This is a genomic window from Mucilaginibacter sp. NFR10, from assembly GCF_900100445.1.
GTDB classification, from domain to species: domain Bacteria; phylum Bacteroidota; class Bacteroidia; order Sphingobacteriales; family Sphingobacteriaceae; genus Mucilaginibacter; species Mucilaginibacter rubeus.
In genome coordinates this window covers 612,237-669,907 of sequence record NZ_FMTV01000002.1, presented here as the reverse complement: position 1 = coordinate 669,907, position 57,671 = coordinate 612,237, and the positions used below count along the sequence as shown (strand labels likewise).

The following is a 57,671-nucleotide window of genomic DNA, read 5'->3' as shown; positions in this document are numbered from 1 at the left end:
AAAAGAAGACGCTTTTACCGAACGCGGTACAATTACCCGCCTAAAGCCGGATAACAGTACCGAAATAATAGGATTTAATGTTAAGGACGTTATCAATAAATCTGTAAATATTCCCCTACAGCGTGAAGATATTGTTAACATCTCATCCATATTTGATTTAAGGGATAAATACACCGTTACTATTAATGGTAATGTAAGGAAGCCAGGGAAGTTTGCTTTTTCAGAAAACATGAAAGTAGAAGACCTGATTTTAAAAGCCGGCGGTTTTGCCGAAGGCGCAAGTACAAACCGTATTGAAGTAGCCCGGAGGATAACCGATGCCGATCCTTCATCTAAAAACAGTTCAGTATCGCAGGTTTTTAGCGTTAATATTGACGGTAAACTAAAACCGGCAGATGCTAACTTCATGCTTACCCCCTTCGATATTGTTTCGGTATATAGCCTGCCCGGATATGAAAAGCAAAAAACAGTAAAGGTTGAGGGCGAAGTTTTATACCCTGGCTCCTACACCATCAAAAGTAAAAACGAAAAAATATCCGATCTGATTGCCAGGGCTGGCGGGCTTACCGCCTCGGCCGATGCAGCGGGTGGTTCGTTAAAACGCGATAATTTTGCAATACTGGGTATAGATAAAAACAAAGCAGATACTGCATCGGTAAATGCAGAGCGCTCGGCCCGGATCAGCAGGTTAAAACGGTCATACAAAGACTCGACAAACATAGCCGCCGATACTACACAACTAAGAAATAACTATGTAGGTATTGAATTGGATAAGATCCTGAAATCACCAGGATCAAAAACCGACCTGCTTCTGGAGAATGGCGACGTTATAAGGGTTCCGAAACAGCAGCAGGTTGTGCGTGTTAATGGCCAGGTACTTTATCCAAGTGCCGTGGTGTTTGACAAATCAAAATCATTTAATGATTTTGTTTCAAATGCTGGTGGTTACGGTCCCGATGCGTTAAGACGTGGTGCCTATGTGGTTTATCCAAACGGAACTGTAAAAGGCACACGTAAATTCCTGTTTTTTAATAACCATCCTTCGGTGAAACCGGGTAGCGAAATATATGTTCCTAAGAAATCTGAGGGTAAAGGCAATACTGCCCAAACAATTTTAGGATTTACTACAGGGCTGGCTTCATTAGGTGCTATTATTTTGGGGATCTTAAGTTTGAATAAATAATTAATATCAACAGAAATTTTTCGGCTTAATTATGTTAATTAATGGAAACTAACCCACATAATAGTACAGTTTCAAGTCAATCAGCGAACGATATTTCACTTGCCGATCTTGTTAAAAAAATTAAAAGCTTTACGCAATATCTTCGCAGTAAATTATTACTGATAGTTTTGACCGGGTTACTGGGCTTAATCTCAGGCCTTGTATACAGCATATTCAAAAAGCCCCTGTACACGGCTGTTTATACCTTTGTGCTTGAGGAAGAAGAAAAGGGCGGCGGACTTGGCCAATATGCAGGTTTGGCATCATTGGCAGGTATTGATGTAAGCGGCGGTGCCAGCGGAATTTTTCATGGCAATAACATACTTGAGCTTTACAGGTCACGTAACATGATTAGTAAAACCTTGTTAAGCACGGTCATATTTAACGGCAAACCACAAAAGCTTATTGACAGATATATCGAATTTAATGCACTAAGGGAAAAATGGGATGATAACCCCACATTAAAAAACATCAGCTTTAATGGAAACCCAGATTCATTTAGCCGATTACAAGATAGTATTATCATTGATTTGACAAACACTATAAATAAAAATGTCCTTAAAGTTGACAAACCAGACAAAAAGCTTAGCATTATAGAAGTTGCCGTATTTTCAAAAGATGAGTTATTTGCAAAAGAATTTGCCAATAATATAGTTAATACAGTAAACAGTTTTTATGTGTTAACAAAAACTAAAAAGCAGCTTCAAAATGTAACTATACTTCAAAAGCAGGCAGATAGTGTCAAATCGATACTTAACAGCTCTATTGTAGGTGTTGCTTCCGCGGCAGATGCTTCACCAAATGCAAACCCGGCATTATCAATTTTAAGGGTTCCATCCCAGCGCAGGCAGGTTGATGTTCAAACAAGCACCGCCGTTTATGCCGAAATGGTAAAAAATCTTGAATTATCTAAAATTCAACTCAGAAAAGAAACGCCGCTTATTCAAGCCATCGATACACCGGTATTACCTTTAATGGTAAACAAACTGGGTAAAATCAAAGCCTCAATACTGGGTTTTATGGCCGGTATCTTTTTGGCTTGCATGGGAGCTGCTTTTAAGAAAATTTCCACTAAAATGATAGATTAACCGATGGTTGATAATTTTAACACTCCACAAATAATAAAGCTTCCTCAGATATTAGATGAGAGAGGTAACCTTTCGTTTTTGGAGGAATACAACCATATCCCGTTTAAAATCGAACGGGTTTATTGGATATACGACGTGCCGGGTGGTGAAGAACGCGGCGGGCATGCCTATAAAGAAAACAGAGAATTTATTATCGCCTTATCCGGAAGCTTTGATGTGATATTAGATAATGGAAAAGAAATAAAAAGCTACTCATTAAATAGGTCATACTATGGTTTATATGTACCTGAAGGAATTTGGAGGCATATGGAAAATTTTTCGACTAATTCATTGGCTTTTATTGCCGCGTCCACGGCTTATCAGGAAGATGACTATATAAGAGATTACGAGGCATTTAAGCAAAATAAATCATGAGAGCTTCGGTATACAATTGCAATGTAATTGAATTGAAAAAAATTCATAATAGAGCAGGAAATATTACATCTATTCATGGCTTATCAGAAATACCGTTTGATATTCAAAGGGTTTATTACCTATATGATGTTCCTGGCGGCGAAATACGCGGCGGGCATGCCCATTATGGATTGCAACAACTAATTGTAGCAGCCAGTGGAAGCTTTGACGTGGTGATTGATGATGGCCATATGAAAAAAACAATTACGCTTAACAGGCCTAATTTTGGATTATATATTACGCCCGGCATCTGGCGCGACCTCGTCAATTTTTCGTCTGGAGCGGTGCTGTTGGTTTTAGCATCCAATAAATATGATGAAAAAGATTATATAAGGGATTATGATTATTTTTTAAATTTTAGCAAAAGAAATGATTAGTGACGTTATAATAAAATACAATATCGTATTAGAGTTAGTTACTGAAGAAGATGCTCAGTTTATTATAGACTTAAGATCAGGAAAGAGAAGTACGCATATATCCTATACAGAACCGGATATCTTAAAACAGGTAAGTTGGATCAAGCAGTATAAAATAAGAGAACAAAATAATTTAGAATATTACTTTATTGTTAAAGACCTTGATGGGAACAAATGGGGAACTACAAGGTTGTATAATTTCAATAATGATAAGTTTGAAGTGGGAAGCTGGGTTTTTTTAGACGATAGCCCCGCAGGAATAGCGATTAAGGGAGATATCGCAACCAGGGAAATAGCATTTGAGCAATTGGGTTTTACCACCTGCAAATTTGACGTAAGAAAAGAAAACAAAACGGTACTAAGATACCATTATGGATATAAACCACTTTTAGTGGCCGAAGATGAATTGAATTTTTACTTTGAATTAAATAAACAGGATTTTTATAAACAACGTGATAAATTAATAAAAATACTATTATGAATATAGATGAATTTATAACAAAATTCACTTTACAGCTTGAAGACGTTGAGGATACTGAGGTAAAACCTACAACTGTATTTCGTGAATTACCTAACTGGGACTCGCTAACTGCAATGTGTGTACAAACAATGATATTGGATGACTACGAAGTTAAGCTGTCTGACCAGGAGCTTCGATCAATGGTAACTGTTCAGGAAATGTTCGATTTTGTGCAAAGTAAACAAATATAATATGCCCGCTTTTCTTAAGGCTACGTCGTTTTATCTGCCTGAAAAGGTATTAGACAACGACCAGCTAAACAGCGAATTTCCTGAATGGTCTGCCGAGAAAATTTCTCAAAAAACCGGTATCTACAAACGCAGAATTGCTGCAGAAGATGAATATTCCAGTGATTTGGCAATCAAGGCTGCGACAGCATTATTTGAAGAAAATGCAATTGATCCAAAATCAATTGACTTTGTTTTGTTTTGCACCCAAAGCCCCGATTATTTTCTACCCACTACGGCATGTATCCTGCAACAAAAATTGGGTATTCCAACATCTGCAGGTGCTCTTGATTATAATCTTGGGTGCTCGGGCTTTGTGTACGGCCTTGCATTAGCAAAAGGCCTGGTAGCAGCAGGAATAGCTAAAAGTATATTGCTAATTACAGCCGAAACCTACAGTAAATTTATTAATAACCAGGATAAAAGTAATAGAACGCTTTTTGGTGACGCTGCATCTGCAAGCCTGATTGTTGCTGATAGCGGGGATGGTGCAGAAATAGGTGACTTTAGTTTAGGGACTGATGGAAGCGGTGCGGAAAATCTGATTGTTAAAAATGGTGGGATGCGCTATCGAAATGTCGAAGCAATGGACATTTATGGTGACAATGGCTTTGAAAGAAATGACAGTGATCTTTACATGAATGGTTCGGAAATTTTCATGTTCACTTCCAGGGCAGTTCCGGCGCTGGTAAATGAAACATTATTAAAGAACCATTTAAATTTAGATGATATAGATCTGTTTGTTTTTCATCAGGCTAACCAGTTTATGCTTGATCATATAAGAAAAAAACTGCAGATACCGGCCGACAAATTCTTTATCTATTTGCGAGATTGCGGCAATACGGTTTCTTCAACAATTCCCATAGCATTATATAATGCCATGGCCGAAAAAAGGATTAATAAGGGCAGCACAGTATTACTTGCTGGCTTTGGTGTTGGTTATAGCTGGGGCGGGGTAATATTAAAGTATTAATTATGGTTAAGTTTTTAGATTTATTAGAGATTAATAAACAACATAAAGAGGAATTAAAGAAAGCGTTTGAACGTGTTTTGGATTCGGGCTGGTATATAATGGGCGATGAATTAAAAACATTCGAGACCGAGTTTGCAGCTTATTGCGGAACTAAACACGCAATAGGCGTTGCCAACGGGCTGGATGCATTAATTTTAATTATCAGGGCATATAAAGAGATGGGAGTATTTCATGACGGTGATGAAATTATTGTACCTGCCAATACCTATATAGCCAGTATTTTGGCCATATCTGCTAATAACTTAGTTCCGGTTTTGGTTGAGCCCGATATCAATACCTATAATATTGATCCTGCATTAATTGAATTTCATATAACAGCAAAAACGAAAGCTATTTTACCTGTTCACTTATACGGCCAACTGTGCGATATGAACGCAATAAATGCTATTGCGCAAAAACATCAGTTAAAAGTAATTGAAGATAGCGCACAAGCTCATGGCGCAACAAGTAATGGTAAACGGGCCGGTAATTTTGGCGATGCCACTGGCTTTAGTTTCTATCCGGGTAAGAATTTGGGTGCCTTAGGCGACGCAGGTGCTATCACCACTAATGACGATACTTTAAATAGATCTATACGGGCTTTATTAAATTATGGATCACAGAAAAAATACGAAAACCTATATAAAGGGATAAACAGTCGTTTGGATGAATTACAGGCTGCTTTATTAAGCGTTAAATTAAAAACGCTTGATCAGGAAACAGCAACAAAAAGAGCAATTGCCAATCGTTATCTGAAAGAGATAAACAATGCTAAAATAATTTTACCAAAAGTAGCTGAACAAAGTGCCCATGTTTGGCATTTATTTGTGGTAAGAACAAATGCGCGGGAGCATTTACAGCAATACCTTACCAATAACGGTATTCAAACGGTTATCCATTACCCTATACCACCCCACCAGCAAGAGGCTTACAAAGAATGGAATAATTTAAGTTATCCTATAAGTGAAACTATTCATCGTGAAGTTTTAAGTTTGCCTTTGAGTCCTGTATTAAAACCCGAAGAGGTAGATTACGTTATAAAAACCATAAATAAATATTAAAGAAGGTTAAAAATATCATTTAATCAGGGCACTTGAAACTTATAAAAACCTCCTTTTTCTCGGCTATAATTACTTTTATCCGCATTGCTTCAAGCTTTGTAGCGAGTAAAGTAGTGGCATTAATTACGGGCCCCGCTGGCATAGCGCTAATTGGGCAGTTTTCTAACTTTATAACTATTGCATTAACATTTGCTAATGGCGCAATTAATACAGGTGTAATAAAATATACGGCGGAATTTGAAGGCGATGAGCCGCAATTAAAAAACCTTTTTAGTACTTCACTTAAAATAAGCATTTTCAGTTCAGGTATCTTTGGTTTAATATTACTCTGTATTGCAACCTATATTTCTCAATGGCTATTTCATTCGCCTCTTTATATCAATCCTTTAAGAGTTTTAGGTGTAACCATTATTTTATATGCCCTTAATTCACTTTTAATTTCCATTTTAAATGGAAAGAAAGAAATAAAAAGGTACACTTTAGTTAATACCACAGGCAGTATTGTTGGTTTAGTTTTTACAGTTGTATTAGTTTACTTTTATAAAATATCAGGCGCACTTTACGCTTTGGTTTTGGCACAATCAATCGTGTTTTTTGTTACTTTAATAATGGTTATAAAAAGCAGCTGGTTTTCAAAATCATATTTTAACCAGGCATTTGATAAGGAAACAGCCCGAAAATTATTAAAATTCAGTTTAATGGCCATAGTTTCGGCCTTAACTGTACCCGTTTCTCAAATCATCCTGCGTAATATGGTAATCAGTAAATTGGGGATCAATGACGCCGGTTATTGGCAAGGTATGATGCGCATTTCTGACGGATACCTGTTATTGGTTACTACCTCTTTAAGCACTTACTACTTGCCTAAATTGTCATCACTGCAAAATGATGATGATCTGCGTAAAGAAATATATCAGGGATATAAGATCATTCTGCCTGTTGTTTTTGTGAGTTGTTTGCTCATTTATTTTTTACGGTTTTTTATAATTCATATCCTATACACTAAGGAGTTTGAAACCATGAGCGAACTCTTTGCTTTTCAACTAATAGGCGATTTTTTTAAAATGGCAGCCTGGGTATTGGCCTACTTAATGTTGGCCAAGGCCATGACCAGGGCATTCATAATAACAGAAGTCGTATTCAGCATAAGTTATGTTTTGTTAGGATATGTTTGCATACATTTGTTTAACCTAAACGGTATCACTATAGCATTTGCAATTAATTATTTTATTTATTTAATAATTATGATTGCACTTTTCAGAAAATTATTGTTCAAATGAAGTATCCTTTAGTATCCATCATCGTTCCTTGCTATAATCACGAAAAATATGTGTCTGGGGCTTTAAATAGTATTGTAGATGACACTTATCCCAATAAAGAAATTGTTGTTATTAATGATGGCTCCACTGATAATTCAAATAATGTGATAAACCAGTGGATAAGTAGACATGAAGCTATAGTATCGATAAAGTATATAAACCGCGAAAATAAGGGACTTTGTGCTACGCTTAATGAATTATTACGATTATCAAAAGGTAAATATATATTGCCTCTTGCAAGCGATGACGCGTTATATGGTGATACAATAGCGGAAAGAGTATTCATTTTAGAAGAGAATGAAAAAAACGGGAAGCTGGTATTGATCAGCGACGCTTTGGTGATTGATGAAAATAATGTCATAACAAAACAGAGTTCAATGGCCATTAATAATGGCAACAAGCTAAAATTTCAAACTGATAATGGCATTTTGGAAGAGATGATATACCAGCCTTCAACAGTTGGGCCAATTTCATTAATTAATAAATTGATCTACGATAAAATTGGTTACTATCCTGAAGATTTGCCAGCAGAAGACTGGTTTTTTTACCAAAGAGCCGCCTCTATAAAGGCCATTTTATTTTTTGATAAAGTGGTGTCATTGTATAGGGTACATTCTGGTAATACATCTGTCGGAAATATACCAGTCGATCAAAAGCTCCGGCTTATTCGCGCAATTAAAACGTCTATATATAGAAATATAAGTTGGTATCCTACATTATATTTTAAATTTCTTGGGATAAAAAAACTTACAAGGGTAATGTTAACTATTTTAAAGCTCAGGGTAAAAAAGAGCATTAGTGACGTTTAAACTTATTGAGCCGTTTCTATACAAATCTATAATAATGCAGTTATACTGCCAGGTACCGTTTTGGGCAAGTATACCATAGTGGGCTAATCTTGTGGTTAGTAGGGTATTCCCTGATTATTGTGTTATAGCAGGAGGCCGGCAAGAATTATAAAACTGTATAATGTAAGAACGGGTAAGTGGAGAAAAACAGAAACAAATAAGGTTTATAATTATAAATAAGAATTGATAATTTAAGTATGGATTCTACTTCCATAATAGCAGATATATTGATATCTATTGAATGTATTGCTTTAACAATTTTATTGTTTTGGCTGTACAATTCTGCAAAAATAAATGCAATTGAATTTATATTATTTGGTGCTGCATGCTCTACGTTTTATATACCTTTTATAAGCATTACAGCTACGCCATTGTTTTTTATTTCCACCTATTTTTTTATCTCTGAAGGAGTAGCCATTTTCAGAAATAATTTAAGATTGAAACTTTCACTATTGATAATTCTGTTTTTGCCCGTATTATCTTCTATAACAATATCTGTTCTTTTATCATTAGGTTATGATGTTTTTGATGGAAACAACCCTTCAATAGGTCGTGTTTTATACGATGGTGTCTTTTTTTATGTTAAATATTTTTTACCAATAATTTTTTTAGGAACGAAAATTTACCGCGAAAGCAGAACACATGACATCAATTATTTTTTTTCAATTATTAGAAAAGTAGCTATTTACTCTTGTTACATTGGCTTGTTTCAACTCGTATTATCATCTATAATTAAGGACGAAACTATATTGAGAGTAATTGGAATGCGATCTAATTACCTGGCTTATGTAGCTGGCGGGCAAGATGCAGCAAATGCGCGCGTTTCGGCTTTTTTTATTGAGCCAAAGTTTTTAGCTGCCTTCCTGGTGGTATCTATACCGTTATTTTTAAAAGAAAAAAAAATCGCATCCTTAATCCTCGTTTTAATAGTTGGTTTATTAACCGCGTCTCAAACCTTTATGGTTGGTGTATTGCTTACTGGTATTATATTTTTCATCATCAAAAAAATCAAAAATATCAGGGCTAACGTCGCGTTGGGATTAATAATGATCGTTATCGTGTTTTATTCTATTTCGTTACTTAAAGTAGCGATTTTGGATTTTTATAACGCACATAGTGGCAATTATGTGGTTAACCTGGTACTATCAAGAGCTGTTGACAGGTACAACGCGGATGCCGAAGATGGCGAAGCCAACATGAACTTTTTAGGAATACCCCTGCAAAAAGATTCTGATTTGCCAATAGCGCTTTTTTTCGCTACTAAACCATTACTCTATTTATCTGGATATGGATTGAAAAATGGGGGCTTTGTGCCAGCCAAGTATTATATATTCGATGAGGAGAGAGTGAAGGATGGCTCACTAACGTATAATTTGGATATACGCTGGTTTTATTTTACATGTGAATTTGGTTTGATTATTTTTTTAATATGGTTACACTATTTCACAAAAAAGTTTGACCCAGCCATAATCACCCCTTTTGAAAACAAGTATTACGCATTTTTGATCGTGTTTTTATTCTTTAGCGGCATTGAGCTATATATTATTCTTTTATACGCATTTTATATGGGCCTCAGTTATTACAATAAACCCGAAAGGATTGTAAGTCTTCATTAATTAAACACAATTAAAATTTATAGAATTTAGATATGATAAAAATAGGTTTAGTTACTGTTTTATATAAAAGTGATGATGTGCTTGAAGACTTTTTCAAGAGCTTATCCTTACAGTCATTTAAAAACTACCACTTATACCTTATCGATAACTCGCCTTCGGCCGAAACAGATAATTTAATTGAAATTTTATCAACTAAATATCCATTAACGAGTTATACTCATGTTAAAAACACTTCAAATGACGGTGTAGCAAAAGGTAATAACCAGGGAATAAAGCTTGCTCTTAATGATAATTCTGATTTTGTGCTTTTGCTAAATAACGATATCGATTTTAATCAGACATTTTTGTTAGATGAAATGATAAACTACGCTATCAGTAATAACGAGAACCTTTTGATTCCTAAAATATATTACCATGGTACAAGAAAAATATGGCTTGCCGGTGGCGAAATTCATAAATACAAAGGTTACGCAAGCCATGTAGGTTATAATAAAGACGACAGCGAAGTGTATAATTCAATTAAATATTTTGATTATGCCCCTACTTGTTTTATGTTAATCAGCAGAAAAGTTTTTGAGGCAGTTGGCCTTATGGACGAGAACTATTTTGTTTATTATGATGATACCGATTACCTTGCGAGAGCAGTTGAAAAAGGTTTCAAAGTATGTTATTTGCCAAAGCTTGAGGTTTTTCATAAAGTTTCCTTCAGCACTGGTGGGGGCGAATCATTATTTTCTATTTACTACCTAAACAGAAACAGAGTTTACTTTGTAAGGAAGAACTATCCTTTTTTAGTACGGCAAATTGCACTTAGCCATACTATTTTCACCAGGCTCATCAAGTATTTAATTTACAAAAAGGATGAGAAAAAAACATTGCTAAAGGCGATTAAAGACGGTTTTTCAATTAAAATCACTCAATAGTACAATCATATTACCCAATAATCAAACAAACGCACCGGATTTTATTAAACTGCATAATGGGTTTTCAGATTTTTTTAGATAACATAGTTTTCAATATCCAAAAGTTCGGGGGGGCTTCAACCTATTGGAATGAACTTCAAAAACGGTTTGTTAAACTGCAGGGTATTAATATCATTGTTCAAAGTGAACAGCAGAAATTGCATCAGCAAGTCCAAACAACGGGAACGGATGTTAAATTTATTATAGAAGATTTATTGCCACCATCAATCAGCCGATATTTACCTTTAACAAAGCGATTACCTGCTAAATCCCTTTATCATGGAAGCTATTATCGCACTTGTTTGCAAAAAAATGTGGTAAATATCTTTACTATTCATGATTTTACTCATAAAAAGGGATTAGCATCCAGGTTTCCCAGAAAGCTGGTCCATATTTGGTTAACTGCCCTTGGGATAAAGAATGCCGACGGAATTATCTGTATATCAGAAAATACAAAGAGGGATTTGATGTTGTATTTCCCTCAAATTCCTCAGCATAAAATAAAAGTTATATATCATGGCGTTAATGAAGATTTTTCTCCCATCCCTAAGTTAACTGGTGAGGTATTTAAGGATAGCGTTAACCTTGATGACAGGTTTATACTTTTTGTAGGTAAAAGGGATGGGTATAAAAAATTTGATATAGTTGCCGAAACCCTTAAGCTGCAGGATGATCTTAAACTTGTAATTGTGGGCGGGGGAAAGCTAACTGAACAGGAACGTGAGTATTTAAACACAAATGTTAGCGGCCGGTTCATAAAATTAGATGGGTTAAACAACAACGAATTAAATATTTTATATAACCACGCTTTTGCATTAATATACCCATCCATATATGAAGGATTTGGATTTCCCGTAGTTGAGGCCATGCGCGCTGGATGCCCGGTAATTTCAAATAACCTTTCATCTATTCCTGAAGTTGGGGGAGATGCTGTTATGATGATTTCAGAAATTTCTTCTTCCGCAATTATTGAAAAGATCTGTTTGCTAAACCAAAGTGAAGTCCGCGAAGCCATGATCAGCAAAGGCTTTATTCAAAGCAAAAACTTTAGCTGGGAAAAATGTTTCAACGAAACGCATCAGTTTTACATTGATATCTATAATCAGAAATTTCAAAGGCGCAATGATCTATAAAATTAAATGGCTTTTAACAACACTTTTAGTTAGGCTGCAAGTAAAGAAAGTTGGATTGTTATCATATGTGGGTAACCCGCTATTCATATTTGGGGGAAAAAGAATAATTATTGGTAATAAAGTAAGGATATTTCCAGGTGGCCGGTTTGAAACGCACAATGGCGGCAGCATCCTCATTAAAGACGATGTTTCCGTAGGACAGAATTTCCATTTGATAAGTTCAAATGAACAATTAGAAATTGGAACACATACAACCATATCGGGCAACGTATTCATTACCAACATGGATCATAATTACCAGGAAATTGGCGCTCATATTTTAAACCAGGAATACAAGGTTAAAACTACAAGCATTGGAGAAAACTGTTTTATTGGCTATGGGGCGGTGATTCAGGCGGGCACTGTATTAGGCAAACAATGTATTGTAGGTTCCAATTCTGTGGTAAGAGGGGTTTTTCCGGCGTACTGTGTAATTATTGGTGCTCCTGCACGTATTGTTAAAAGATATAACGAAATAAGCCGTCAATGGCAAAAAACAAATTCAAACGGCGATTTTATATAAGTACTACACAAGAAATGAAAAAACAAATATTAATAACGGGAGGTGCCGGGTTTATCGGTTCAAATTTAGCATTAAGATTAATTGAAAAGGGGCATAGCGTCACTATCCTCGATAACTTATCAAAACAGATACACGGAGACAACCCACATGTTACTTCTCCATTGTTTCAATCAATACAAAACAAGGTAAATTTCATACAAGGTAGCGTAACCTCGCGGGCAGACCTTTTACGGGCAATTGAAGGGCAGGAAGTAATAGTACATCTTGCAGCCGAAACAGGCACAGGGCAATCAATGTACCAGATAGAGCAATATGTAAATGTTAACATTGGTGGTACCGCAATATTACTTGACATATTGACCAACAGTACACATAATGTGCGTAAAGTTGTAATAGCATCGTCAAGATCAATTTATGGCGAAGGCAAATATAAAAGTGACGAATTGGGAGATGTTTACCCATCCCATCGTAGTGAAGCGGATATGACCGCCGGCGATTTTGAGGTCAAATTCCCTGGAGCCACATCCCCATTAAAATTAGTTGCAACCGACGAAGACTCAAAAATCCATCCCTCGTCGGTTTACGGCATAACCAAGCAAAATCAGGAGCAAATGGTGATGACAGTATGCCCAACCATCGGAATAGCACCAGTAGCGCTCCGGTATCAAAATGTATATGGCCCGGGGCAATCACTTTCCAATCCGTACACAGGTATCCTGTCAATTTTTTCTACACTGATAAAAAACGAAAAAGAGATCAATATTTTTGAAGACGGTAAAGAGTCACGTGATTTTGTGTTCATTGACGATGTTGTTGATGCAACTATATTAGGAATTGAACAGGAGGCTGCAGATAATAACGTATTTAACGTGGGCACAGGGGTTGCAACAGATGTGCTTACCGTTGTGAACGAGCTATTTACTAATTACCAAAAAGAAGTCCCATTCAAAATTTCAGGAAATTATCGCCTCGGGGATATCAGGCACAACTTTGCCGATATCAGTAAAATATCGTCAAAACTTGGTTTTAAACCTAAAGTTAGTTTTACGGCCGGAATCGCAAAATTTGCTCAATGGGTCAATTTACAAAGTATAAAAGAAGATAAATATGCCGAATCAATAACCGAAATGAAAGAGAAGGGATTATTTAAGTAACAGTAATGAAAGAAAAGTCCGTTTTATTTATCTCCCCAGCTTTTTTTGGCTACGAAGTTTCTATTTGTAACGCTATAGAAAAAAATGGCTATAATGTTGATTTTTTTGATGAACGAACCTCAAATAATTCATTCCTAAAAGCAATTTTCAGGGTTAAGAAAAGTTTGCTTAGCTCTGCAATTAATAAATATTACAATAAAATTTTAAACAATATAAGGCAAAAGCAATACACCCATTTTCTACTGATAAAGGGTGAGGTAGTACCAATTTGGTTTATTAAAGCATTTAAACAACTAAACCCCGGGGCAAAACTTATTTACTATACGTACGATTCATTTAACAACAACAACCAAAATTCGCTTTTTATACTTGAACATTTTGACCGGTGCTACAGCTTTGATTTTGAGGATGTGAAATTAAACCCGATATTCAAATTAAAGCATCTTTTTTTTACCGACGAGTTTTTAAATCGCTCAACTAATCCCTATAAAAAATATACCATATCCTTTATAGGGACGTTGCATTCGGCCCGGTATAAAATAGTAAAAAGTTTTTTTAGCAAAATTGATAACACCTTTGTGTTTTTTTATTCGCCGGCTAAATGGTTCTTTTTCCTGGAAAAAATATTGAAGAAAGACCATAAAAATATAAGCACATCCGAGGTTAGTTTTAAAAAGATTTCAAGGGAAACTGTAGCCGACATCTTCAAATCGTCAAAAAGCGTTTTAGACATACAACGTACCGGCCAAACAGGTTTAACCATGCGTACCTTTGAAGTACTGGCATCCGGGGCTATTTTGATAACTACCAATCCTTACATAAAACAAGCCGTGTTTTATAATCCATCATACATAATTGTTTGCGACGATTTAAACCAGGATGAAAAACGCTCTTTTAAAACAGAACTTCAGAAATTACCTCCGCCTAATACTCCCCTTTTCAATGAATTGGATGAGTACTATATAAATAATTGGGTGAAGGAGTTTTTTACTTAACTCATGTGCGTCCCTTTTTTTAATCACAACCTGATTTTCGCTACAAGAAACTCTTTCATTTAAATATTTCATTATCTTAATATAATCATCAGGTTAATTTTATATTAGTTTTATAAAATTATACCTGGTGAATTTTATTTTAAATAATTAATTTCTCACTGTAGCGTTCTTGATGAATACCCCGTAATTAAGTTTAACAAACATTGGTTTTATTTAAAAACGATTCGTTTTAGTAAAATTGTTATATTTGCACAACTTAACCCTGATCGCAAATGCGCTACTCTAAACTACTTCAGCCATTCACGTTTTTTTGTGATTTAATCTTATTAAATATTGCGCTGCAATGTGCTCACCTATTTATATTTGCATTCTATTCGTCAGAAATACAGTCGACTGATTTTTTACTATTAGTTAACTTAACCTGGATTACCATTGCTTCGGTAACTAAAAACTATATCATAAAGAGGCCCCTGATATTAAGTGACAATTTAAGCAAATTCATGTCCTCTATGGTGTACCACCTGGTAATGGTTCTGGGGATTGTTTATTTCTTTAAGCTGTATGAGATAAGCAGAATGGTGATGTTTTGCACATATCTTTTGTTTTTTATCTTCATAGTTGTTCAGCGCTCTCTAATCTTTTTCACACTCGATTATATTCGTAAAAAAGGCTATAATATTAAACATGTCATCATAATTGGCAATGTGGATATCGTTAACCGGGTAAAAAAATCATTTTCAAGGCATCCGGAGTACGGGTATAATTTTATTACCACCATACCCGAAGAAATGATTGAAAGCCTGCCCCATGAAATATTATTTGAGAAAATCCTTGAAGCCAGGCCGGATGAAGCATTTATATGCTACAAATTTATGGATCAGCTTTTATTAAATAAACTGGTTGACCTGGGCGATCAGCATTCCATTAAAATTAAACTGGTTTCGGACCTTGTACTTGACAACAGCTATGCCAGCATCGTTAATTATGAAAATCTTCCTGTAATACAGCTCTCCTCTTCTATTGAGCTCAGCCTGAAGATTATTTTCTTCAAGCGTTGTTTCGACATTATGTTTTCCCTTTTGGTAATGATCCCAGGGCTTCCTGTGTTTATTGCGTTAGCTATAGTAACTAAATTAACTTCAAAAGGCCCGGTTTTTTATCGCCAGGAAAGAATTGGCAGAAATCATAAACCTTTCAGAATGTACAAGTTCAGGAGCATGTACGTAAACTCAGAGCAATCCGTGCCGATGCTATCAAAAGATAAAGATCCGCGGATTACGAAATGGGGTGTATTTTTACGCAAATCCAGGCTGGATGAATTACCCCAGTTTTGGAATGTTTTAAAGGGCGATATGTCTATCGTTGGCCCCAGACCGGAGCGGCAGTATTTTATTGAACAACTCATAGAAGAATCGCCCAATTACAAAAAATTATTAAAACTTAAACCCGGCCTCACTTCTATAGGGCAGGTAAATTATGGATATGCCGAAAATGTTCAGGAGATGCGTCACCGGGTTCGTTATGATCTTATATATTTAAAAAACGTCAACTTTAATAACGACTTAAGTATAATTTTCCAAACTATAAAAGTGATGGTGCAACTTAAGGGAAAGTAAACATTATTCTAAAACCCGGCACAACGATCTTCTCGAAGATATAATAAGTATTCAAAAGACAGAGCAGGATGGTAATGAAACCATCCTGCTTTATTTTTATAAATCAATTTACCGGTTACCCTACACATTAAATTATGAGAACACCATTTCTTATTGGATGTTTTTTATTTTCATGGCTCACTACCTCGGCACAAGTGGTTTTAAAAAATCTTTTAACCGAAAACCTGAAAAACCCAATTTGTATTGATGCACACAATCCGCGTTTTAGCTGGCAACTTGCAGAAAAAAATAATAGAGCCGTCGGCCAACAAGCTTATGAAATACAAGTAGACTCAGCCTCGTTCAGCGAAAATAATACAACCCCGCTATGGTCGAGCGGAAAAATAATATCAAATCAATCAGTGTACATACCTTACCGCGGCAAAACGCTGCTATCATGCCATAAATATTTTTGGCGGGTAAGAATCTGGGATACCAACGGATTACGTTCAGCTTGGAGTGATCAGGCATTTTGGAAAATGGGCCTGCTATCTGCTTCTGACTGGCATGCCCAATGGATTAGGCCTGCCTTAATTGATACAGTTAACGCTCCCGCTCCTTTGTTGAGGACTAATTTTTCATTAAACAAAAAAATACGGGAGGCCACAGCTTATATAACTTCGCATGGCTTCTATGAAGCACAACTAAACGGGCATAAAGTAGGCGATAGCTTCCTTACACCAGGATGGACAAGTTATAATAAAAGGTTACAATATCAGGCCTATGATGTTACAGCTCTGTTAGCCCAGGGAGAAAATGCCATGGGAATTACACTTGGCAGCGGTTGGTATCGTAGTCCGCTGGGCCCATATACACCCAGAGCTAATTCTTATGGCGATAAAACAGCGGTTTTAATGGAGATGAGGATCATCTTTACCGATGGCTCAGAGAAAATCATATCGTCAGATCAAAGCTGGAGATCATCTACAGGAGTTTTACAATTTGCCGAGATCTACAACGGTTGTATTATTGATACGAGGTTAGAAAAACCAGGATGGGCAGGACCCGCTTTTGATGACCATGACTGGCATCCTGTGCGCATAATGCCATACACTAAAAACACCCTTATTGCTACTTATAACGAACCCGTTAAGCAACATGAAACATTTAAGCCAATAAAGGTCATAACTACGCCACGCGGTGAAAAGGTGATTGATTTTGGTCAAAATCTGGTGGGCTGGGTAAAAGTTACACTGAAAGGCCGTCCGGGAGACTCAATTAAAATTACTCACGCAGAAGTACTGGATAAAGCAGGCGAATTTTATACAGAGAATTTACGGGCGGCAAAGGCCGAAAACACTTATATACTAAAAGATACCGTAAAACGTACCTTTGAGCCGCAATTTAGCTGGCAGGGTTTCAGGTACATTAAGGTTAGCGGTATAAAAGGTACATTAAATCCAGATGACTTTACCGCTGTAGCTGTTTATTCGGATATGAAAGCTACCGGAAGCTTTTTATGCTCCAACCCCTTACTTAATCAATTGCAACACAATATCCAATGGGGGCAGAAAGGTAACTTTCTTGATGTACCAACAGATTGCCCGCAACGCGACGAGCGCTTGGGCTGGACAGGAGACGCGCAGGTATTTTCACGTACTGCAGCATTTAATATGGATGTTCACAATTTCTTTACCAAATGGCTCAGGGATGTAGCTGCCGATCAGTATCCAGGCGGTAGTATCCCTTTTGTGGTTCCGGATGTGTTTACAAATGGCACAAATGAGGTGGGCGGCAGTTCAGGATGGGGAGACGTGGCAACCATCATCCCATGGAATATGTATTTTGCATATGGAGACAAAAAGATTTTAGAAAACCAGTTTCAAAGCATGAAAGCCTGGGTTAATTATATCCAAAAGCAAACCAGGAACAATTTATGGGTAACGGGTAATCATTTTGGCGACTGGTTGTTTTATAGTGTGAATAACGACAGGGATGGTACATCTGCGATAACCAATAAATATCTTATCGCACAATGCTTCTATGCATATTCAACCCAAATACTGATCAACAGCGCCAAAGTTTTAAACAAAACAACCGACGAGCAATATTATTCAAAGTTATTGCTCAAAATAAAACGGGCCTTTGTAAACGAATATGTTACCGCTAATGGCCTGATCTCATCAGATACCCAAACAGCATACATATTAGCTTTGGAATTTGATATGCTGCCGGTAAACTTGAGGCAGCAGGCTGCAGCGCGCCTTGTTAAAAACATCGGGCTATACCGGGATCACCTGACAACGGGTTTTTTAGGCACTCCTTATCTTTGTGATGCCCTGACCAGGTTCGGTTACGCCGACGTGGCGTACAAGTTATTATTGCAGGATACTTATCCTTCCTGGCTATACCCAATTAAACAGGGGGCTACTACTATTTGGGAAAGATGGGATGGTATCAGGACCGACGGCAGTTTTGAAGAGTCATCTATGAATTCTTATAATCATTACGCTTACGGGGCTATCGGCGATTGGATGTATCGCTATATTACAGGTATTACGCCTGCCGCACCAGCCTATAAAAAAATAACAATCAAACCGGTAATTGGCGGTGGGCTATCATGGGCCGAAGGAAAATACGACTGCCCGTACGGAACCATCTATAGTAAATGGCAAATCACAGATAAGAAATTAGATATGATGGTAACTGTTCCGCAAAATACAACAGCTGATATTTTTGTTCCCGATTTTTCAGGAAATAATTACAAAAAATTCACTGTGGGCCCCGGCAATTATCATTACAGCAGATGACAGCAATCTATCTCTGAAAACCGGGCACTCCCGCTACATAAATGATGAAACCCGGCAGGTTCAAGTATCTATAAAAATCATATATTCGGTTATAATCAAATAAAATTGAATTTATGGCTTTCGATATAGAAATCCTGGTCAGGTTTTTACTGGCCCTGTTGTGGGGCGGACTTGTAGGCGCCGAAAGAGAATACCATGGTAAAGCGGCCGGCTTCCGTACTACCATCATGATATCTTTTGGCGCCTGTTTTTTCACGCTTATGTCAACAGCTATTGGAGCACCCGATAATGCAGACAGGATCGCTTCAAATGTGGTTACGGGGATTGGGTTCCTTGGTGCCGGCGTTATTTTCAGAGGCGAAAACCGGGTTAATGGCATCACTACCGCAGCTACCATCTGGGCCGTTGCGGCAGTAGGCATGGGTATTGGGGCCGGTTACTACTTAGCTGCCGGGTTCGCCAGTATAATGATCCTGTTTATACTTTCCGTACTTCCTTTCTTTCAAAAGAAAATAGATTATTATAACCAATCCAAAACATTTTATATTAAATGCCCGGTCTCGGCAAATGGTATCATGTTGTGCGAAGATATGATGACAGCTCACAAACTGAAATTCAGGATGATTAGGAGAGTCAGAGATGGCGACTATATGCTTTTAACATGGCAGCTTCACGGGCCTTCAGTTAAAATGGATCTGTTCATCAACTCAATTAACGATATTCCCGTTATCGAACATTTTGAGTTTTCGTGATACCAATTGAAGCTTTAGAGCAGTTTGGAAATCGAAAAATAGCGGCTTTTTAGAATTAAAAAGGGTCACTCTTTTAAAGTGACCCTTTCAGAACTTAGACAAAGTTCCTATATGGTGCACCTAACGGTACAGAATTCGAACCATTTTTTAAAGGATTTGGCTATCCTATGCGGGTTATCTGCCGTTTAAGAACTTTTAATAACACAAAGTGTCCTAAGAACAGTTGTTTCAATTTATTTAGCTTTTGACAATTCACTTGGCGTAAAACCAAATTGTTTTTTAAAGGCATATGAAAAGTGCGAGAGGTTTTCAAAACCCGTTTCCAAATAAATTTCAGAAGGTTTGCGATTCTTTTCAGCCAATTGGTATCGGGCGAGTTCAAGCCTTTTTTGCGTGAGCCATTTCTGAGGCGTTGTACCATACACTTTCTTAAAATCACGCTTAAAGGTTGTTAAACTTCGTCCTGTCAGATAACCGAATTTTTCTATGGGCATGTTAAACATATAGTTACGTTCCATAAACTCGACAAGGTTAATTTTATGCGGCTCTGAAAAATCGGATAAAATATGGTCCATACTATCATTTATAGATCGCAATATGGCTATCGCTTCCTGTATTTTCAACGCCGAAAGTTCGCGCGGTAATTTGTATTCCAGATCAAAATAAGGAAGCATTGAGGCAAAAAAACTGTCCAGTAACGGCCCTTTAGATAAAGGAATTATGGCATCAGTTTTAAATACCGTAAAGACTTCATTTTTTTTATGCTCGTAAAATGCTTTCAGCACATCTTGGGTTAGTTTTACAATAATCGCTCTGTAGGGCAAATCGTTTTTTCCCGTTTTAATGAGCCGGGCTAACCGGTTCTTAGGAAATAAAAAAGTTTCCCCAGCCTCAAAAAAATAAGCTTTATTAGATTCAATAACTTTCAATTTGCCTGACAATACCCGGACTACAGAATGCTCCTCAGCAACCAGTTCACTATTTTGGTGAACCGCTTCACTGCAGGTAAATACAATCTCTGCATAATTATTTATTTGCCGTATTGCCATTATACAAAAATAAGCAAATAAAGCCCAACAGCTTGGGCCCTATTTGTTTTGTTTATTGAACATCAAATTTTGTATCAGTAAGTTCCTCGCTCAAAACCCAGAGCCTTTGTGCCGCATTCGGCTCCAGGGCAAATGGGGCCACACCGAATGTCCCGCCAGGGTTGCGCTTCCCTGCGTTACTATCGTAGGCATCGGGATTGTAACTGGCAACTTCGACATCTTGCAGATAAACACCGCCTATATTTTGCAATTGCGGACTTGTTGCGGCCCATACTGTTGTGGCGGCGCCTTGCTCTTTAGTCTTAGACATTTTCTGCATCGCTGCCTGGGCTTCTTCATTGGGTGTACCGTTAGCATTTACAGCACCCAAAGTAATAAAATCTTCAAAGGTTAGGTGCCTGCCCAAATTGGTATCCAATATTAGACCTGGATGCAGTGAATAAGCGCGGACACCGAACGGACGTGCCTTTTTATCGAATTCTACGGTAAATAACACGTTAGCTGTTTTAGACTGGCCGTAGGCCTCAAATTTGTTGTATTCTCTCGTATGATAATTAACATCATCAAAAAGTACAGGAGAATAATGGTGTGCCGAAGAGGAAACCGTCACGACCCTTGCTCCTTCTGTCTTCTTAAGGGCTTCCCAAAGTTTTGCTGTCAGTTGAAAATGTCCTAAGTGGTTCGTAGAAAACTGTGCCTCATAACCTCGGCTGTCACGTTGTAAAGGTGTCCACATGATGCCCGCATTATTGATTAACATATGCAATTGCCTATCTGATGCCAGGAATTTTTCAGCAAACGAAGTAATAGAGGCAGGTTCCGTTAGGTTCATCGGCTCCACTTCTACATTGGCAATTCCTTGAAGATTTAATTTTGCTTTTTCAATATCCCTGGCAGGTACAATTACTGTCGCACCTGCCTTAGACAACGTTTTGGTGATTTCCAGGCCAAGACCTCCGTCGCCGCCTGTGACAATAGCAATTTTTCCATTAATATCCACTCCCTTTATAACGTCAGATGTCGTGGATGCTGCGTTGAAGCCTGAACCTACCGGTTTTTGCAAAGCTCCATTAAAATTATTTTGTTCCATTTTAATTGAAATTTATGAATGCAAAATTAGAAGGTAGCCTATTCAGATGTTTTGTTTTTAAGGCCGAAAAACTTTGTTTATAAGGCCATAGAATCTAATGCGATTTTTAGGTCAGCCAGGCAATGAATTAGCATGTATAACAAAGATTTTTTGAACTTTCAGCAGTTGGATTGACGTCTGGACTCGAACTGCTAAATCACTAAAATACAAATACTTAAAAGAGGAAGTAGATTAATAGCCTATTTATCGAACCAAAAAAGCCTTCAAAATCAATGACTTTGAAGGCTTTTATCTTTTTGTGCGGAAGAAGGGACTCGAACCCCCACGCCGTGAAGCGCCAGATCCTAAGTCTGGTGCGGCTACCAATTACGCCACTTCCGCGTTTCTGATTTAACAGGCTGCAAAGATAGCGTTTAAAATTATACTTAAAAACATAATTTTCATTTTTTTGCTATCATGCTCATTTAGTAGGAATTAATTTTTCACAAGCCCATTTATCAGCCGTTTGAAGTATGCCGGTGCGTATAAAAGCCTGCTGCCATACCATGAAAACATTTCACCATCTACCAAAACTATCTTTGCATTTGGTAAAAGCGACCTAAACTCCTCTATATGTTTTTTAGCGAATGGATATGGCTCTGATGATAGAAAAACAAGATCCGGATTAGCCGCGACTAAAGCATCTGCATCAATCTCCGGGTAACGCTCCCCCTCTGTTACATTGTTTAGTCCACATGTTTGCAGCATACTATCAATGAAAGTTCCCCTGCCGGCAAGCATATAGGGTTTACGCCAGATGAGATAGGCAACTCTCAGCCCTGTTACAGGAAGCTTAATACCCTTAAAACGACCATTAATTTCCGTGCAAAGCACGTTTGCCTGCCCGGGCTTACCTATCATATCACCAATGCAAACAATCATTTGCAAAGCCGATTCCAGATCAAAAATATCACTGATCCAAACCGGGCATATATTCATTAACTCTTCTACCTGAAGACGGTCGTTCTCCTCTTTATTGGCGATAATCAAATCCGGGTTCAGCAATCGGATTTTTTCGACATCAAGCTGTTTAGTCCCTCCTACTTTCGTTGTTGAATTAAACCTATCTGCCGGATGGATACAAAATTTAGTAATGCCTATCACCTCAACGTTTAAGCCAAGGTAAAAAAGCAATTCTGTTTGTGAAGGGACAATGGATATGATCCGCTTAGGGATTCCGGAAAGTTCAACCCTTCGGCTTAGCTGGTCCCGGAATACCGGCATATTAAAACGCGTTCTTTTCGCCCCTAAACACGTTCCATACCGTTAGGAAGATAATCTTCATATCCAGCAGGAACGACCAGTTTTCAAGATACCAAACGTCGGCCTCCACACGCTCAAGCATAGCCTGTGTGGTTTGAGTTTCGCCCCTCAGGCCCGACACCTGGGCCCAACCCGTAATACCAGGTTTAAGAAAATGCCTTACCATGAAAGTATCAATTAGCTGCGAATATTGTTGCGTGTGGCTTATCATGTGCGGCCTCGGGCCTACTACAGACATATTGCCCAATATTACGTTAAAGAACTGTGGCAATTCGTCGATACTTGTTTTACGGATAAATGCCCCGGATTTGGTTATACGTGAATCGCCGCGTGTAGCTTGTTTTTTATCCGAATCGTGATTTACCCGCATGCTACGGAATTTATAGCATTTAAACGGCTTATTGTCCCTGCCTGAACGCTCCTGCACAAAGAATATCGGCCCTTTTGACTCAAGCTTTATAATGATGGCCAAAATGGGGAATAACCAGCTAAAAATAAACAGGATCACAAATATTGAAAAACAGATATCAAACAAGCGTTTAATGGAGCGGTTCAGCATGTTCTCCAAAGGTTCGGGCCTTACGGATATAACCGGGATATGACCGAAGCTTTGTATAAAAGTTGGCTTTTTAGCGTAGTCGTAATATTCTGGCACAAATTTAAACCTGATCAGATTTTTATCCGCATCAAGCATCAACTGCTCTATTTTCTCGGCTTCAGAGTTTGGTAGGGTACAAAATATTTCATCCACTTTATTGTTAAGCACATAGCTTATACAATCATTAGTACCGCCCAAATAAAGGCTTTGATCAAGTACGCTGTCTGATGCATCATCAAAAAAGCCAACAAGCTTATACCCACGCTCTGGGTTTTGTTTAAAAAAGCTATGCAGGTCTGACCCGATGCGGCCCCCGCCTATAATGATAACAGTACGTATATCAATAAGCGTTGCGCGGTCGCTTTTACGGATGCTCAGGAATATTAACTTCCATAAACCAAGCAGGAAGCCGAATAAGGCCAACGAATAAAAAAGATACTCGCGTGTTATAAAATACGCCTTAGTGCCTATTAATATAATGATAGTGAAGCAAATAAAGCTTACAAACAGCAGGTAAGTTTTAATTACGCCGCGATAGGTTTTAATTGAATCTTTATTCAGAACATGTTCATAAAGCCCGGTAATATTAGCTGACAGCAGCCAAATTAGATTAAAAACTAACACAATAGGCAGGTACTGCCTGTTGTTAATCCAAAAAATATATGACCGGTCTTCAATGAAGTAAGAAATTACCATGCTCATATTAAGTATAATATAATCAATGGTAAGGTTCACTGCTTTAATAAAAGTAGCGTATCTGTGAATCATGTATATGTGCTTATGTAGTATGCAACCCTGCTAAAATTACTATAATTATTTACTAATAACAATGTCATAATTAAATGGAGACACGGTTACAAATGTATTATTTCCACAGCCACAAAATTAAAAATTAAGAAATTTATTCAAAATGAATTCTCTGTTAACAGTGAGAAAAAAATGATTTTCTATGTGAAAAAATAATTGTAAAACCAACACTTACAACCGTCCGCTTACAACATCCTTGTTTAAAATACCTTTTATATCATAAATTACCGATGATGATTTATGTTTTAAGCTTGCATAGTCTAAATCATAAAACTCGCGATGTGCCACAGCCATAACAATAGCATCGTAAGCGCCGCTTAGTTGCCCGTAATTTTTTAATGTAGAGATACCATATTCTCTTTTTACTTCATCCGGGTCAGCCCATGGATCATATATTTCACAGGTTGCGTCAAAACCATCAAATCCCTTAATAATATCAATTACCCTGGTGTTACGAACGTCCGGACAATTTTCCTTGAAAGTAAAACCGAGCACCAGGATCTTTGAGTTTTTTACCGAAATATCATTCTTCACCATCAGTTTAATGACTTCAAGGGCAACGTACGTACCCATACCATCATTAAGCCTTCGCCCGGCCAGGATAATTTCGGGATGATACCCCATTTGCTGGGCTTTTGCTGCAAGATAATACGGATCAACTCCGGTGCAGTGCCCGCCTACAAGGCCTGGTTTAAAATTCAGGAAATTCCACTTGGTACCTGCCGCCGCCAAAACCGCATGAGTATCAATATCCATAATGTTGAATATTTTGGCGAGTTCGTTTACAAAAGCGATATTGATATCGCGCTGCGAATTTTCGATCACCTTACAAGCTTCTGCAACTTTAATGGCGGGAGCTTTATGGGTTCCTGCTTTTACTATTGACCGGTATAGGCTATCAATAAAATCAGCAGCCTCGGGTGTTGAGCCCGATGTTACTTTTAAAATATTGGTCAGCGTATGAACTTTATCCCCCGGATTTATACGCTCGGGCGAGTATCCTGCAAAAAAATCACTGTTATACTGCAAACCCGATTCTTTTTGTAAAACAGGCACACAAACATCCTCAGTTACGCCGGGATAAACTGTTGATTCATAAATAACTACATCCCCTCTCTTCAATACACCTGCTATTGATTTACTTGCCCGGATAAGCAGGCTCAGATCGGGCCGGTTGTGCTGGTCGGTAGGTGTGGGTACCGAAACAATATAAACGTTACAGGAAGCAATGTCCGTTATCTGCGATGTGAAAGTAAGTCCCTTGCTTTCATCCTTTAAATTTAAAACTGTCGATAGTTCGTCGCTACTGGTTTCAAGGGTACGATCAAACGCGTTATTCAGCTCATCTACCCGGCTTTGTTTAATATCGAAACCTTTTACAGGATATTTTTTGGCAAATTCAACAGCAAGGGGCAATCCCACATAGCCAAGACCTATTATTGCAATATGAATATTTGCAGGAGCCTGAAATTTATTAGTGATCGAATTTGATTGATCAGACATTTAATTTAACACGGTAGAATATGATAGATACCGGTAAAGATAATCAAATATTACCAAAATCAGCTGCCTCCCGATCCAAAGAATGCGCGGCTTAGGCTAATCAAAAGTGTTTCAGGCTGTATATATCTGGTAAACACCTGTTATTGACCTGTTTTGTGCAGAACCTACCAGTAAGGTAGTGATCTTCTTTTCAAGCATTAACTGCTCGGCATAGCCAACAAATTCATGCTCATCAATAATAACCGGGTTAACGGTCATGATTTCGGCGATAGTTAAGGTTGAGGTATCGGGGTGTTTAAGCAAGGCCCGGCGAAGGTCGCCATCTGTAACCACCCCCTTAATCTCGGACGCCTCACCTACTATAACCATACCTAACCTGCCTTCGGACATGCGCAGTAACAGGTCCATAAATGAAGCTTCCTCATTAATAAAAGGAAGCTTATCGGTACGCATGAGGTCTTTAACCTTTACCAGCAGTTTGCGCCCAAGGCTACCGCCTGGATGAAAGCGCGCAAAATCATGCTGCTGAAAGTTTCGCGACTCCATTAACGCTATAGCCAGGGCATCGCCCATAACCAGCGCCGCGGTAGTTGATGAAGTTGGCGCCAGTTCGAGCGGACAAGCCTCCCTTTCAACTTTTATATTAAGGTGATAACTGCAGTTTTTGGCAACGGTTGATATAGGATTACCTGTTATGCCAATCATAACATTCTTATTCCATTTTAAATAAGGAATAAGTTTCAGCACTTCGTCGGTTTCGCCCGAATAGGATATCAATAAAACAATATCATTAGGGCCTACCATGCCTAAATCGCCGTGAAAAGCCTCTCCCGGATGCAAAAAAAAGCTTGGTGTACCTGTACTGGCCAATGTGGCTGCTATCTTTTTACCGATAAGCCCCGATTTGCCAATGCCAATAACAACCAGCTTTCCTGTTGATTTTAATATGGCATCAACAACCCTTGCAAACTCATCATCAATTGAGCAGGCTACCTGCTGCAGCGACTCTATTTCAATATCAAAAACCCTTTTTGCAATATCTTTCATGGATCCGGACATTCAGAACAAAAACTTACCCTACTAATGGTGCTAAAACCTTATCCAGTTCGTGCAGCTTAACCATGTTAGGGCCATCGCTCAGGGCATTATCAGGGTCGGGATGCGTTTCCAAAAAATAGCCATCGGCTCCAAAAGCCTTTGCTGCCAGCGCCATCATGGGCACAAAAGTACGGTCGCCGCCGGTTTTTCCTCCTGCTCCGCCCGGGCGCTGAACCGAATGGGTACAATCCATACAAACCGGGTGGCCAAAAGCTTTCATATCGTAAATATTCCTGAAATCGACAGCTAAATTATTATAACCATACATATTGCCACGCTCGGTTAATATTACCTGGTTATTGCCGGCTTCAATAACTTTTTGAGCCGGATAAAACATATCATGCCCCGAAAGGAACTGGGCTTTTTTTACGTTGACAATTTTACCGGTTTGAGCAGCCGCAACCAACAGGTCTGTTTGGCGGCATAAAAAAGCGGGGATCTGCAATATATCCGCAACCTCGGCTACAATAGCTGCCTGGAATGGTTCATGGATATCTGTAGTAACCGGTAAACCAAAACGCTGCTTAACATTCATCAGCATTTCCATGCCTTTCTCTAATCCTGGGCCGCGGTATGAATGAATAGATGTGCGGTTGGCTTTATCAAATGACGATTTAAAGATTACCGGCACATTGTATTTCTGCCCGGCTTCGGCTACTTTTTCGGCAACAGTATATAATAACTCCTGGCTTTCCATTACACAGGGGCCAAGAATAAAGAACGGCTTTTGGCTTATTTGTTCAAACAGCATATTGTTAGGATCTATTTATCAGCCACAAAGATGATGATTTTTTTGAGAATCGTACAGAAGGGCCATTTCACTCCCGGGCAAACGCAGATAAATAGGGTTAACAGGGTTAACACTTTTTTAAATATTACTTACAAGATACTCATAATCAAATATTTATTTTTTTGAGGGGTTACACTACGCTAATGTTTTTAAGTGCTTAGGCAAGTCCGAATATTTAATTGTTGGCTCTGTACTTCTCCCCTTCTTTATTTACAAATAAAAATATTAAAAATTTGCGTAAGTGATTGCTTACATATAAATTTGTAAGCAATCACTTACGTATTATATTTGATTTAGATGAGACGAGATGTTTTCCAGGCCATTGCCGATCCAACCCGCAGGGATATCATTAACCTGATAGCCTTTAAACCCATGAACCTGAATGCCATAGCGGATAACTTTGATGTAAGCCGCCCCGCTATATCCCAGCATATAAAAATTTTAACCGAATGCGGTCTTATAGCCATTAAGAAACAGGGCCGGGAACGGTATTGCGAACCCCGCCTGAAACAGCTTGAAGAGGTTGCTCAATGGGTTGAGCGTTACCGCAAGGGTTGGGATGAAAAATTTGACGCGCTCGACAGCCTGCTCGAAGAATTAAAAAACAATGATAAACCTTTAAAATAATCAATTATGACGAAGCAATTCTGGATCAATCTGCCTGTAAAAAATGTAAATGTATCAAAGGAGTTTTTCAGCAAACTCGGCTTCCGGTTTAACTCGCAATTTGGCAACGGCCCGAATTCTGCGGCCATGCAGGTTGGCGAAAAAGATGTTACCGTAATGCTTTTTGACGAAAGCACCTTTAAAGGCTTTGTTGAAAACTGCGGTCTTGCGGATACGGCAAAGGGAGTGGAAGTTCTGCTGTCTATCGACGCGGAAAGCAAGGAAGAAGTTGATGAACTGGCTCAAAAGGCTATCGAAGCCGGTGGCAAAAGCAATCACAAGCCCCGGGAAATGGATGGCTGGATGTACGGCTGCCTGTTTACTGATCCTGATGGCCATAGCTGGAATGTGCTGCACATGGATATGAGCAAAATGCCAGGGAGATAAAAAATCATTTTGTCGCTAATGCCCCCTTATCTCGTCGTTTTTGGACACTATTAGCCCTTGCCAGGGCAGGTAACTTTGAGATATCAAAAGCAACAAATTTTTAATCAATAAAAAACAGAAACCATGGCAACATTTAAAGCAACCCAGAAAGTAACCCCTTTTTTATGGTTTAACGGCAACCTTGAAGAAGCATTGAAATTTTATACTTCGGTATTCAAAAACTCCGAAAGCGAAGTAAGCTCGCTTACCGATCCCGGCAATGGTCGTAAAATGTTAGTTGGAACATTTCGTATCGAAGACCAGCAGTTTTTAGCGCTGGATGGAGGACCGATGTTTAACTTTTCGCCGGCTACTTCCTTTTATATAAACTGCAAAACCCAGGAGGAAATTGATTACCTGTGGGAAGCACTGCCTGCAGGGGGTGGCAAAACCAGTCAGTGCGGCTGGCTCGACGATAAATTCGGCGTTACCTGGCAAATTGTTCCTGAAGTTATGAGCGAATTACTTTATAACAACGAAAACCCTGAAAAAGCCAAAAAAGTTATGGCTGCCATGATGAAGATGACCAAAATGGATATCAAGCTTTTGCAGGAAGCTAACGATAACGATTAATCAATCACCTAAATAAAAAACACCATGATCACCACAAAAAATCAAACAGAAATTAAGGCCGAACCCGGCAAACAGGAGCTTTTTATAACCCGCGAATTTGAAGCACCACGCGAGCTTGTTTTCAGAGCTTTTACCGATCCTGAGCTTATTGTTAGATGGCTGGGGCCGCGCGAACTTAAAATGCGCATAGATAAGTTTGACTGCCGCAGCGGAGGCGCTTACCGTTATATCCATACCGACCCTGCTGGTAATGATTATGGCTTTCATGGTGTTATCCATGATGTAACCGCGCCTGAGCGTATCATCCAAACATTTGAGTTTGAAGGATTGCCCGAAAGTGGTCATGTTACCTTAGAAACTACCCGATTTGAAGCCCTTCCTGATAATAGAACAAAAGTAACCGTTCAGTCGGTTTTTCAATCCGCGGCAGATCGGGATGGCATGCTGCAATCGGGTATGGAACGGGGCGTAAATGATTCGCACAGCCGTTTGGATGAACTGTTTGAAGCAGGGGAAATTATTTGAAAGCTAAAAGCAGAAAGCACAAAGCTTAAAGCTAATTTTTAACGCAATTCATAATATCCTGTTATTGCGTACCCTTTTTGATTGCTTCAAGTATCGTTCTCATTTTTTCCCGGACAGCAGTTGTGCTGATCTCATGCTTCATCGCCATCAGGCATTTGCGGCAAAGGCAATCCGGGTAGGTTAAGCGGATATAGTCGCGCTCCTGGTCGGTGAAGCTGATGCCCTGGCACTGGCACAACAGGATGCTGCCTACTTTGCATTCAAACGGCTCTTTACACCGGGGGCAGTATTTATTTTCATGCTTTGTCATATTAGGTATATAAAACTGCTGTGCACCTGTTACGGTACACAGTAGTTTTTTTTATTTAAGCAGTTACATTGCTGATAACATTTTCGCGGACAGCTTTCGCGGCTTCAACCATTTCTATTAAGGCTTTTTGGGTTTCATCCCAGCCCCGTGTTTTTAAGCCACAATCGGGATTTACCCAAAGCTGGGCATCGGGTATTACGGCCTGGGCGCGTTTAAGCAAACGGATCATTTCCTCCCTGTTGGGTACGCGGGGCGAATGGATATCATATACACCGGGGCCAATTTCATTAGGATACTTAAAATCGGCAAAAACATCCAGCAGCTCCATTTGCGAACGCGATGTTTCTATCGTGATCACATCGGCATCCATATCGGCTATGCTTTTAATAATGTCATTAAACTCCGAATAGCACATGTGCGTGTGGATCTGTGTACTGTCCTGAACGCCGCTCGCCGAAATCCGGAAAGCTTTAACTGCCCAGTCGAGGTAATTTGCCCTGTCATCCCTGCGAAGCGGTAATCCTTCACGAATGGCCGGTTCATCTATCTGGATGATCTTGATACCGGCGCTTTCCAGGTCACAAACTTCGTCACGAATGGCCAATGCTATCTGCGTACAGGTTTCGGAACGGGGCTGGTCATTGCGCACAAACGACCATTGCAAAATAGTCACCGGGCCGGTTAACATACCCTTCATCCATTTTGAGGTTAACGATTGCGCATAAGCCGACCATTTTACCGTCATAGGCTGTGGCCTTGATACATCGCCATAAATAACCGGTGGCTTAACACAGCGGCTGCCATAGCTTTGCACCCAGCCATTTTGTGTAAAGGTAAAACCGGCCAGTTGTTCGCCAAAGTACTCAACCATATCATTACGTTCAAACTCGCCATGTACCAGCACATCCAACCCTATTTCTTCCTGCCATTTTATAGCCTTTTCAGTTTCGGTAGCTATCAGTTTGTTATACTCCCCCAGGGTTATCGCACCTTTTTTTAATTGGGCACGCCAGCTTCGTACTTCGGTTGTTTGCGGGAACGAACCAATAGTTGTGGTAGCAAAAAGCGGCAGGTCAAGCAGTTGCTGCTGCTGTTCTTTCCGTGCAGGAAAAGCACTTATACGCTTTGCATCATTTTCGGTGATGGCGCTTACACGCTGTTTAACTGCTGGGTTATGGATCAGTGCAGATGTTCGGCGGGCCTCGTTTGCCTGCCGGTTTTTTGCCAGTTGATGCAGGCTGCTATCGCTCACCACATCTTCCGATAACTTGCTGAGCAATACCACTTCGTTTATTTTCTGCCGCGCAAAAGCCAGCCACTGTTTAATTTCAGGAGTAAGCACTTCATCGTTGGTTTCATTTTGCAGATCGCATGGCGAATGGATCAATGAGCATGAAGGGGCTATCCAAACGCGGTCGGCACCTAATTTATCCTTCGCATTCTTTATAATGACCAGCGAGTTAACAAAATCATTTTTCCAGATATTGCGCCCGTCAACAACACCTAAAGAAAGGATAGTTTTTTGGGGCAGATGCTCTATTACTTCATTCAATTGCTGAGGCGCCCGCACTAAATCGACATGTAAAACATCAACAGGTAAAGTTGCCGCTAATTGAGTGTTATCGCCCAGGCGTTCAAAATAAGTTGCCAAAACTATCTTCAGGAAAGGAAATTCTTTCCTCAATTGCTTATAGGTATCTTTAAATACCTCCTGTTGTTTTTCGCTTAAATCAAGCGCTAAAAACGGCTCATCAAACTGGACCCATTCGGCACCCAAAGCTTTAAGCTTATTCAGGATATCAAAATAAACAGGCAGCAGATTTTTGATCAGGTCTATCCTATCGAAACCAGCCTCTTTCTCTTTGCCCAACAACAGGTACGATACAGGCCCGATCAACACCGGCTTGCTAACGATGCCCAATTGTTTAGCCTCATAAAACTCATCGATAACTTTGGTGGAGAAAAGTTTAAACTGCTGGTCTTTATAAAACTCGGGTACTATGTAATGGTAATTGGTATCAAACCATTTGGTCATTTCCATGGCTACCACATCCAATCCATCTTTTTGATAGCCGCGGGCCATAGCAAAATACAGATCGAGCTCGGTATTGCCTTTTTGACTGATCACTTCATGATAGCGTTTAGGAATAGCGCCAAACATCAGTGAATGATCAAGCACCTGGTCATAAAATGAAAAATCATTTGATGGGATCACGTCGATCCCGGCTTCTTTTTGCAGCAGCCAGTTTTCTTCCCTGATGTATTTACCCACGGTAAGCACATTTTTTAAGCCCGTTTTGCCTGCCCAATAGTTTTCGCAGACTTTTTTCAATTCGCGCCGGCTACCAATACGCGGGTAACCTAAATTTTGCGTTAGCATTTCTTTTAATTGATTAAATGAATAAATCGGTTAAAAGCCCTTTCAGCTAAGCTTCGTAATGTTTTATGATATGTAAAATATGGAGAGAATATATGGTCACAGCCCGTCATAACGGGCCATAGACCCAAACAGGCAAGTAATCATAACCCAGACCAAGCTTCATACCGCGAAAGCATTGTCAATTCAGTATTAGGCAGGTCTCCTGACTTGTAACATTTTTGCCGTCCTTCCCATCCCCATTCATCAGGACAGTGGACATTACTGGCAAAAACCTTTGTGTTACTTACAGTTGCGCGACAGTTCGTGATTTACACACGATTCCCTATTAATCTACAATTAAGTAAAACCTATACCGGTTGATGAAGTAAAGTAAAGAACTTATCGGGGCAAATATAAGGATCTGCCGGCTGAATATTCAGGTTATTTCTTGGTTAAATTGTAACCCGCACAATGGTCAACAAACAGATCAGCCTAATAAAGCGTTGAATTGTACCATTCTTATGTATCATTGTAAAACAGGTGAAGCCGATAATTAATTACCGGCTTCACCTATTATTTAAGGCGATATCATTCAGCTTATACAGCTACCTCAGCATTTAAAATAACAGCCGCTTCTTCTTGTTTTTGGTGCGAAGCCCTCGCTTTGATGAAAAGCACCAGTGTAACAACAGCCAGTATCGCGAACGATAAATAAGCGGTTCCTAATAACTGCTGATTTTTGATGGCCATAATATTTACAATGCCGTAGCTAAAAAATGAAGTGATAATATAAAGTGAGCCGCCGGTCACGCCGCTTGCGATACCCGCATTTTTTGAAAACCGGCCTAAACAGTAAGCAAATATATTATTGAATATAAAGCCAGATAATAGGTGGACCAATGCTGTAAATGCCATCAGCGTAAATAAATTTGTTTTAATCCCTGCTGTAAACACCATTAAAGCTGCAAAGCCTAATTGCAGTGCAAGCGCTATCGATACTTTTTTGATAAGCGGTTTCCTGATGAGGGTTTTTGAAATAATACCGCCCGCCATCAATGATACCCCCGAAAGCAGCGAACAATAACCGGTTACCACAGGCGACAAATGAAATACATGCTCAATTATAAAAGGGCTGCTCATACCATACACCACCAGCATGGCATAGCTCAGGGAGATCAGGATGAGGCCCAGGGAAAAATCGCGGGTTTTAATGGTAGCCAGGTAAACCTGCAGAATACTTTTAGCTTTGAACGGGTGATAATTTTTTAATGATTCGCCACCGTATACCAGCTCTAAAACAAGTAGCGAAAGAGTGGCTATTCCCAGGAAAAGGAAATTGGATTCCCAGCCAAAGGCAGCTTCAAGGTAACCTCCGATAAAAGGCGCTACAATAGGCGCGGTTGCCCAGATGATAGAAAAAAGGCTGGTATAATGTTTAAGCTGCTCGCCCGAATACATATCTACAAAGTATGCCCTCTTCCCTACTACAATAAGCGCTACCGTGATGCCCTGCAAAATACGCATTGCATAAATAAGCTCGATATTATGACAGATAGCTATGACAAAACTTGCAAATGCAAACACCAGTAAAGAGACAGTACCGATACGGTACCGGCCAAAGCTATCGAGCAAGCTGCCAACAAACAACTGACTAACGCCCGAACTGATCATAAACGCGATGAGCGAAAGCTGAACGGCCGAATTATTGACAGCTAATTCCCTGGCCATAGAAGGTAGGGAAGGTATATAAATATCAGTTGCAAAACCCGAAAGCGGGATCAGCGCGAACGCTAAAATTGTGCTGATGCCCCTGTGATGTTCTTTTATAAGTTTCATAGCTTAATGTTAAAATTTAACAAATCGTAAAAACAGTATGCTGTGCGTTTTTATTTAAAACAAAAGTAGACTAATTGGTTTATTAAATAAAACCATTTGGTCTGCTTTTAACCATGTTTACATTACTATGTCAATCACTGCTTAGCCGGCTTATAAATACAGGCATTCATAAGATAAGTGTAAAAAAATCAACCTAAAGTTATACATTCACAAACCAAACCTGAAAATAAAACACTAACTAACAGCTATTTACAAATAATAAAACACTCAGTTAATTTCAACCAGCCAATCAACGGCCTTTATTTTTTTAAACCATTTAGTCTATATTTGCATAGTAAATAACTGAAGATGAGCAAAGGCGAGCAAAAAAGGCAATTCATTATTGAGCAGGCAGCGATTTTATTTAATGAGAGGGGAATTGCCGGCACTTCGGTTGATGAGATACTTGAAGTTGCCAATACCAGTAAGGGATGTTTTTATGGCCATTTTGAAAGCAAAGACGAACTGGCACAAGCCGCTGTTGATTACCTTTTAGGAAAACTAAACGACAGGAGGAACAACACAGTAAGCAAACATAAAACTGCCATTGCCAAGATCAATGCCGCTTTAGACAACAGCAAAAATCCATTGAAAAGCTATATTGAAGGCGGCTGCCCGATAGTTAATTTTTCGACAGAGACGGATGATACTAACCCGGCCATCAAAAAAAAGTTAAAAGACATGGTTGATACCGCTATAACAACCTATGCCAATATTATTCAGGACGGAATTAGTAATGGAGAACTCTCAAACGCCATAAACCCCGTTGAATTTGCAACCCGGATGATGCTTTCGATAGAAGGAGGCAACGCGATCTGCAGGGTATTAAACAGCACAAAACCAATGCAGATCATGATCAATAGCCTGAAAACTGAACTGGCATCATATGCCCTGGAAAAAGCATAAACACACTACGGCTTCGCGATTGCTTCATTGATCAATTGTTCGGCCTGCGCACTCCCTGGGCCGGGAGCGTCAAAACTGAGCATTTTGCCTTCTTTATCAATCAGTATATATTTTGGAATTGCATAGGCTATGTATGATTGTGCAACTGTACCGTCTTTGTCATAAAGCTGCAGCCAGTCCGGCTTTTCTTCTTTGAGTGCATTTCGCCATTCCTTTTCTCCGTCATGTACGGCAATACTGACAAAAGCAACCTGCGGATTAGTTTTAAACTTGTCGCTTAGTTTTTTATATGCGGGCATTTCCTGGCGGCAGGGCCCGCACCAGCTGGCCCAAAGGTCAATATAAATAACTTTTCCTTTAAAATCGGCCAGGTTAAAAACCTTGCCACGGTCGCTGGGCAAAGTAAAAGCCGGGGCCGGTTTCCCAATTTGTACCTGCATCAGCTGGAGCTTTTTTTCGGTAAAATTCCCGGCGACGTTATTTTTTAAAGCCGGGTTATTAATTGCGTCAATGAATACGCGCATCTCCTTTTGGGCTATATTCAATTTTTCAAGAGAGTTAGCACTACCAATTCTTTTTTCAACGTACCGGTTTAGATAATAGTCCCTTACCTTGCCGGTAAAAAGCTGTTTGATTTTGCCAAGTGTGTACCCGGGCTGCTTCACCGATGCAGAATCGCGCAGCAGATCCAGCCGCTGTTCATAGGCATAATAAAGGGGCAAAACCCATGATTTATAGTCTTCTGATACTAAATATTCGTCATGCGATATACCTTTTGAAAATGCTGAAGGGGTATTTTTTGATACCAGCTCCCTCATCTGCGCCACATTGTATTTACTCAAATCAAGGTGTTGAAGCAGCATGTAAAAATTTAAGCTTTGATTATCTAAATCAATCATTTTCTTAAACGTATTGAAATATTGATCTTGCTTTGCCGGCTTGTTAAACACAACACTTAGTAACGAGTCTTCCAACGTTTTGCTTTTTTTAAGGAATTGGATTAACTCATCGGTCTTTAGTTCATACCACGCTGTCTTGTCGTTCCGGGCAACCAGGATTGAATCTAATTTTACACGGTATTGATTGGTTTCGGCACCTATACCGGTTATCTTTTTAGTTTTCGACAGGTTGACATAATCAATAGCGTCACCGGTTATATGGAGATCATAACCCGGTGCCACATAGATCCGGTTGATTTGAGTGTTGTTTTGCTGGATGCTGGTGCGTTGAGGCTTGGCTATTTTGTACGTTTTTAAATAAAACTCGCCCGAATCATTAAGCCTGATGGTATCCATAAGAAGTTTACCGTTGGCATCTTCAAAAAAGACCTTCAACATTTTTTCGGCCGAATTGCTGAGCTTTCCCTGTATAACAAGTGGCTGAACCGGGTTTTGAGCTACCCCCCTGCCGATAAAATAAAATGAAAGCAGGAACAGGATCATTTTTTTCATAGATGTAATTGGTAGGTTTAAACAAATATAAAGCTCAGCAGCTTATTTCAATACAACTTCGGGATTTAGTTTGCATGTTATCCCAACCCGGAGGCAGACCGGACCAACGATGGTTCAAAAATGAAAACATAGTTCCATCAGCCTTGCCGATCATAAAAAATTAAAAATTATTATAAAATGCTAAATCGATTTATTATATTAGTCAAACCAATTTATCTACTTAATGCAAGCAGGGAAAACCAACCTGACCATCACCAATTAATCAATGAAATCTACATGAAACACTTTCTGATTTTAATTTTATCTGTAAGTACCCTTCTCTCATCACAAAACAGTAATGCCCGGTCTGTTCATAAAACCGCAGAGGAAAAGACATGGAATGCACAATGGATCTCCGTGCCCAACATCACCGGAAATGAATACGGTATTTATTATTTCCGTAAAAACATTGAGCTGACCAACAAACCGGCCAGCTTTGTTATTCATGTATCGGCAGATAACCGGTATAAACTGTACGTAAACGGCACATTGGTATCATTAGGCCCGGCAAGGGGCGATACTTTTTACTGGAACTATGAAACCGTCGACCTTGCGTCCTATCTCGTAACCGGTAAAAATACCGTGGCTGCTTTAGTGTGGAACGAGGCTCAATACCGCCCTGAAGCGCAGATTAGTGTCCGTACCGCCTTTATTATACAAGGCAATTCGACAGCCGAAGAGATCCTCAATACCAATAACACCTGGAAAAGCATTCAGGACAAAGGCTATCAGCCCATCTGGGGCTATTTCGCTGCCAGCACCGGCGAAATGGTGGATCTGAATAAAAGCATTATGAACTGGTACTCGCCTAACTTTGATGATAGCAGCTGGCCAAAGGCAGCTAACCTCTTCGGCGGGCAATTAAAGGGCCGGTGGGATGGGTTCGGATGGCAATTGGTTCCATCCTCCATTCCGCACCAGGAATTAATTTATGAGCGGATACCTGTTGTACGTAAAGCCTCCGGGATGGATGTTCCCCCGGCTTTTCCGGGCACTAAAGCACCGCTTACTATTCCTGCAAATACTACAGTTACCATACTGCTTGATCAAACGCATCTTACCAACGCCTATCCTACTGTTAATTTCAGCGGTGGGAAAGATGCGGGGATCTCTTTAAGCTATGCCGAATCGCTTTTTGATAATTTAAGCAAATATGGAATGCGCAAGGGCAACCGTAACGATGTGGAGGGCAAGGATTTTTCGGGCAGAAATGATAGTTTGATCTCCAATGGCAGCAAAGGGCAATCATATACTACGCTCAACTTCCGTACTTTTAGGTACATCCGCTTAATTGTGCATACACAAAACGAGCCTTTGGTTATTGATGACCTGTATGGCACCTTTACCGGTTATCCATTTAAGCAACGTGCCGTTTTCAATACCGATAATAAGGAAATAAAACAGATGCTCGATATTGGCTGGCGTACGGCCCGTCTTAATGCATTTGAAACCTATACAGATTGCCCTTATTATGAGCAACTGCAATACATCGGCGATACCCGTATCCAGGCCATGATATCCTATTACTATAGCGGCGATGACCGGCTGGCCCGCAATGCCATTAACCTGATGGACCATTCCCGTTTAACAGAGGGCGTTACCCAAAGCCGTTACCCTACTCATGATACCCAAATTATTTCAACTTTTTCATTATGGTACATAGGCATGCTGTATGATTACTGGATGTACCGCAATGACAGTAATTTTATTAAGGATAAGCTGGATGGCGAACGGGCAGTATTAAAGTTTTTCAGCCAATACCAACAAGCTGATGGCTCATTAAAAAACACCCCTTACTGGACTTTTGTGGATTGGGCCAGCGGCAAAAACTGGGATATAGGCTCGCCGCCAAAAGGCACCGACGGCAGTTCGGCCATTATTGATTTGCAATTACTTTGGGCTTATGAGTGGGCTGCCGCTATGGAAACAAAAATTGGCATGCCCGGTTATGCCACTTTATACCACAAAGAAGCTGCTAAGCTTAAGCAAACTATTCAACGCAAATATTGGGACCCGGCAAAAATGCTGTATGCCGATACATGGGACAAGAAACAATTTTCGCAGCATGCCAATTCATTAGCCATACTTACAGGCATGGTGAAAAACACAGATCTGCCTATGTTATCCAAACGATTATTAAGCGATACCTCATTGACCCAATGCACCATTTATTTTAAATATTACCTGCACCAGGCATTGGTAAAAGGTGGTTTAGGTAACGATTATATGAACTGGCTGGGTATCTGGCGCGAGAATATTAAAATGGGCTTAACCACCTGGGCCGAATATTCCGACCTTAAATATAGCCGTTCAGATTGCCATGCCTGGGGAAGCAGCCCCAATATTGAATTCTTCAGGACAGTTTTGGGTATTGACAGCTATTCGCCCGGATTCAGCAAGATCAAGATCGAACCTCATTTGGGAACAATGACCAATGTGAGCGGCGAGATCCCACACCCTAACGGTAAGGTTGCAGTAGCTTATGTTTTAGAAAATAACAGGTGGAAAATAAAGGTCAGTTTACCGCAGCGTACATCCGGCGTATTGGTTTGGAAAGCAAAATCATACCCGCTTAAAGGCGGTGAAAATGTGATGGTTATTTAAGAAACTCTAAGAAGCTATTTAAAAACGATAATTTCCAAATGTAGAGACGCATCACATGCGTCTCCCGCATGCAATTTACGCATGCTCGCCCCTATTGAATGTGGCTTGTCCTACGAGAGACGCATGTGATGCGTCTCTACAAAAAACATTTATTTTATTCGTTTTTAAACAGCTTCTAAGACTTACGAAGTTTTAAAAACTTCGTAAGTCTGGTTTTTATTAAGATCTTTTAATTGAGCAAATGCCTTTCGTCCTGCCTTAAAATCATTTGTTCCCTGGCGCTTAGTAGCACCATAATAAATAATCCAAGTAAAATACAAACAACCACACCAAAATTGGCTGTAAGTATACTTGAACTTACATTTCTTTGTCCGTTTTGTAGCAGGCGGTTGCTCTCGCCAACTTGTATCGCTATCAGTTGATCAAGCGATTTAAGTGCCTGATTAAAAACATACTCTGCATTATTCAGGCCAGCTTCCTGCTGCTGCAGATGACGCAATTGCACACGAAAGGTCTTCCATTTTGCTGATTCTTCGCGTGTTAATTGGGTGGCCTCATATTTCTTTGCTAACGCTTCTATAGCTGCATAATTACCATTAATTTTTACCTGAACATCTGCACCAGAAACAGCTGCCAGTTTATTTTCATAAAGCCGACTGCTTATTTCATGTACAAAAGTAGCCGGCAATAAGCGGTCCTTCATAATGGATGTCAACGTTTTATCCAATTCTTTAACATTGTCGCGACCATTCCAGTTGGCTAATAAAAGCATAGCGGTAAGCACAGCTAAGGCCAATACCATTCTTGCTTTATTTTTTATAATAAAAGCCCGTTTCATAACAGTAAATTTTTATTAAAGATAATAAAAGAGTGCCCGGTTACAGAAAACCTATCCCCTGCAAGTGTGTCATTTACATCTGCTAATATATGGTTCTTTTAAAATTAATCAATCTTTAAACCGGATGATGATCCCCTGATCTGGAGGTTGGTTTTAAGAATTATGGAATGAGAAGCAGTACTAACCCCTTTTGTATTAAGCTTTTTGAGTAGCACGGTGATCACATTATCGGCAATTTCTTCAACCGGCTGAGCTATGGCGGTTACCGGGGGCGAGTACAGCTTAAAAACGTCATAATCATCAAACGATATAACGGCCATATCCCCGGGCACTTTAATACCCAGCGTGTTAAACACTTTTAACCCACAGGTACCTACATGGTTGGTGCCAAAAACTACCGCGTCGAGATCCTGATGCTTTTTAAAAAAGGCAGTCATCGGTTTAATGATCATTTCTTCGTCCTGGTTAAAAACAATCTCTTTAACCACCGGAGCAAAACGGCTTTCCTTCAGCGCATCCTTATAGCCCTGCATCCGGGCCAGCATTTGTGTTTGTGACGAAGCGAAAGTAACGAAGCCTATATTTTTGTAACCCTGTTGTATTAAGTGCCTGGTGGCATTATAGGTGCTGAAAAGGTTATCAATCTCTACATAATCGGTATTTACTTTGGGTAAATGCCTGTCGAACATTACCACCGGCAAGCCATCCTTAAGCAGTTGTTCTACATCGTCTTCAATACCTTCGGGCGGAGCAATAATATAGCCATCCACATGCCTGTCGCGGAACATATTGATCAGTTCCCTGGTTTTTTGGGTGTCATTATCGGTACTGCAATAAATTATTTTGTAGCCATTTTTATAAGCTCTATCCTCAATAAGTCGGGCTATGCTGGCAAAAAAGGGGTTTGAAATATCTTCAACCATTAAACCAATGGTATTTGATTTACCGGTACGCAGGCTTTTAGCCAGGGAATTGGGTTTATAGCCCACTTCTTCCACGTATTTAGTAACACGCTCTACCAGATCCTCACCTATCCGTTTTTCCTTTGCACGCCCGTTCAGTATAAACGATACGGTGGTTTTAGAAACTTTTAATTCATTGGCGATATCAACAATCGATAGTTTTTTCAATGGCTTATAATTGGCTAAAATCAAATATAAAATATAATCGCTTAATAACCATGATTTATTAAGCGATTATTGGCCAAAATATAAAAATAAATCGATTAAGCTAATTTGATCATATTCCTTTTTTATTCAGTTTAGGATAACTGATCCCAAATAAAAATATCACCATATAACAAATGATAGGCAGGTAATAAGCTGTAGCAACATTGTGATTAGCAATGAGGCCCATAACCGGCGGAAACAATCCCCCGCCTACAACTCCCATTACTATAAATGATGACGCGTTTTGCGTTTGTGAACCTAAATTTTTCAACCCCAGGCTAAATATGGTTGGGAACATAATACTGAAGAAGAAGTTGATGAACAGCAATGCCACAAATGACACCACGCCAAAGCCCTGTGCTACAATAACACACATCAGGATATTGCCCAGGGCAAATACCGCCAGCAACTTGTTTGGCGCTATGTAACGCATCAGGAAGGTGCCAATAAAACGGCCGGCCATCATCATCACCATGCTTAATGAAAAATAGTAGCTCGCGCGTTCGTCGGTTAAATGCATGATCTCGTGACCGTAATTGATAAAAAACGCCCAGGTGCCGCCTTGTGCTGCCACATTAAACAGTTGGGCTATGGCTGCAAAAACAAAATGCTTTTTTTTGAACAGGCTTTCCGGAATATGTCCTTCACCCGCAACCGCATATGAATCTGTTGCTACAACATGCGGATCCTGCAATGACGGCACTTTTAAAAATGAAAATGCTACACCAACCAATGCAATCACCGCTCCTATTACAATATACAGGTGTTTGACAGATATCAGGTCGTTAGAATGCTCCTGCCCTCCTTTTAAAACGAAATAGCCGCCCAACAGCGGACCAATAACGCCGCCGACACCGTTAAAGGCCTGCGAAAAGTTAATGCGCTGGTCGCTGGTACGCTGATCGCCGAGAGAGGCAACAAATGGATGGGCAACGGTTTCGAGTGTAGCCAGGCCGCAAGCCAGGATAAACAAGGCAATCCGGAAGAAGTCAAACGATTTAGCATCAGCCGCCGGAACAAACAGGAATGCCCCTGCAGCATACAGCCCCAGGCCTAAAAGCACACCGTTTTTATAACCAAATTTTTTCATGAACATACCTGCCGGGATGCCCATCACCGCGTAAGCGCCAAACAATGATAACTGTACATAAGCCGAACGTGATTTTGAAACATGTAAAACATTTTGAAAATGCTTGTTTAATGTATCGCCGAGGGTCATGGCTATGCCCCAGAGCATAAATAATGAGGTAACAAAAATGAGTACTACAAGGAACTTGCGTTCGGTGAATTTGGGTTTGGTATCCATTGTGCAGGTTTGTTTGTTAATTGGACCGGTAAATTAGTTTAAAACTTCAACGTACCAAAGGCCTATTATTACTTTTCTGTTATTACCGGATCATTATAAGGCTGTACCAATAGTTTCAGCTGATCCTTGCCCAGCAAGGCTGCGTCAAATTCAATCCTGATATCTTTTGATTCGCCCTTCATCAGCGAAAAATAGTTATCATTCATTATTGCCGGCAGTATCTGTTCACCCGTGGCGGCTTTTGTTGCCTGTACGCGAATGCTAAATGCAGCCGCCTTTGATGAGGATGGGTTGCTGATCTTTGCATTCACATAATACTTGCTGTTAATTTGTTTTATGGTTGATGACACCTTAAGGTTAACCTTTGGCAGTTGGTTAAGGGCGGTAAAATCTGTGCGTTTATTACCCCGCCAGTAAAAATTATCTGATACCAGTTTTCCGTTTTTATCAATCAATCTTAGTTTGATGAAATGAACATCCGTAAGACCACTGCTTTTCGGCGCGCCGCCGTACACCTCAAAATCCCAAAGCGAGTAGCCCCATCCCGATCCGCGCTGTAATCCATACATACGCACGTAGCGGCCTTTTACCTCATCAAAAGTGATTTGCTGCACGCCAACATGCCCATCGCCGCTTTCATAAACATCTTTCCAGCTTTTGGCATCGTCAGATACCTGGATCTTGAAAGCTTTACCATATGCCTCCTCCCAATTCAATTTAACACCGTTTATATCTTGCTCCCTGCTAAGATCAACATAGATCCATTCGGCATCGCTGGAATTACTGGCCCACCTGCTTCCCGGATTACCATCCGTTACAGAACCGGCCTCACCCATGGTGGTTGATGATGCAAAAGCAGGTTTGTTTAGTGCCAGGTTTTCGCGGTTATCAGCAAAAGCCATGGCAAAGCAATTCAGCGCTGTATTCGATGGCGCATCGATAGTTTTTGACTGGCTATATTCTTTTACGATCTGTCCATCGCTGTTATAAACATCGGCATAAGCAATGAGGCTGTTTTCGTCGGTACGGGTGGTGTTGATCACTTTAATAGCATTATTTACCGGGTTCCATTGAATATGTACCGGTTCGCAGGCTTTTTTAGCTCCCCAGTAGGCACCGGTGAGGTCATAATAGTAATCATAGGTTTGCCACACCAATGAAGGATAGGCCGACTGGCTCATCCAGGTCATAATACCTGACGCATCTTCCCATATATTATCTTCCCACCCCTCGTACATGGCTTTATTGGTTTCGATGTTCAGCAGCTGGGCTTTGCGGCAATAATCCTCGATACCCGTAGGCGCACCGTAACGGTTTTTAATACCATCGTCGTACCTGTCGGGTCCGGCATTGCCTGCGGATGGGCCAAAGAAATGCAGGTTCCACATCTCGTTCCGCGGCCACCATTTGTCCTTCGGCATAAACTTTTTAAAGCTGTCGAAATTGGTAAACACCGCCGTACCTATCTCACTACGCAATCCCCAACCCTGATTACCGCCAAAGCCATTAGGAAAACGGCTGAAATACCAGCGCGGATCAAAGTTAGTCCACGGACCGCTGCCTGTTAGGTTACCGGCATGCGAGTTAGGTTGATAATACCTGTCGTTACCATCGTAAGCGCTAATGTCCTCACGAAGCCAGTTGTTAAGCGGAGGTAAAGGCTCGCCCTCATTATCACCGCACCAAATGGCAATGGATGGATGGTTCCTGAACCGTTTTATTTTTTCGATGGCATTGGCATTGAAAGTATTTACATCATTAGGCAGGTTGGGGATGGAGTTAAGCCAGAAATCATCCCAGATCATAATGCCGTATTTGTCGCAGGCATCATAAAATTCTTCGTCCGTGGTTGAGCCTATCCAGTTGCGGATGATGTTAAAATTCATTTCCTTATGCAGACGCACTTTGGTATCATACTCGTCTCCCCGGCAACGTAACATATACTCGGCCATCCCCCAATTGCCGCCCTTTAAAAATACTTTGGTGCCATTTACATACAAATGCAATACATGGCCCACGGTATCATAGCTGTATTTTTTGATACCGAACCGGATCTGTTTGCTGTCAGATACTTCATCGCCAAGCTTCAGGCTTAAGTTACAGGTGTACAGGTTGGCATCGCCATAGCCATTGGGCCACCACAGCTTTGGGCCGTTGATCACCAGCTGCGAAAAATGTTTTGGGTCGATTTTTACCTCGGCATTGCTGTTAGCACCCACAAATACCTTTTGCGTAAACTGGATATTTCCAGGATTAATAACACCGGTTAAGGTCCCCGATTGAAAAGTATCGGTGCTGTTTTTCACCCCAACCGAAACCGATACTTCAGCCCGGGCGGTAGTAGGCACATCTGTACGAATCCAGGGATCATTAATGGTAAGGCTACCTGTGTTGCTCAGGTAAACATCATCAGTAATGCCGCTATTAAGGCCTGGTACATAAGGCATCCAATCCCAACTGGCGCTGGGTATATATGTTGGGCTGGCATAATTTACCAATGGGTTCAGCGGACAGTAAACCAAAACAGCCAGCGTATTTGCCCCTGTTTTATTTAAAAGTTTCGTTACGTCATACATGCCCCGCTGCATAAAACCATCTAAGCTACCTATCTTCTTCCCATTCAGGTAGATCTCGGCTTTGCGGTTAATGCCTTTGAAATTAAGCCAGATTTTTTGTTTAGCGAAACCTGCAGGTACGCTGAACTGCGTACGGTACCAGAAATTGCGGTCGTACTTCTTTTTATCAACCTTATAAATATTATCGCCAAAATTGGGATCCTTTTCCAAACCGGCTGCTACGTATGATGAAAATACAGTACCGGGTACGATAGCCTTTACCCAATCAGTAGTGGCGTAACCGTTTTTGTAGATGTCAAGACTGTCGGCTCCCAGATCGGCCTGGGCTTTTACTTTCCAGGTGATTTGTTTATTGGTGTTGTTGAGGTAAAAGATTTCCTGTGCTGATGCCTGGTTGAGCAGCAGTATCACCGAAGTAAGTAATAGAATTGACTTTTTTATTTTGTAAATATTGATCATAAAATCGTTTTAGCTAATATTCTAATAATTCTTAAAGTAAACCGTCATTGTGAGGAACGAAGCAATCCCTGATTTGCAGATCGGCTCTGTATAGTTTGGGATTGCTTCGTTCCTACCCATGACATGATAAAAAATACAGTCATGCTGAACTTGTTTCAGCACCCCACATGCAAGGCCGCTTGCATAGCCGCTCAGCGCGTGGGATCCCGAAATAAATTCGGGATGACGGGTAGTGTAAATGTCATTTCACCTTCAGAGGCCTCCGGATTTTACCTATTCGCAATGACGTTTTCTATATTCTTCTTAATTTTGTTATTGAGCTTTTGATAGCGAAAACGGCCTATCTTCAGAAGCGACACCCCGGTTTATAGCCGGTTTGTCGCCCATTTCAAAATGCAGTACACCGCCGTTCATAATATCGACCTGGGTGATCCAGTTATGGGTATAAGGCTTACCATTAAGCGTCGCCGACTGGATATACACGTTCTCCTTGTTGTTATTGTTAGCTTCTATCACGAACTTTTTGCCATTTTCCAAAGCGATGGTCATCTTTTTAAATAGCGGGCTACCAATCACATACTGATCGGTACCGGGGCAAACACTGTAAAAGCCAGCGGCGCTCAACACAAACCAAGATGACATCTGTCCTTCATCCTCATCACCAGGGTAACCATTTTCGCCGGCGTTATACATCTTATCCATCACACTGCGCAAATGTAGCTGCGCCTTCCATGGCTGGCCGGCATAGTTGTACATGTAAAGCAAGTGGTGAATAGGCTCGTTGCCCTGCGCGTACTGCCCCATTTTAAATTCGGCCATCTCTGTCATTTCGTGAATCACCTGTCCGTACCCTCCTACCTTGATGGTTCCCGGTTCAGTAAATACCGAATCAATCTTAGCAGTAAAGTTCTTCTCTCCGCCCATCAAATTGATCAAACCCTGCGTATCCTGGAAAACCGACCAGGTCCAGTGCCAGGCATTACCTTCGGTATAGGGGCCACCCCAATCCATTGGGTCAAAAGGTTCAACCCAATTACCTTGCGCATCTTTCGCGCGCATGAAACGCGTTTTGGGATCAAACAGGTTTTTATAATTGTACATCTGCCGGGCAAAAACATCTTCATAAAATTTATTGCCGGTGAGTTTAGCCAGTTGATATCCGCAAAAATCATCGTATGCAAACTCCAGCGTCCAGGCAGTTGAACCAAGAGTTTGCAGCGTAAAAGGCACATAACCATTGGCATAATATTCCTTCCAGCCCGGGCGACCATTGGCACTGCCCCACGGACCTTTATTGGTAGCTTCATGATAGTAAGCCTCCAGGGCTTTTTTGGGGTCGAAGGTGCGGATCCCTTTTACCCAGGCATCGGTTAATAGAGAGATGGCATGATTACCCAGCATTCCTCCCGTTTCACCCGGGAACGACCAGGCCGGCAACCAGCCGCATTGCTGCTGCGCATCAAGCAAGGCTTGTACTAATCGGCCCTCCATTTTTGGATGCAGCACCGTATTCAGCGGAAATTGGGCACGGAAAGTATCCCAAAAACCATTATCGGTATACATATACCCATCATGTACCTTGCCATCATAAGGGCTATAATAGTATGGTTTTCCGTCTTTATTATATTCAAAAAACTGGTGTGAGAATAGATTGGCGTGATACATGCACGAATAAAAAGTCGCCTTCTGATCTTCCGTAGCCCCCTCAATGGCCATACGGCCAAGCAACTGGTTCCACACTTTATCAGCAGCTTTACGGGTATCATCAAATGATTTGTATTTACCCAGTTCAGTTGTCAAAGTAAGTTCGGCCTGCTCCGGGCTGATATAGGACGAAGCTACTTTGACTTGTACCGTTTCGCCATCTTTAAATTTGATATAGGCCCCGATACCTTCGCCCTCTGCCGATCCGTTCTTTTCAGAAAGGATATTCTTTTTATTTTCCCAGGTGCCGTAATCGGTAAAGGGTTTATCAAAAATAATGACAAAGTAATTCCTGAAATCTTTAGGGGCCCAGCGGTAGTTGTTTACGTAGCCTGTTATCTTCCGCTTGGCCGGGATGATTTTTACCCCGCTCATTTTAGTGTAGCCATCTAAAACAAGATAGGAAGCTTTACCTTCCGGGAACGAAAACCGCAAGTGCGCTCCCCGTTCGGTCGGCGACATTTCGGTTGTAATATTATTATCAAGTTTTACCTTATAGTAACCTGGTTGCGCTATCTCGTTATCGTGGCTAAATGATGCCGCCCGTTCATCTTCATTAACAACTAATTTCCCTGCAACCGGCATGAGCGAAAATACCGCATAATCATTTACCCATGAACTGCACTGGTGCGATTGCTGAAAACCGCGGATAGTATGCTCAAAATACTGGTACTTCCATCCATCGCCGTTTTTGCCGGTTTGCGGTGTCCAGGTGTTCATGCCAAAAGGCAATGAGGTAGCCGGGTAGGTATTACCATATGAGAACTCATATTTGGTATTGGTGCCCTGCCGGGTATTTACATATTTAACAAGATTAGCCTCCTGCGCAAACAGGTTTCCGGCATAAATAAGCGCAGCAGCGCATACAAGCGAACGTATTTTCATTGGGTTATATTAAACACTAATTCCATTCGTGCTCCTTCAATTCGAGCCTATTCGTGTTCGTTAAACTTTACCCTGATAAATCTTGGCCTGTACAGGTTTGGATATTTCTTCAGATCGTTTAAAAAATCAACCGAGTTAATGTTATAGCTGATCAGCAGTTCACCGGGCTTTGATAGGCTTGGATGCGCCTTGGCATTATAAACCACAAACGTTTTGGCGATAAGATCAGGCTTGCAATCCCATAATTTAATGATCGGGCCAAACGGACCTACCGGGCTTGCACCTATCCGCATCCCCACCGATGTGGTCATCCCCCCTACCTGGAATATCAGCGCGTAACGACCATCCGGAAGCGGACTAAAACTTAACTCATTTGATACGCTGCTTGTTACATTGGCAACCTGTTCCATATCGCTTACCCAAGCTTTACCATCGTAAAAAGTCCATTTACTGTAATCTTCAAAATCTTTTGGCAATACACGGGCAACCATCAAATGCTTGGCCACGCCTCTCACGCCATAAACATAAATATAACCATCGGGCTTGGGAGCACCTGCCTCTTTGGTGTTTACATAAATGCCCGCACCAAAGGAGCCGCTTTCTCCTTTTTCATCTACCAGGTAAAACGGCGTATCCATTTGTTTAAGGTCTTTATAAGGAGGTTTACTGTTTGCCGGGATCTTGATGAGCGTGTTGCCAACCTCTCTGAAACCAAATGCTTCGTTGCTTACGTTATGTACCCTGTAACCAAAAATATAGATATTGTTATCCAATGCCTGGTTTACAAAGCCATCGCCAAGCCAGTAGTAATCTGTAGCTCCTGTTTTAGGTGTATGGGGGATAAAAATAGACTCCGGTTTTCCTTTAGCATTTTTATCCCAATAAAATTTCATTTGTTTATCCAAAGGCTCATTGCCTTTTAGTTCAGCTACGGCATTGTGGATCATGATGGCCCCCGGAGCCATAGTGTTATCACGCACCGCGCCTATCATGCTGTCGCTGAAAATAAAAAGTACTTTATCGTTATGTTTCGCCTGGCCGGTCTCCTTGCCATTCAAAGGGATAGTATAAATACCATCGCCCCCAAACCAGCCCGAATCACGCTTTAACAGGGCCGACCATTCCGGTGCGGCCTCTGCCTTAAATTTAATATCGGTAAGATTAACAGTGTCAGCTTTTTGCGCAAAGGCTCTATTGGTTAAAACCAGGCCCAAACAAGCTAAACAAACAAGGGTAATTTTCTTCATTAAATAATATTTATACTGGTAAATGTTTATAATGATGGCTTTTGCGTTTAATAAACAGCGCAATAAAGCCTGTTAATCCACCCATCAGCATTAAAAAGCCAATGAAGCCGGCCTGGGTAAATGGTAAACCTAAAAAATGATAAACCGGGTTTATCCGGATCTGCTCTATCAAAAAACGCTCGGTACCGTTTAACACAAGGTACAGGAAAAACATAAAACCGGGTGTAACTATCCGTTTACGAAAAACCCACATCAGCAAAAACATACCAATGCAAAGTGCAGCCTCATAAAACGGCGTGGGGTATACCGGGTTGGCCAGTTGATTGCAATAGTTACCCAGGCAACCAGGTATTAGTGTACCGGCATTGACAGCATTATGCGGATAATTGAACGCCCATATCCAATCGGGCAGCCAGCTTAAAAAACCGGGTTTTAGATGTGGGTTAACCTTACCCCAATCACCGTCACCCGCCAGTTGGCAACCAATACGACCAATGCCATACGCCAGCATCATGCCCGGCGAACCGATATCCGCAAGGTGGGCCAGCTTCATGTTATGCCGGTGGCCGATATACAAATAAGTTAATGCGCCAAAGATCAGGCCGCCGTAATAAGCAAACCCGTTGGCCGAAAATATAGTACCCAGCGGATCATGTCTCAACCTGCCAAAATGCTCAACGATATCAAAAAGTTTGGCACCAATGAAACCGAAAAATCCAACACTGAAAACAATCAGCCCCATTAATTGATAAGGGTGTACCGAATATTCAGTTGTTTGCGGTTTAGGCAATGCAAATTTCTTGCGATCGCGGTAAATCCAAAAGGCAAATGCACCGCCAATAAGTACGCCGGCTGTTAAATTTCCCTGCAATGAAAGAATATATGCCCGCGGGTTTGCAGCAAAAACCTGGTAATTAAAAACGGCTCCAAAAAGTTTAAAGCCAAATAAAAAACCGGGCAAAAAATTAATGATCATTTCAGTTGCTGAAGCTGGTTTTCCGATGATTACCTTCCGCTTAAATGCACTGATCTTTCCAATAGTTTCATACCGTTTAAATTCTGAAGTAAACACTATGTAGGCAAATAAAAAGGCGAGTGCAATAAAAAAGCCAAGCGTTTGGATAGGAAATCCTATCCGGATATGGAAGAGATGATATATCAGATCGCCGATGATTGGAAACATATCCTAATTTAAAGTTTATCTGCCAAATCAAAAAAGGAAGCCGGCACCGCAACGCCGGCCCCTTATGGTTTATCTATTGGTTTTTAAAAACCTGCCTGGATGCCCAGGTTAATCACCCGCTGGTTAATGTACGCATCGCCCGCGGTATTGGTAGCAATTTCGGGGTCCTGCTGATATTTTTTGTAGTTATCAAAAGTGAGCAGGTTATACGCGCTCATATAAATGCGGGCGTTATTAATCTTAAATGGTAACAGCTTGGTTGGCAATTGATAACCGATATCAACCGTTTTTAACCGCACGTAATGCGCGTTTAATAACCAGTAATCAGAAAAATAAGCCGTAGGGCTGTTTACCGAAGTTGGATTGGTAGTTAACCTTGGGAAGGCGGCATTAACCGGGTTTTCGGGCGTCCAGCGTTCCTGGTGTATGGGTTGAAACTGGCTTTGAAATGGTTCGATACCTGTACCAATCACCGCGAAACTGTAATTGAACGATCCCTGCAAAAGCACACTTACACTAAAACCTTTGTAAACTGCCTGCAATGAAAGACCGAGTATGGTGTTTGGCAGGTTCGGATTGCCTATCGGCCTTTTGTCAAACACATTAATAACGCCGTCACCGTTCAGGTCCTGGTATTTCAGATCGCCGGGCTGTAGCGGGATACCGTTATCTGGTACGGGTACCGATTTGCTTCCCGAATTGATGGCGGCAATATCGGCAGCGGTATAGTATCCCAAAAAGTGATAACCATATTGCTGCCCGATTGAATGACCGGTTTGCGCCAGCCATGGATATGCCGGGGTAGCCTCATCCTCATAGAGGATCTTGTTTTTAGCGTACGAGAACACGAAACCAACGTTATACTGTACTTTGCCAAGCGTGCTATGATAGCTGATCTGCCCGTCGAGGCCCTGGTTACGGGTTTTACCGATATTTACGGCAGGCAAACCAACACCCAAAATCTCCGGTATACTCCCCGGTGTAATCAGCTGATTGTAACGGATATCGTGGAAATAATCGGCCGTAATAGATATTTTATCATTAAACAAGTTGGCATCCAGGCCTATGTCGATCTTTTTAGCACGTTCCCAAACTACGTTCGGATTGCCCAATGAGCCTTCATATATAGTATTGTAGTTTTGAGCTGTTTCGCCAAAATTGTAACCACCGCCCTGGTTGTAAACCTGGTTATATACATAACGGTTACCCGGCGCTGCATCCGAACCAACCAAACCATAACTGCCCCTTATTTTCAAAAGACTGAACATAGGGAGCGCCTTTTCAAAGAACGACTCTTTGGCGATATTGTAACCAAAGCTCACAGCCGGAAAAATCCCAAAGCGATGATTAGCGGCAAAGCGGTCGGTGCCGTTATAGGCTACGTTAAAGTCGAACAGAAATTTCTGTTTAAAGTCATATCCCACCTTGCCCGATATACCGCGGAACTTTTGCGGCACACCAACCTGCGCGCCATCAAGCAGCGGATAGGTGAAATACGTTTGCGAAGTTTGATTGAACAACAACAATCCCGAAAAATGGTGCGAACCACGGAATGTCCTGTCGTAGTTGGCATAAAGCTGCAGGTTGTAGTTATTGGTATTGATATCGGTGCTGCCCGTTAAAGCATAAGTTTGATACACATAAGTAGCACCCGGCCTTAAGGAATATTGATTAGTAGCCGGATCGTAATGATAGGCAGGGATACCACCGTTAAAAATTTGCTTGGTAAATTGTTCAATGCTTGAATAAGCAACCCTGCCCGTTACCGAAAGGCCATTGGTTAAAGCATCGAGCCTTTGGGTAGCACCAAAAAGCACGTTAAAATCGGTACGACGGGAATGCTGATAGCCGCCCGTTGCCAGCCTGGCGTTAAGCGTTGGCAGGTGATCGGGATTAAACGATGAATAGGCGTATGAATAACTTCCGTTAGGGTTAAGATACGGCGCTGTAAAAGGCGTTTCTTTGGTAAAATTATATACCTCACTCACGGCGTTCTGGTTATAAGGCTGGTTCAGGTCCGAAAAACGGGCGGTAATGTCCAGTCGCAGATCAAGCGTTTTATTGGCTTTCAGATCGAGGTTTGAGCGAAAGTTATAACGTTTGAAATAGTAATTGGTATTCACCAAACTTTGCGGATCGGCAAAATCACGTACCAAACCATTTTGGTTTAAGGCACCTCCGGAGATAAAATATTTCACCCCGGTTGTACCACCCGAAATATCCAGGTTGGCATTGGTTTGATAGGTATATTTCTTGAAGATCTTGTTATACCAATCAACATTGGGGTGACCGTATGGATCGGATCCATTTTTAAACAGGTCAAGGTCCTGCTGGGTAAAGCTAAGCGGGATGCCGTCATTATGCTGGGCCTCATTAATGAGTACCGCCGTATTGTACGAATCTAAAAACTGCGGCGTTTTAGTAGGCTGCTGGATGCCACTTTCCACACGCAGGTTAACTTTAGGGGTGCCGGCCTTGCCGCGGCGGGTGGTTACCACTAATACGCCGTTAGCGCCTTTGATACCGTAGATAGCTGTAGTTGAAGCGTCTTTCAGAATCGAGATGCTCTCTATCTCATTCACATTGATCTGCTGCAGCTGGTCATAGCTATATTCAATGTCATCTACAATAATCAACGGCTGGTTACCCGATGGGTTTAACGAGCTTACCCCGCGGATATAAAAATCGGAAGCATCCTTACCCGGCTGGCCCGAACCCTGCTGCGAAAAAAAGCCCGGTAATTTACCGGTTAAAGCATTTTGCACGTTGGCTGTTGGCACGGTACGAATCTCACTGGCCGAAATGGAACTTACAGCACCGGTATTGGTGATCCTTTTTTTAGTTCCGTAAGCTACTACGGCTACTTCATCCAAACCGTTGGTATTGGTTTGCAGAATAATATCCATTCTGCCCGATTCCGACACGCGGAGCTCACGCTGGATATAACCGATGAAACGCACAATGATGGTATTTGACTGCCCTTTAAGAACAAGCCTGAACTTACCACCCTGATCTGTAATAGCACCGTTATTGGGGACACCTTTTTCAATAACCGATACCCCTGGCAATACCCCGGTAATATCGCGTACAGTACCTGTTACGGTCCTGCTTTGCGCAAATGACACCGCCGGGAGCAGGATCATTAATATCTGGAAGAGAAGTATTATTTTTCTCATAAAGCTTAATTTTTTTGGTTTAACTGGCTGAAGTTTTGAGATTACCATCCTGGATTTTGTTTCATATTCGGGTTCTTCAAAACCTCGTCATAAGGTATCGGGTACAGGTACATCTTAGGCGCTTCGAATTTGGTGGTGAGCGCATTCACCACGTTATAGGTAAGGCTGGAGCCTATCTTCACAATGCTGATCCCCTTTTGCGGCTGGTTCATTACCGTTTCAGCAATTTTCCAGCGGCGGATGTCCCAGTAGCGGTTCTCTTCAAAAGCCATTTCCAGGCGCCGCTCATTTTGGATGATGGCGCGCATCTCCGCTTTGCTCATACCGGCTTTAAGTCCGTAATTGCCGGTGCCCGCATCTATCCCTGCCCTTCTCCTGATGCTGATAACAGCATTATAAACCTCGGGAGTTGCTCCGGCCGATTCATTGAGTGATTCGGCATAGCCTAAAACCACATCAGCATAGCGCAGGATCTGCCAGTCTATGACATGAGCAGCGTAGGCATTGGTGTTTTCAAAATTGCCCATGAACTTGCGCATGTAATAGCCTGTTTTGGTTTGCTGTAATGAGCCGTTGGGTTTGCTGGCCCCTCCTTCATACAATTGCAGATCTGAGTTAAGCCATCTTGCACCGTTATAGAGCACGGTATAGGTTAAGCGCGGGTCGCGGTTCTGGTAAGGATTATCAGGGTTATAACCTGATGCCGGATCAGTAATAGCCAAACCGCTTTTCATGGGGAAGGCATCAACCAATTGCTGTGTCGGACTGGTTTGCCCCTTGCCTACTGCCCCGGTAAATCCAACCGGACCGTTAGTGGTTTCAATCGAGGATGAATTATCTGTTTGCCGGATAAATATATTTTCAGAGCTGTTTTGAGTCAGAAATACATCTTTAAAGCTGGGCAATAACGAATAAACATTCAGGTCCATTACCGCTTTTTCGGCAGCAGCGGCCTGTGCCCACCTGTCGGCGCTAAAATCGGTGTAACCGGTTAGCGGATTTGAGGCATCGATATTCTGCCCGTTAAATAATGGGCTTGCCGCATACAGCAGTACTTTAGCCTTTAAAGCCATGGCGGCGCCTTTGGTAGGGCGGTGATAATCGGCATTAGGGTTGCTTAGCGGCGCGGTCATCAGGGTATCCTTAATGGCATCGCATTCGCTTACAATATATTTGATACAATCGGCGAAGGAATTACGAGGCAAGGCCACATTATCTGTTATAGTAAACACCTTGTTGCCCAATAAGGGAACGCCACCGTAACGTTTAACCAGTTCAAAGTAATATAGCGCCCTTAAAAAACGTGCCTCGCTTTTCCATACATATTTCATGGAGTAACCATGGTATTGTGCAAGTACCGGCACTACATCAATATTGTTCACAAACTCATTTGCCTTGCGGATGCCTGCGTAGTAATAAGCCCAAAGGTTTTCACCGGCGGGGATGGTATATGAATTATAAGATGCTGTTGAAAGTATGGTTACTACATTTGATGATACCGAAGCCGATGACATGGCATCATCACTGGCCGCGTCAAGGTAGTCGTTCCCTACCCTGTTGTGCCCGTTTTGGAGCGCTGCATAAATCCCATACAGGAACATTTGGGCATTGGTACCTAAGGAGTCCTTTTTGTCAAACACGTAATTGATAGTCACCTTATCAACCGGGAACTGCTCATATTTTTTACAGCCGGCCATTATGGTTAAGATGCCGGCGGCCGCTAAAATTATTTTGTTGAAACTCTTCATGATCGTAATATTTTTATGATGGCCAAAATCAAAGCTTAATGTTAACGCCGGCATTTATTACCCTTTGAATTGGGTAAGCAGTACCGTATACCTCCGGATCAAAATCTTTGTAGCCATACAGTGTATACAGGTTTTCGCCGTTCACAAATATTCTCAAGCCCGATAGCCTAAGCTTATGCGCCCACTCATAAGGCAGGTTGTAACCTACCTCGGCATTTTTAAGCCTTATATAGTTGCCCTTGCGCAGGTACAAGGTTGAGTTGGCGGTATTATTGGCGTTACCTATTGATAACCTTGGCGCAGTAGCCGTAGCAGCGGTTTCGGGTGTCCACCGGCCTAAAATGGTGTTGTACGCCTGCCCGCTGTAAGTAAGCCCGAGGAAACCCACACCTGCAAAGCCGTTCACCTGCGAGTTATTGAACATCAGCTCACGGTTCGCTACGCCCTGTAACAGGAAACTCAGACTAAAACCTTTGTAATTGAAACCCGCCGAAAAGCCATAATAAACCAGCGGCCGGTTACCGCCTATAGCCGAAACATCAAACTGGTTGATAATATGATCGCCGTTAAGGTCTTTGTATTTTACATCTCCTGCCTGTGCGGTGTAACCGGTAGTTGTTGCACTGGTGGCAGCATCCTGGGCATCCTTGAAATAACCGATAGCCGTGTAACCATAAATAGCGTTGGTTGAGCGACCGGTATGCCTGAGCCATGGGTAAGGATATGGCTCTTCGTCGCTAAAAATAATTTTTGACGATTGGATAGAGGCATTACCCGAAATAAAGTAATTGAAATTTTGGATGTGATTTTGATAAGTTAAAGTAAGCTCAGCGCCTTTGTAAAGATTAATACCCAAATTTTCGTAAGGATATGAAGTACCTAACAAAGCAATACTGTTTCCTCTAACCTGCAACAGATCATAATACCTGTCGTGGTAATAATCGGCAGTAATATTGAAATGATTATTAAACAGGGAAATATCGGCCCCTATATCCAGCTTGCGGGCTTTTTCCCAACGGATGTACGGGTTGGCCAATGTGTTTTCAAAATAACCCTGTACCGGGCTTTTGCTGGTACCCGTGCTGTATGAATAACCCTGCGAAGGGCCGTAGGTTTGCAAAAAGTTATAATAACCGTAATTATCTACGTTGTTGTTTCCGGTTTTACCATAGGTGGCGCGCCATTTCCATGAGTTTATCCAGCTGAAATTATCTTTAATAAAATCCTCTTTACCCATTTGCCAGCCAATACCGCCGGCGTAAAACAAGCCATATTGATTGCCCGGAGGATAACGGTTATAACCGCTACTGTTGACAGCCGCTTCAATAAAGTATTTACCGTCATAATTATAACCCGCTTTTAATGCACGGTTTGTTGTTACCTGCGAAAGGTCATAGTTTAATACAACCGAGCGTACATCATACAGTGCCATACCGGTTATATTGCTTTTGCCAAAAGTCCTGTCGTAATTAACTGATGCCTGGGCAAACGAGTAGCGGGCGCTTGAAACCGTACTGAACGAATTGTTTTGCGCAACCGATGAGCCCACTGCCGAATAAGAACTGTCGGCGTTAAAAGAATAGGCATTATTTTGCAATGAGCGATTTAAAAAACTTTGCGATGAAAAAGCAAGGTTGCCTTTTGCCTTTGCCGATAAGCCTGGT

At 40.9% G+C, this 57,671-nt stretch carries 46 protein-coding genes, 1 tRNA gene and 1 riboswitch (2 of these 48 cut by a window edge); of the genes, 25 read left to right on the top strand and 22 right to left on the bottom strand.

Annotation, left to right across the window (positions count from 1 at the left end; genetic code table 11):
* From BLP33_RS10670 to BLP33_RS10580, 19 genes are all read left to right on the top strand, one after another.
* A protein-coding gene (locus tag BLP33_RS10670; protein ID WP_090527397.1) for an SLBB domain-containing protein crosses the window boundary here: on the top strand, positions 1-1,183 show its 3' portion. The gene continues 1,301 nt to the left of window position 1, outside the view; only the last 1,183 of its 2,484 coding nucleotides appear in the window; its start codon lies off the left edge, out of view; it ends in the stop codon at positions 1,181-1,183.
* Positions 1,184-1,224: 41 nt separating this feature from the next.
* Positions 1,225-2,310, top strand: coding sequence for a lipopolysaccharide biosynthesis protein (locus tag BLP33_RS10665; protein WP_090527394.1), 1,086 nt, complete (start codon positions 1,225-1,227; stop codon positions 2,308-2,310).
* 3 nt (positions 2,311-2,313) lie between these two features.
* Positions 2,314-2,724, top strand: coding sequence for a sugar 3,4-ketoisomerase (locus BLP33_RS10660; protein WP_090527391.1), 411 nt, complete (start codon positions 2,314-2,316; stop codon positions 2,722-2,724).
* On the top strand, positions 2,721-3,140 hold the full coding sequence (locus BLP33_RS10655) for a sugar 3,4-ketoisomerase (RefSeq protein WP_090527386.1): 420 nt from the start codon (positions 2,721-2,723) through the stop codon (positions 3,138-3,140). Before BLP33_RS10660 ends, BLP33_RS10655 begins: the two co-directional genes overlap by 4 nt.
* A complete protein-coding gene (locus BLP33_RS10650) occupies positions 3,133-3,660 on the top strand; it encodes a GNAT family N-acetyltransferase (RefSeq protein ID WP_090527383.1) in 528 nt (175 codons plus the stop codon). The genes BLP33_RS10655 and BLP33_RS10650 overlap by 8 nt, the downstream gene beginning before the upstream one ends.
* Positions 3,657-3,890, top strand: coding sequence for an acyl carrier protein (locus tag BLP33_RS10645; protein WP_090527381.1), 234 nt, complete (start codon positions 3,657-3,659; stop codon positions 3,888-3,890). The genes BLP33_RS10650 and BLP33_RS10645 overlap by 4 nt, the downstream gene beginning before the upstream one ends.
* 1 nt (position 3,891) lies before the next feature.
* Positions 3,892-4,899, top strand: a complete 1,008-nt coding sequence (locus tag BLP33_RS10640) for a 3-oxoacyl-ACP synthase III family protein (protein ID WP_090527379.1) — start codon at positions 3,892-3,894, stop codon at positions 4,897-4,899.
* A 2-nt stretch (positions 4,900-4,901) separates the two neighbouring features.
* Positions 4,902-5,999 carry a DegT/DnrJ/EryC1/StrS family aminotransferase gene (locus BLP33_RS10635; protein ID WP_090527376.1) on the top strand — a complete coding sequence of 366 codons (1,098 nt, stop codon included), beginning with the start codon at positions 4,902-4,904 and terminating at the stop codon, positions 5,997-5,999.
* Between the two features lie 32 nt (positions 6,000-6,031).
* Positions 6,032-7,279 (top strand): O-antigen translocase, encoded by a 1,248-nt coding sequence (locus BLP33_RS10630; protein ID WP_090527374.1) that lies wholly within the window; start codon positions 6,032-6,034, stop codon positions 7,277-7,279.
* Positions 7,276-8,127: a glycosyltransferase gene (locus BLP33_RS10625; protein ID WP_090527371.1), complete on the top strand. Its 852-nt coding sequence runs from the start codon at positions 7,276-7,278 to the stop codon at positions 8,125-8,127. Before BLP33_RS10630 ends, BLP33_RS10625 begins: the two co-directional genes overlap by 4 nt.
* Before the next feature lie 236 nt (positions 8,128-8,363).
* Entirely contained in the window at positions 8,364-9,782 is a 1,419-nt protein-coding gene (locus BLP33_RS10620; protein ID WP_090527368.1) for a hypothetical protein, read from the top strand.
* 32 nt (positions 9,783-9,814) lie between these two features.
* Positions 9,815-10,705, top strand: coding sequence for a glycosyltransferase family 2 protein (locus BLP33_RS10615; protein WP_090527365.1), 891 nt, complete (start codon positions 9,815-9,817; stop codon positions 10,703-10,705).
* Positions 10,706-10,761: 56 nt separating this feature from the next.
* On the top strand, positions 10,762-11,877 hold the full coding sequence (locus BLP33_RS10610; protein WP_090527362.1) for a glycosyltransferase family 4 protein: 1,116 nt from the start codon (positions 10,762-10,764) through the stop codon (positions 11,875-11,877).
* Positions 11,867-12,439, top strand: coding sequence for an acyltransferase (locus BLP33_RS10605; RefSeq protein ID WP_090527359.1), 573 nt, complete (start codon positions 11,867-11,869; stop codon positions 12,437-12,439). The genes BLP33_RS10610 and BLP33_RS10605 overlap by 11 nt, the downstream gene beginning before the upstream one ends.
* Before the next feature lie 14 nt (positions 12,440-12,453).
* Positions 12,454-13,593: an NAD-dependent epimerase/dehydratase family protein gene (locus tag BLP33_RS10600; protein ID WP_090527356.1), complete on the top strand. Its 1,140-nt coding sequence runs from the start codon at positions 12,454-12,456 to the stop codon at positions 13,591-13,593.
* A 5-nt stretch (positions 13,594-13,598) separates the two neighbouring features.
* Positions 13,599-14,588, top strand: a complete 990-nt coding sequence (locus tag BLP33_RS10595) for a WaaS/CpsH family glycosyltransferase (protein WP_090527353.1) — start codon at positions 13,599-13,601, stop codon at positions 14,586-14,588.
* Positions 14,589-14,860: 272 nt separating this feature from the next.
* A complete protein-coding gene (locus tag BLP33_RS10590) occupies positions 14,861-16,204 on the top strand; it encodes a sugar transferase (RefSeq protein ID WP_090527350.1) in 1,344 nt (447 codons plus the stop codon).
* 134 nt (positions 16,205-16,338) lie between these two features.
* On the top strand, positions 16,339-18,993 hold the full coding sequence (locus BLP33_RS10585; RefSeq protein ID WP_090527347.1) for a glycoside hydrolase family 78 protein: 2,655 nt from the start codon (positions 16,339-16,341) through the stop codon (positions 18,991-18,993).
* Between the two features lie 113 nt (positions 18,994-19,106).
* Positions 19,107-19,745: an MgtC/SapB family protein gene (locus BLP33_RS10580; RefSeq protein WP_090527343.1), complete on the top strand. Its 639-nt coding sequence runs from the start codon at positions 19,107-19,109 to the stop codon at positions 19,743-19,745.
* Between the two features lie 233 nt (positions 19,746-19,978).
* Here the strand turns inward: BLP33_RS10580 and BLP33_RS10575 are convergent, their stop codons facing one another.
* From BLP33_RS10575 to kdsA, 8 genes are all read right to left on the bottom strand, one after another.
* Positions 19,979-20,794, bottom strand: coding sequence for a helix-turn-helix domain-containing protein (locus BLP33_RS10575; protein WP_090527340.1), 816 nt, complete (start codon positions 20,792-20,794; stop codon positions 19,979-19,981).
* Positions 20,795-20,846: 52 nt separating this feature from the next.
* Entirely contained in the window at positions 20,847-21,884 is a 1,038-nt protein-coding gene (locus BLP33_RS10570) for an SDR family NAD(P)-dependent oxidoreductase (RefSeq protein ID WP_090527336.1), read from the bottom strand.
* Between the two features lie 299 nt (positions 21,885-22,183).
* A tRNA-Leu gene (locus BLP33_RS10565) sits at positions 22,184-22,265 on the bottom strand.
* 93 nt (positions 22,266-22,358) lie between these two features.
* A complete protein-coding gene (locus tag BLP33_RS10560) occupies positions 22,359-23,147 on the bottom strand; it encodes an ABC transporter substrate-binding protein (RefSeq protein WP_090527332.1) in 789 nt (262 codons plus the stop codon).
* Position 23,148: 1 nt separating this feature from the next.
* On the bottom strand, positions 23,149-24,552 hold the full coding sequence (locus tag BLP33_RS10555) for an undecaprenyl-phosphate glucose phosphotransferase (RefSeq protein ID WP_090527329.1): 1,404 nt from the start codon (positions 24,550-24,552) through the stop codon (positions 23,149-23,151).
* A gap of 210 nt (positions 24,553-24,762) precedes the next feature.
* On the bottom strand, positions 24,763-26,094 hold the full coding sequence (locus BLP33_RS10550) for a nucleotide sugar dehydrogenase (protein WP_090527325.1): 1,332 nt from the start codon (positions 26,092-26,094) through the stop codon (positions 24,763-24,765).
* A 111-nt stretch (positions 26,095-26,205) separates the two neighbouring features.
* Positions 26,206-27,141 carry a KpsF/GutQ family sugar-phosphate isomerase gene (locus BLP33_RS10545; RefSeq protein ID WP_090527322.1) on the bottom strand — a complete coding sequence of 312 codons (936 nt, stop codon included), beginning with the start codon at positions 27,139-27,141 and terminating at the stop codon, positions 26,206-26,208.
* Between the two features lie 25 nt (positions 27,142-27,166).
* Positions 27,167-27,943: a 3-deoxy-8-phosphooctulonate synthase gene (gene kdsA / locus BLP33_RS10540; RefSeq protein WP_090527319.1), complete on the bottom strand. Its 777-nt coding sequence runs from the start codon at positions 27,941-27,943 to the stop codon at positions 27,167-27,169.
* A gap of 336 nt (positions 27,944-28,279) precedes the next feature.
* Here kdsA and BLP33_RS10535 point away from each other — a divergent pair, with 336 nt between their 5' ends.
* The 4 genes from BLP33_RS10535 to BLP33_RS10520 all read left to right on the top strand — a co-directional run bounded on the left by BLP33_RS10535 (position 28,280) and on the right by BLP33_RS10520 (position 30,172).
* Positions 28,280-28,609, top strand: coding sequence for an ArsR/SmtB family transcription factor (locus BLP33_RS10535; RefSeq protein ID WP_090527316.1), 330 nt, complete (start codon positions 28,280-28,282; stop codon positions 28,607-28,609).
* A gap of 6 nt (positions 28,610-28,615) precedes the next feature.
* The gene (locus BLP33_RS10530) at positions 28,616-29,035 is read left to right on the top strand and encodes a VOC family protein (protein ID WP_090527313.1); all 420 of its coding nucleotides are present in this window, start codon (positions 28,616-28,618) and stop codon (positions 29,033-29,035) included.
* Positions 29,036-29,158: 123 nt separating this feature from the next.
* A complete protein-coding gene (locus tag BLP33_RS10525; RefSeq protein WP_090527310.1) occupies positions 29,159-29,647 on the top strand; it encodes a VOC family protein in 489 nt (162 codons plus the stop codon).
* 24 nt (positions 29,648-29,671) lie between these two features.
* A complete protein-coding gene (locus BLP33_RS10520) occupies positions 29,672-30,172 on the top strand; it encodes an SRPBCC family protein (protein WP_090527307.1) in 501 nt (166 codons plus the stop codon).
* A gap of 61 nt (positions 30,173-30,233) precedes the next feature.
* Here BLP33_RS10520 and BLP33_RS10515 read toward each other — a convergent pair whose 3' ends face one another.
* The 3 genes from BLP33_RS10515 to BLP33_RS10505 form a co-directional block, all read right to left on the bottom strand.
* On the bottom strand, positions 30,234-30,482 hold the full coding sequence (locus tag BLP33_RS10515; protein WP_090527304.1) for a cysteine-rich CWC family protein: 249 nt from the start codon (positions 30,480-30,482) through the stop codon (positions 30,234-30,236).
* 55 nt (positions 30,483-30,537) lie between these two features.
* Positions 30,538-32,862, bottom strand: a complete 2,325-nt coding sequence (gene metE, locus BLP33_RS10510; RefSeq protein WP_090527301.1) for a 5-methyltetrahydropteroyltriglutamate--homocysteine S-methyltransferase — start codon at positions 32,860-32,862, stop codon at positions 30,538-30,540.
* Positions 32,863-33,036: 174 nt separating this feature from the next.
* Positions 33,037-33,228, bottom strand: a riboswitch (cobalamin riboswitch).
* 210 nt (positions 33,229-33,438) lie between these two features.
* Positions 33,439-34,677: an MFS transporter gene (locus BLP33_RS10505; RefSeq protein WP_090527298.1), complete on the bottom strand. Its 1,239-nt coding sequence runs from the start codon at positions 34,675-34,677 to the stop codon at positions 33,439-33,441.
* 348 nt (positions 34,678-35,025) lie between these two features.
* Here BLP33_RS10505 and BLP33_RS10500 point away from each other — a divergent pair, with 348 nt between their 5' ends.
* Positions 35,026-35,622 carry a TetR/AcrR family transcriptional regulator gene (locus BLP33_RS10500; protein WP_090527295.1) on the top strand — a complete coding sequence of 199 codons (597 nt, stop codon included), beginning with the start codon at positions 35,026-35,028 and terminating at the stop codon, positions 35,620-35,622.
* Between the two features lie 5 nt (positions 35,623-35,627).
* Here BLP33_RS10500 and BLP33_RS10495 read toward each other — a convergent pair whose 3' ends face one another.
* Positions 35,628-37,073, bottom strand: coding sequence for a TlpA family protein disulfide reductase (locus tag BLP33_RS10495; RefSeq protein ID WP_090527292.1), 1,446 nt, complete (start codon positions 37,071-37,073; stop codon positions 35,628-35,630).
* A 276-nt stretch (positions 37,074-37,349) separates the two neighbouring features.
* On the opposite strand from BLP33_RS10495, the gene BLP33_RS10490 reads away from it, so the two are divergent.
* Positions 37,350-39,716: an alpha-L-rhamnosidase-related protein gene (locus BLP33_RS10490; protein ID WP_090527290.1), complete on the top strand. Its 2,367-nt coding sequence runs from the start codon at positions 37,350-37,352 to the stop codon at positions 39,714-39,716.
* A 229-nt stretch (positions 39,717-39,945) separates the two neighbouring features.
* Here BLP33_RS10490 and BLP33_RS10485 read toward each other — a convergent pair whose 3' ends face one another.
* From BLP33_RS10485 to BLP33_RS10440, 10 genes are all read right to left on the bottom strand, one after another.
* Positions 39,946-40,554 (bottom strand): MCP four helix bundle domain-containing protein, encoded by a 609-nt coding sequence (locus BLP33_RS10485; protein WP_090527287.1) that lies wholly within the window; start codon positions 40,552-40,554, stop codon positions 39,946-39,948.
* 104 nt (positions 40,555-40,658) lie between these two features.
* Complete coding sequence (locus BLP33_RS10480; RefSeq protein WP_090527686.1) at positions 40,659-41,684, bottom strand: LacI family DNA-binding transcriptional regulator; 1,026 nt, start codon at positions 41,682-41,684, stop codon at positions 40,659-40,661.
* Between the two features lie 109 nt (positions 41,685-41,793).
* Positions 41,794-43,029: an L-fucose:H+ symporter permease gene (gene fucP / locus BLP33_RS10475; protein ID WP_090527285.1), complete on the bottom strand. Its 1,236-nt coding sequence runs from the start codon at positions 43,027-43,029 to the stop codon at positions 41,794-41,796.
* 68 nt (positions 43,030-43,097) lie between these two features.
* Entirely contained in the window at positions 43,098-46,064 is a 2,967-nt protein-coding gene (locus BLP33_RS10470) for a discoidin domain-containing protein (RefSeq protein ID WP_090527282.1), read from the bottom strand.
* 312 nt (positions 46,065-46,376) lie between these two features.
* Complete coding sequence (locus BLP33_RS10465; RefSeq protein ID WP_090527279.1) at positions 46,377-48,653, bottom strand: GH92 family glycosyl hydrolase; 2,277 nt, start codon at positions 48,651-48,653, stop codon at positions 46,377-46,379.
* 47 nt (positions 48,654-48,700) lie between these two features.
* Positions 48,701-49,900 (bottom strand): DUF4185 domain-containing protein, encoded by a 1,200-nt coding sequence (locus tag BLP33_RS10460; protein WP_090527277.1) that lies wholly within the window; start codon positions 49,898-49,900, stop codon positions 48,701-48,703.
* A 10-nt stretch (positions 49,901-49,910) separates the two neighbouring features.
* A complete protein-coding gene (locus BLP33_RS10455) occupies positions 49,911-51,083 on the bottom strand; it encodes a prolipoprotein diacylglyceryl transferase (RefSeq protein WP_090527274.1) in 1,173 nt (390 codons plus the stop codon).
* Positions 51,084-51,166: 83 nt separating this feature from the next.
* Positions 51,167-54,259, bottom strand: a complete 3,093-nt coding sequence (locus BLP33_RS10450; protein WP_090527683.1) for a SusC/RagA family TonB-linked outer membrane protein — start codon at positions 54,257-54,259, stop codon at positions 51,167-51,169.
* A 41-nt stretch (positions 54,260-54,300) separates the two neighbouring features.
* Positions 54,301-56,007, bottom strand: coding sequence for a RagB/SusD family nutrient uptake outer membrane protein (locus tag BLP33_RS10445; RefSeq protein WP_090527680.1), 1,707 nt, complete (start codon positions 56,005-56,007; stop codon positions 54,301-54,303).
* Between the two features lie 28 nt (positions 56,008-56,035).
* A protein-coding gene (locus BLP33_RS10440; RefSeq protein WP_090527677.1) for a SusC/RagA family TonB-linked outer membrane protein crosses the window boundary here: on the bottom strand, positions 56,036-57,671 show its 3' portion. 1,463 nt of this gene lie beyond the right edge of the window; the window shows 1,636 of its 3,099 coding nt (coding positions 1,464-3,099); the start codon falls outside the window, past its right edge; the stop codon is at positions 56,036-56,038.

What these genes read in the sequence shown, in the direction of transcription:
- BLP33_RS10665 (WP_090527394.1), top strand. Translation starts at nt 1,225, where the DNA reads ATGGAAACTAACCCACATAATAGTACAGTTTCAAGTCAATCAGCGAAC.
- BLP33_RS10580 (WP_090527343.1), top strand. Translation starts at nt 19,107, where the DNA reads ATGGCTTTCGATATAGAAATCCTGGTCAGGTTTTTACTGGCCCTGTTG.
- BLP33_RS10575 (WP_090527340.1), bottom strand. Translation starts at nt 20,794, where the DNA reads ATGGCAATACGGCAAATAAATAATTATGCAGAGATTGTATTTACCTGC.
- BLP33_RS10655 (WP_090527386.1), top strand. Translation starts at nt 2,721, where the DNA reads ATGAGAGCTTCGGTATACAATTGCAATGTAATTGAATTGAAAAAAATT.
- BLP33_RS10625 (WP_090527371.1), top strand. Translation starts at nt 7,276, where the DNA reads ATGAAGTATCCTTTAGTATCCATCATCGTTCCTTGCTATAATCACGAA.
- BLP33_RS10465 (WP_090527279.1), bottom strand. Translation starts at nt 48,653, where the DNA reads ATGAAAATACGTTCGCTTGTATGCGCTGCTGCGCTTATTTATGCCGGA.
- BLP33_RS10505 (WP_090527298.1), bottom strand. Translation starts at nt 34,677, where the DNA reads ATGAAACTTATAAAAGAACATCACAGGGGCATCAGCACAATTTTAGCG.
- BLP33_RS10635 (WP_090527376.1), top strand. Translation starts at nt 4,902, where the DNA reads ATGGTTAAGTTTTTAGATTTATTAGAGATTAATAAACAACATAAAGAG.
- BLP33_RS10570 (WP_090527336.1), bottom strand. Translation starts at nt 21,884, where the DNA reads ATGGAACAAAATAATTTTAATGGAGCTTTGCAAAAACCGGTAGGTTCA.
- BLP33_RS10560 (WP_090527332.1), bottom strand. Translation starts at nt 23,147, where the DNA reads ATGCCGGTATTCCGGGACCAGCTAAGCCGAAGGGTTGAACTTTCCGGA.
- kdsA (WP_090527319.1), bottom strand. Translation starts at nt 27,943, where the DNA reads ATGCTGTTTGAACAAATAAGCCAAAAGCCGTTCTTTATTCTTGGCCCC.
- BLP33_RS10455 (WP_090527274.1), bottom strand. Translation starts at nt 51,083, where the DNA reads ATGTTTCCAATCATCGGCGATCTGATATATCATCTCTTCCATATCCGG.
- BLP33_RS10490 (WP_090527290.1), top strand. Translation starts at nt 37,350, where the DNA reads ATGAAACACTTTCTGATTTTAATTTTATCTGTAAGTACCCTTCTCTCA.
- BLP33_RS10450 (WP_090527683.1), bottom strand. Translation starts at nt 54,259, where the DNA reads ATGAGAAAAATAATACTTCTCTTCCAGATATTAATGATCCTGCTCCCG.
- BLP33_RS10530 (WP_090527313.1), top strand. Translation starts at nt 28,616, where the DNA reads ATGACGAAGCAATTCTGGATCAATCTGCCTGTAAAAAATGTAAATGTA.
- BLP33_RS10595 (WP_090527353.1), top strand. Translation starts at nt 13,599, where the DNA reads ATGAAAGAAAAGTCCGTTTTATTTATCTCCCCAGCTTTTTTTGGCTAC.
- BLP33_RS10470 (WP_090527282.1), bottom strand. Translation starts at nt 46,064, where the DNA reads ATGATCAATATTTACAAAATAAAAAAGTCAATTCTATTACTTACTTCG.
- metE (WP_090527301.1), bottom strand. Translation starts at nt 32,862, where the DNA reads ATGCTAACGCAAAATTTAGGTTACCCGCGTATTGGTAGCCGGCGCGAA.
- BLP33_RS10520 (WP_090527307.1), top strand. Translation starts at nt 29,672, where the DNA reads ATGATCACCACAAAAAATCAAACAGAAATTAAGGCCGAACCCGGCAAA.
- BLP33_RS10650 (WP_090527383.1), top strand. Translation starts at nt 3,133, where the DNA reads ATGATTAGTGACGTTATAATAAAATACAATATCGTATTAGAGTTAGTT.
- BLP33_RS10640 (WP_090527379.1), top strand. Translation starts at nt 3,892, where the DNA reads ATGCCCGCTTTTCTTAAGGCTACGTCGTTTTATCTGCCTGAAAAGGTA.
- BLP33_RS10485 (WP_090527287.1), bottom strand. Translation starts at nt 40,554, where the DNA reads ATGAAACGGGCTTTTATTATAAAAAATAAAGCAAGAATGGTATTGGCC.
- BLP33_RS10535 (WP_090527316.1), top strand. Translation starts at nt 28,280, where the DNA reads ATGAGACGAGATGTTTTCCAGGCCATTGCCGATCCAACCCGCAGGGAT.
- BLP33_RS10590 (WP_090527350.1), top strand. Translation starts at nt 14,861, where the DNA reads ATGCGCTACTCTAAACTACTTCAGCCATTCACGTTTTTTTGTGATTTA.
- BLP33_RS10495 (WP_090527292.1), bottom strand. Translation starts at nt 37,073, where the DNA reads ATGAAAAAAATGATCCTGTTCCTGCTTTCATTTTATTTTATCGGCAGG.
- BLP33_RS10660 (WP_090527391.1), top strand. Translation starts at nt 2,314, where the DNA reads ATGGTTGATAATTTTAACACTCCACAAATAATAAAGCTTCCTCAGATA.
- BLP33_RS10585 (WP_090527347.1), top strand. Translation starts at nt 16,339, where the DNA reads ATGAGAACACCATTTCTTATTGGATGTTTTTTATTTTCATGGCTCACT.
- BLP33_RS10550 (WP_090527325.1), bottom strand. Translation starts at nt 26,094, where the DNA reads ATGTCTGATCAATCAAATTCGATCACTAATAAATTTCAGGCTCCTGCA.
- fucP (WP_090527285.1), bottom strand. Translation starts at nt 43,029, where the DNA reads ATGGATACCAAACCCAAATTCACCGAACGCAAGTTCCTTGTAGTACTC.
- BLP33_RS10525 (WP_090527310.1), top strand. Translation starts at nt 29,159, where the DNA reads ATGGCAACATTTAAAGCAACCCAGAAAGTAACCCCTTTTTTATGGTTT.
- BLP33_RS10500 (WP_090527295.1), top strand. Translation starts at nt 35,026, where the DNA reads ATGAGCAAAGGCGAGCAAAAAAGGCAATTCATTATTGAGCAGGCAGCG.
- BLP33_RS10620 (WP_090527368.1), top strand. Translation starts at nt 8,364, where the DNA reads ATGGATTCTACTTCCATAATAGCAGATATATTGATATCTATTGAATGT.
- BLP33_RS10615 (WP_090527365.1), top strand. Translation starts at nt 9,815, where the DNA reads ATGATAAAAATAGGTTTAGTTACTGTTTTATATAAAAGTGATGATGTG.
- BLP33_RS10605 (WP_090527359.1), top strand. Translation starts at nt 11,867, where the DNA reads ATGATCTATAAAATTAAATGGCTTTTAACAACACTTTTAGTTAGGCTG.
- BLP33_RS10460 (WP_090527277.1), bottom strand. Translation starts at nt 49,900, where the DNA reads ATGAAGAAAATTACCCTTGTTTGTTTAGCTTGTTTGGGCCTGGTTTTA.
- BLP33_RS10555 (WP_090527329.1), bottom strand. Translation starts at nt 24,552, where the DNA reads ATGATTCACAGATACGCTACTTTTATTAAAGCAGTGAACCTTACCATT.
- BLP33_RS10610 (WP_090527362.1), top strand. Translation starts at nt 10,762, where the DNA reads ATGGGTTTTCAGATTTTTTTAGATAACATAGTTTTCAATATCCAAAAG.
- BLP33_RS10445 (WP_090527680.1), bottom strand. Translation starts at nt 56,007, where the DNA reads ATGAAGAGTTTCAACAAAATAATTTTAGCGGCCGCCGGCATCTTAACC.
- BLP33_RS10515 (WP_090527304.1), bottom strand. Translation starts at nt 30,482, where the DNA reads ATGACAAAGCATGAAAATAAATACTGCCCCCGGTGTAAAGAGCCGTTT.
- BLP33_RS10600 (WP_090527356.1), top strand. Translation starts at nt 12,454, where the DNA reads ATGAAAAAACAAATATTAATAACGGGAGGTGCCGGGTTTATCGGTTCA.
- BLP33_RS10645 (WP_090527381.1), top strand. Translation starts at nt 3,657, where the DNA reads ATGAATATAGATGAATTTATAACAAAATTCACTTTACAGCTTGAAGAC.
- BLP33_RS10545 (WP_090527322.1), bottom strand. Translation starts at nt 27,141, where the DNA reads ATGAAAGATATTGCAAAAAGGGTTTTTGATATTGAAATAGAGTCGCTG.